This is a genomic window from Paractinoplanes atraurantiacus (assembly GCF_900215205.1).
Classification (GTDB): Bacteria; Actinomycetota; Actinomycetes; order Mycobacteriales; family Micromonosporaceae; genus Actinoplanes; species Actinoplanes atraurantiacus.
The window spans coordinates 132,943-189,503 of record NZ_OBDY01000016.1 but is presented as its reverse complement, the minus strand read 5'-3'; the positions used below and the strand labels follow the sequence as shown (position 1 = coordinate 189,503).

Genomic DNA, 56,561 nt, shown 5'->3' with positions numbered 1-56,561 from the left:
GCCGACCCGCAGGTGATGCTCGACCGGGACCGCACGATCACGATGGACGCCCGCACGGCCAAGCCGGTAACCATCAGCGTGCCGGACAAGAAGGCGGCGCCCGCCTACAACGAGACGGGCTGGACCCTGCGCGAGAAGGCGCCGGAGATCTGGGGCAGCAACGACCCGTACGGCGTGCTGATGAACCTGAACTTCGAGCGTCTGCGCACGGGACCGGCGGTCGGCGGCGGCAAGGCGCCCGGCTACGTGTCGTACCTGTCGGGCAAGTGGTCCGCGCCGGACGCCGTCTACCACGCCTACTTCTACGAGCGCGGCCGCATGATGGCCGGCAAGACCAAGGCGCTGCGCGCGGGCGACCTGGCCACGGTCCGCTCGACGATCGGCGCCGACGTCGACGGCGTGCCGGTGACCCGCCTCGCCATCGCCCGGGCGCCCGGCAACTCGGCCGTCTACCGCAGCGCGGACGGGCGGCAGAGCCCGCTCGCCTTCGCCTACGACGCCCCGGCCACGATCACCGAGTACTACAACCGCGACCAGCAGGCCGAGTGGCAGGTGTCGAGCAGCCAGCTCGGCTACACCCACTACGAGTCGGCGTGGACGTCGTGGCAGCCCGGCCGCGCGTACCAGGAGAAATGGGCCAACGGCGTCGAGGGACCGGTCTTCCCGGAGCCCGAGTTCGCCCAGCAGTTCGCGGCCCGCTACTTCGGCGACACCATGGGCGGCCCGGGCCCGCTGCACGGCGACGGCAGCGGCCACGAGGGCTTCCGCTTCCCCCGCGCGGGCAGCGCCGACGTGACCATCCACCGCGACGGGACCCTGGTCGGGCAGTCGCAGTGGACGCCGCAGGCCACCGAGGTGCCGGCCGCGGCCGGTGACTACCGGGTGCACGCGGTCTTCCGCAGCGACCCGGCGTTCACACTGTCCACGCTGGTCGACGCCGAGTGGACCTTCCGCTCGTCCCACGTCCCCGACGGCAAGCTGGTCCACCTGCCGATGACGGCAATCCGCTACACGCCGTCGCTGGACGCGTCCAACACGGTGGCCGCCGGCCGCCCGACGATCCTGCCCGTCTCCCTCGACCGCCAGATCGGCGCGGCTCCCGCCGCGGTCCGCACCCTGACGGTGGAGGCCTCCTTCGACGACGGCAAGACCTGGCGCCACGTCCCGGCCCTCCGAATCGGCACCAAGGCCACCGCCGTCATCCAGAACCCGCGCGGCACGGGCTTCGTGTCGCTGCGCTCCACCACAACCGACACCGCCGGCAACGGCACAAAGCAGACGATCATCCGCGCCTACCGCTACCGGTAGCCGGCAACTCGCCCGGGCTCCCTGCGGAGCCCGGGCGATAGCCGGAATCGGCCGTCAAATGGTCAGACTGTTCGCCTCCGAACGGCCGGTGCCGCCGTCCACAACGGACGCTTACGGTGTGCCTCCGACGCGTGAAGGAGCCGCCGATGTCCGAGGACGACACCCCGACGAAGAAGGTCTTCTCCTGGCTGGGCGTGGTGGCCAATCTCGGCGGCGCGGCCACCCTGATCGTCGGCGCGACGAGGGACAAGTTCGTGGCCGCCGGCCTGCTGGGACTGGCCGGCGGCCTGATCAGCCTGCTGATCGCCCGGGCACAACGGCATGCGGTGCTGGCGGCGTTCGGCGCGCTTCTCATGATCGCCGGAGTGGGCGTCGGCGGCCTGGGATTCGTTCTGGACCGGCGCGACGACGGCAACGCCCAGGCGACCCAGCCGGCGCCGTCTGTCACGACGCCGCCCACGCCCTCGATCACGGCCGCCTCGCCTTCACCGTCACCCTCCGAGACGAGCACTTCCTCGGAGTCGAGCACTACGCCCGATCCCACGACCGACCCGACCACGGGCCCGCCGCCGGGCACCGAGCTCGGCGTGCCGCTGGCCGGCACCGAGCGGCCCGATGGCCTGATCGCGACCCGCACCGAGAACGCCAGCTACACCATGGACATCGACGCCGACGACATCAGCGTCAACGGCACCGATGCGATCAACGGGTGGTACAGCGGCTGCAAGCTGTTCTGCCGCGCCAACGTGACGTCGTATGTCGATCTCGACCTGGGCCGCGACTATGACCGCCTCGAGGGAACCTTCGGCGTCGAGAACGGCAGCAACCCCGGCTCGGTGAAGGTGCAGGTGCTGTCGCTGGACGGTGGCCGCACCACCCAGCTGTTCAGCAAGACCTACAAGCTGGGCGAGGGCAGGAAGGAAACAGTGAAGGTCACCGGCGTCCTCCGTCTGCGGGTGGCGTTCACCGGCCCGCTCGGCAAGACCCACGGCGCTATTGCCGACCCGACCCTCTTCCCGGCGGCTTAGATGAGCGGCGCCGGCGGGGGTGACCGGCCCGTTCGAGCTGTGGGAGGTGCCGTGGTGGGTGCATGGCTGGCGGTAGGTTGGCGGCATGATCCTTCGCCACATCACTGTTGACAGCTCGCAGCCGTACGAGCTCGCCCGCTTCTGGAGTGAAGTGACCGGCTGGGCGCTGTCGGACGAGGACCTGCCGGATGACGACGAAGTGCTGCTGGCCGCGCCTGAGCCGGTGCCGAGCCTGCTGTTCATTCGGGTGCCCGAGGCCAAGTCGGTGAAGAACCGTCTGCACATCGACTGGATGCCGGACGAGCGCACCCGCGACGAAGAGGTCGAGCGGCTGGTCGGTATCGGGGCCAAGCTCTACGAGGACCACCGCGCGGAGGGCGGTCTGGGCTGGGTCACCATGCAGGATCCGGAGGGCAATGAGTTCTGCGTGGAGCGCAGCACGAAGGAACGCGATCTCTGAAGCACCACGGCCTGGGCCTTGCCGGCTCAGGCCGTCGGTGTGTATAGCCGGGCCTTCACCAATGTGGCCCACAACAAGTGGGAGGAGCGCAGCATGTGTCTGTGGACCTTCGACACCCGCGCCGACGACCACAGTCCCTATCTCGAGAGCTGCGCGAAGTCGCCGAACAGCCTCGCCAAGTGGTGGCTGCATCAGAAGTACGACAACTGGGGCAACACCGGCAACCCGCTGTGGGTGCTCCAGAGCCAGGGCACGTCGTCGACCTCCTGCCTCGAGGCCCATCCGAATGCCTCCCTGTCCTTCAACCTGTCCCTGGGCACCTGCAACTGGGCCGACGGGGGTAATGACATGAACAAGCAGTGGGAGGCCCTCAAGCAGACGAACGGATCCTGGGTGATCAGGAGCGTCGGCGCCAAGGTGTACAACAAGCAGCTGTGCATCGGCGCGTTCGGCGAGAACCAGATCGCGGTCCTCCTGCAGGCCTGCAACTTCGGCGCCACCCAGCAGTGGAACGCGGGTAACGCGACACCGGTGTCGTAGCGCTACAGGAACGACGGGCCCAGGTTGCGGATCGACGCGTCCAGGACCTGGGCCGTGTGGGCCAGGGCTATCGTGCCGCCCTGGCGGCGGATCGCCGAGGCGACCTGCATGAGGCAGCCGGGGTTGGCCGTGACCAGCAGGTCGGCCCCGGTGGCCAGCACGTTGGTGGCCTTGCGGTCGCCGAGCTCGGCCGCGGGCACGGGGTTGAGGATGTTCCAGATGCCGGCCGAGCCGCAGCAGATCTCCGGGTCCGCGATCTCGCGGAGCTTCAGCTCGGGGATGCCGTTGAGCAGGGAGCGGGGCTGCCGGCGTACGCCCTGGGCGTGCCCCAGATGGCAGGCGTCGTGATAGCCGATCGTCAGGGGCAGCGGGTGGCGTTCGGCCACCGGGCCGAGGTCGTGCAGCAGTTCGGCCAGGTCGCGGACCTTCGCGGTGAACGCGGCGGCCCGGGCCGCGTACGCCGGGTCGTCGGCCAGCAGGACGTCGTACTCCTTGAGCGAGGAGCCGCAGCCGGCGGCGTTGACCACGAAGTAGTCCATGCCGGTGCGCTCGAACGTGTCGATGAGCTTGCGGGCGAAGCGCCGCGCCTCCTGCTTCCGGCCGTTGTGCACGCTCAGCGCGCCGCAGCAGCCCTGCGAGGGCGGGATCAGCACGTCGCAGCCTTCGGCGGCCAGGACGCGTACGGTCGCGGAGTTGACCTCGGGGAAGAACGCACCCTGAACACAACCGGTCAGCATGCCCACGACGGCCCGCCGCGGACCTCGCGCGGCGACGCGGCGTGGGGGAGGCGGGACCCGGCGCAGGCGCGGCGCGAGCGACTCGAGCGTCGCCAGCGTGGGGGAGAGCCGCTCCAGAAGCGGGGTGATCACATTCCCCAAGCCGGACATTTGGTACGCCTTCAGTGGGCCCCGGAGAAGGCGCAGTCGTCGCCGGTACGGGAACACCGCGAAGATCGCCGAGCGCAGCGCCCGGTCGCGCGGCGAGCGGGTGTGGCGGCGCTCGACCTGGGCCCGGGTGTCCTCGATGAGGCGGTCGTACTTCACCCCGGACGGGCACGCGGTCACGCACGACATGCAGCCCAGGCACCGATCGAAATGCGCCACCATCGAGTCGCTGAGCGGTTCGCCGTTCAGCCCCTCGTTCATCAGGTAGATGCGGCCGCGGGGCGAGTCGGCCTCGGCGCCCCACAGCGCGTACGTCGGGCAGGCCGGCAGGCAGAACCCGCAGTGCACGCAGTCGGCGACCAGGTCGGCCCGCGGCGGATGATCGTCGTCGAAGGCGGCGGGACCGGCGACCGGGCCCAGCACGTCGCGGGGAGGCTCTCCGGTGCCCCATGTGGCGTCGACCATTCAGATGCCTCCCACGAACCGGCCGGGCGCGAACCGGCGTCCCGGGTCGAACTGCTCCTTGATCCGGCGCATCAGGACGAGGCCGGGCACGGGGCCCCACATGTCCAGGATGTCGCGGATCGGGGGCGGCGCGGTCAGTACGACCGCGTGCCCGCCGGCGGTCACGCACAGCGCTCGCAGCCGCTCGACCTCGGTGATGTCGCGCGGCGCCGCGTAAAGCACGCCCGTCCCGGCCGATCCCCGGACCGGGAAGCCGGACTCGGTCAGTGCCGGCACCCGCGATTTCGGCACGGACAGCTTCATCCCGATCCCGTCCGCGGACCACGGCGCCACGCCCCACCAGGCCGGCGCCTCCTCGCTGATCTCGCCCCCGATCAGCTTTTCCACGACCGAGGCCCTTTCGCGTACGCCGGTGGCGGTGCCCTCGAGCAGGACGGCCAGCTCCCCGGAGGCCGAGTCGATCTCGAGCGCGCTCGGCACGACCTGCGCTCCCAGCACGGCTGCCACTGCGGAAGCGGGTGCGGTCGTACGGACGTACAACCTCGAAACCGCAAGCGGATGCAACCGGAAGGCGCACTCGGTGATCAGCCCCAGGGTTCCGTAGGAACCCGTGAAGAGCTTGCCCAGGTCGTAGCCGGCGACGTTCTTGACCACCTTGCCGCCGGAGCGGGCGACTTTGCCGTCCGGCCGCACGACCGTGATGCCGATGAGCAGGTCGCGGACCGTCCCGTAATGCAGTCGCAGCGGCCCGCTGGTGTTCGTCGCGACCGTCCCGCCCACGGTCGCGCCGGTCGGGCCCTCGAGCACCAGCTGCTGATCGCCCAGCGACAGATCGGCCAGCGGCGTCCCGGCCCGGATCACCGTGATCAGATCGCCCGCCGCGTGCTCGACGACGCCGTTCAGCCGCGTCGTGTCGATGATCAGGTCGAGCCGGTCCGGCGGCGGGCCCCAATGGATCTTGGTGCCGGCGCCGCGGACGACGACGGTGACATCGCCCGCGTCCGCGATCAGCGCCGCCGCCTCCGCGGTCGAGGCGGGCGACGCGACCAGGCGGGCCGGCACGCCGCCCACGTGATCGTCGTCGGTGGCCGGCCGGGTCAGCTCGTCGAGGGCGCCCATCTCAGAACACCTCGGCGTCCGGGAACGCGTCGGCCGCCCGATGCCGGCCCGGCCGCTCGCCGCACAGCCTCGGCGTGGGGAAGATCTTGCCGGGGTTGGCCAGGCCGTCCGGGTCGAACGCGCACCGCAGCAGCTGCATCGTGTCCAGGTCGTCGTCGCCGAACATGCGCGGCATGTATTTCGCCTTGTCGGCGCCGACCCCGTGCTCGCCGGTGATCGACCCGCCGTACTCGATGCAGAGGTCGATGATCGCCCCCGAGGTGGCCTCGGCCCGCTCGGCCTCGCCCGGGACGCCGTCGTCGAAGAGCACCAGCGGATGCAGGTTGCCGTCGCCGGCGTGGAAGACGTTGGCCACCCGCACGCCGTTCTCCGCCGCCAGGTCGTCGATCTTGCGAAGGACCTGCGGCAGCGCGGTCCGCGGGATCACACCGTCCTGCACGATGTAGTCGGGGCTGATCCGGCCCACCGCGGCGAACGCCGACTTGCGGCCCTTCCAGAACAGCGCCCGCTCGGCGTCGTCGGCCGCGATCCTGATCTCGAACGCCCCGCTCTGCTCGCACAGCGCCGTGACCTGGTCGAACTGCGCCGCCACCTCGGCCGCCGGCCCGTCCAGCTCGACGATCAGCACCGCGCCCGCGCCCGCCGGATAACCGCAGGCCACCGCCGCCTCGGCCGCCTCGATGGCCAGCGCATCCATCATCTCGATCGCCGCCGGCACCACCCCGGCCGCGATGATCGCGCTGGTCGCGGCGCCGGCCTGATCGACGCCGGGAAACGCGGCGAGCAGCGTGCGCACCGACTCGGGCAGCCGGGTCAGGCGCACGGTCACCTCGGTCGCGATGCCCAGCGTGCCCTCCGAGCCGACGAACGCGCCGAGCAGGTCGTAGCCGGGCGGGTCCTCGGCCCGGCCGCCGATCCGCACCAGGTTGCCGTCGGGGGCGACGAACTGCAGGCCGGTCACGTGGTTGGTGGTGAAGCCGTACTTGAGGCAGTGTGCGCCACCCGAGTTCTCGGCCACGTTGCCGCCGATCGAGCAGATCTGCTGGCTGGACGGGTCGGGCGCGTAGTAGTAGCCGTGCGGCGTCGCGGCCCGGGTCACCTGGAGGTTGATCACGCCCGGCTCGACCACCGCGCGCTCGTCCTCGGGCGCGACGCCGAGGATGCGGCGCATCTGCGCGGTCACGATCAGCACCCCGTCGGCGTGCGGGAGCGCCCCGCCGGACAGTCCGGTGCCCGAGCCGCGGGCCACGAACGGCACCCGAGCCTCGACGCAGGCCTTGACCACGGCCGCGGTCTGGGCCGCGGTGTGCGGCAGCGCCACGATCGCCGGGACGACCCGGTAGTGGGCGAGGCCGTCACATTCGTACGTCCGCAGCTCCTGCCGGTCGGTGATGACCTGGTCGGGGCCCAGCTCCGCCCGCAGCCGCCGGGCCAGCGCATCGAGGTCGGTCACCCCGACAACCTAACCCGGAGCGCCCGGATCCGTCACGGTATGTGTTCTGCGAAGATGGCCCGATGCTCGCTCGTATCGCCGCCCCCGCGCTCTGCGTCGTGCTCCTGGCCGCCGGTTGTTCCTCCGGCGACGACGACCCGGCGCCGGAGCCGACCGGCCTCATCGCCGCCACCACCATGCGGGGGGCGCTGCTGCAGGCGACCGACATCGGGCCGACGTGGGCCCCGCCCGCCACCGCGCCCGACCCCAAGCAGCTGGTGAGCATCTGCGGCGGCACCTCGACGGCGCCCCCGGTCCCGCCGGGCGGCGAGGTCGTGGCCGCGTCCTTCGTGGACGAGGGGGAGAAGGGCGCGCAGACCCTCGACCAGACGGCGCTGGTCTACGGCGACGCGAGCGCGGCCAAGGCCGGCCAGGCGGCGCTGCGCGCGGTCGCCGACGGCTGCAAGGCCGACGTGTCGGTGCCGGCCACCGTCACCAACGACAAGTCCGAGCCCGCGTACACCGAGACCGTCGAGATCAAGACGCTGAACGAGAGCGGCTGGGACGGCTTCGCGGTGATCCGGCACAAGAAGTACGAGCCGAAACACCCCGGCACGGCCGACACCGCCGTCGCCGTGCTGACCAAGAGCAACGTGGTGCTCGTCGATGCCTACGCGATCTATCAGCTCAACAACGCCAGCACGTCGCCCAACTTCGGCGGCGACTGGCAGAAGCTGGTCGGATCGGTTGTGCAGCGCGTCGGCTGAACCTCGGAGCAACCTGTGAATGCGGCGCCCGGGATGGACAGCCCGCCGGAGAAGGTCTAATGTTCCGAGTGCGCCGTTGTGAGTTCTTCCCCCGTGGAATTCACAGCGGCGCCCTTATTTGCCCTACTTCGTCGTGACGGGCAGACGGGTGTATCCCCGCAGCGTGAGGCTGTCGCGGCGCTCGGCCCCTTCAGCGCGTGCCAGTTTCGGCAGTCTGCGCATCAATGCCGGGAAGGCCACCTGAGCCTCCAGCCTCGCCAGCGGCGCGCCCAGGCAGTAGTGGATCCCACCGCCGAACGAGAGCGGCGCGTTGTCCTTGCGCCGCAGATCGAGCCGGTCAGGCTCGGCGAACCGCTCCGGATCACGGTTGCCGCCACCCAGATAGGCGACCAGGCGATCACCGGGCTCGATCGGGACACCCGCGATCGTCGTGGCATCCCACGCGACCCGGCCCAGCAGCTGCACCGGCGAGTCGAACCGCAGCAGCTCCTCGGCCGCGGCCTCCGGATCCTCCTGCAGCGCCGGGAGCTGATCGGGGTGGTCCAGCAGCGCGACCAGGCCGTTCGCGAGCAGGTTGGTGGTCGTCTCGAAACCCGCCGCGAACAGCAGCGCGGCCATCGTCAGCAACTCGTCCTCGGTGAGACGGTCACCCTCCTCCTCGGCGCTGACCAGCGCGCTCAGCAGATCGTCCTGCGGGTGCTTCCGGCGCTCGGCGGCCAGCCCGGTCAGGTAATCCCGCATGATCTTGGCGGCGGGATCGGCTTTCTCGAGGACCTCGGGCGTGATGATGTCGAGCACCTGCGACCAGTCGCGCACCAGCGTCTGGAACTGGGCGCGATCCTGCTTAGGGACGCCGAGCAGCTCGCCGATCACATTAGCCGGCAGCGGGAAGGCGAACGCCGACACGAAATCGGCCTCGCCGGCGCCGTCGAGGTCGTCGAGAAGCTCGGTCACCATCCGCTCGACGGCCGGCCGCAGCTCCTGCACGCGGCGCGCGGTGAAACGTGAGCTGACGAGCCGGCGCAGCCGGGTGTGGTCGGGCGGGTTCTGCGCGATCATGCTGGTGAAGAACTGCTGGAGAGCCGGATGATCGGCCCAGTCGGGGAAGCCGACGAACGCCAGCATGTGCGCCGGCATGTGGCCCAGCTTCGGATCGCGGGCGACCGCCGCGCAGTCGGCATGCCGGGTCACGACCAGCGCATTGTCGCCGGCCCGGACCATCGGGGAGATCTCCCGCAGCCGGGCGTACCGCGGATAGGGATCCTCCCGCCCGACCATCGTGGTGAGCTCCGTGAGCAGGGTGAAGACTTCCGGACTCTCGACAACTGTCGTCACGGCGGACTCCTCTCAACGAGCAGCTTCGATATGAGGCGAAGCCTAGCGAGGGGGTGCGACAGAAAGGGGGTTTCGCGGGGTGGCGGGGCTGGCTTACGCTGGCCCGGGCTCATCAACCACAGTTTATGGCGTCCTGCATCGGGGGATGTGCATTGGCCGGCTCGCCGGTCCCTGCTCATGGACGCCGTTCGCTGTATGGTGAGCACCTCATCGTGATCCGATGATCGGGGGAGGAGGGCGTGGTGGGCGCCTTCTCCATCGCCGAGAAACTCGATCGCCTGTTCCGCTCGGTCCGGCCGGCGGGGCAGGGCGAGCCGAGTTACATGGCGGTGGCCGAGGCGATCCGGTCCGAGCAGAGCGTGCCGATCTCGCACACGTACATCTGGCAGCTGCGCACCGGGCGGCGCGGCAACCCGACGATCCAGCATCTGACCGCCCTGGCCACCTATTTCGGGGTGCCGGTGGCGTACTTTTTGGACGACGAGCAGGCGGCGCGGGTCGACGGTCAGCTCGAGCTGCTGCGGACCATCCGCGACGCCGGGGTCACCGAGATCGCGCTGCGGGCGGCCGACGTGTCGCCGCGAGGGCGCGACACGATCAGCGAGCTGATCCGGAAGGTGTGGGAGTCCGAGCGCCGGCCCGGCGATACTCCCGGCTGACGGCGCTGAGCCACGCGACCTCGTCGGCCAGCGTCGAGCCGACCGGCGCCCACTCGGCCGAGCTTCCCGTGGCGGGTTCGCCTGCTTTTCGGCGCTCCAGAGCTCGTACGATGGAATCGGCCTCTGACTTTGTGCTTTTGTCCCCTGTGGTTTCGAGGTAGGGGCGCAGGGCGAGCATGCCGTCCCTGATCTCGATGACCCGGCGGTAAAGGCGCAGGTGGATGTCGTCGACGCCGGCCAGCTCGACGATCGCGCGGCGCGGGGTGAAGAGGATGATCTCGGGGAAGGCGTCCCGCATGGCCTTCCACAAAGGCCTCAGAAGCAGGAGATTTCTGTACGCGGTGAGCGCGCTCCGTGCCCTCGGGCTGGCGGCGAGCATGCCGCCGGTGACCGTGAGCAGCACCGCGACGGTCTGGAACTGCTCGGCGACCGGCTCGACGTCGCGCAGACCCTCGAAGATCAGCGCGCTGATCCGGAAGAAGGCGAAGACGGTGATCAGCGCCGTGCCGACCGCCATCAGCCGCAGGGCGAAGCGGGGCAGGCCCTGGTGCACCTGACGGCTCGTCGACCAGAAGAGCGCCGACGCATTGATCAACACGAAGGCCAGATACGCCTCCAGGACCACCCAATAGGCGAAATTCCGGGTGGGTACGCGGGGCTCCGGCGGTGTCTCGCCCGCGATCAGGATGATCAGTGCGGCGAGGACGAGCACGACCAGGAGGGTCTGCCGCCGGTTGTCGCCGCGGCCGGTGACCAGGGCGACGAAGCGCAGAAGGAAGAAGGCGGCCAGCACACCGAACAGATGAGGCGCCGCGGGCATGTGGGTCTCGGCCAGGATCGGCGGGAAGGCGAAGGTCTTGCCCAGCGTGACGGCGGCGAGCGAGCCCCACAGTGCCCGCTGGCGTTTGTCGCGAAATACGGTGGGAAATCGCACGATCGCCATGCCCCAGAGCAGGGTCAGCAGGATCGCTGAGAGGATCACTCCAGGCCCAGGGCCTTGGCCACCCGGCCCAGCGTCGTGCGCGGCGGCTTGGGCGAGCGGCCGCGGATGAGTGACGCCATCATCTCGGCCTCGCGCTCCTGCTCGTCGGAGTACGCGGCGCGGCCCAGCGCGCGGCTGACGGTGGCCGGGTCGAGGTCGGGGAACAGGCGTGTCCGCGCGCTTCCGGCGCCGGCGCTTTCATTGCCGGTGCCCGAATGTCCGCTGAGGATGTGGGCCAGCTCGTGCAGGACGATGTGCTCGGCGTGCAGCGGGGACGTGCCGGGATCGTAGAAGACGTGGTCGGCCTCGGGAGTGCCGATCCACAGGCCGCAGGGCGCGTCCGCGCTGAGGCCGGGCACCGGCCGGCGGATCAGCGGACGTCCGCGCCGCTCGGCCACCTCGGCGCAGAACGTGTCCAGATCGAACGGGTCGGGCACGCGGACCCCGCGCAGGCGCGACTCGCATCGTCGCCGCAGGTTTTCCACCGTGGCCAGGCTACTCGCCGTGGTCGCTGCGCGGAACTGCGCGGAGAAAGCGCTTACCGAACAGGAGGTGATGGTGGTCTGTGGAAAACCCCACGGGACAGTTAACTATTAGGCGGATCTCTGCATAGCCTTAAGAATCTCGGGGCAGAAACCAGTTCGGCCGCGGAATCGAAACCGGAGGTGACTGGCCATGGAGAAGTTCGTCTACGACTTCGCCGAGGGCAACAAGGATCTCAAGGATCTGCTCGGTGGCAAGGGCGCCAATCTCGCGGAGATGACGAACCTCGGCCTGCCCGTCCCGGCCGGCTTCACCATCACCACTTCCGCCTGCCAGCGGTACCTCGCCGAGGGCTCGCACGTCGAGGGCCTCTCCGCGGAGATCGACGATCATCTGGCCGCGCTGGAGACGTCGATGGGCCGTAAGCTCGGCGACCCGGCCGATCCGCTGCTCGTCTCCGTGCGCTCGGGGGCCAAGTTCTCGATGCCAGGCATGATGGAGACGGTCCTCAACGTGGGGCTGAACGACGAGTCCGTGCAAGGGCTGTCGCGGCAGGCCGGCGGCAACGACCGGTTCGCGTGGGACTCGTACCGGCGCCTCATCCAGATGTTCGGCAAGACGGTGTGCGACGTTCCGGGCCACGAGTTCGAGGAGGCACTGCACGACGCGAAGGTCCGCAAGGGCGTGAAGGACGACGTGCAGCTCGACGCGGACGACCTCAAGGAGCTCGTCGCCGCGTACAAGAAAATCTTCGCCAAACACACCGGCCACGAATTCCCGCAGAGCCCCCGCGAGCAGATGGATCTGGCCATCGCGGCCGTGTTCCGGTCGTGGAACGCGGACCGGGCCGTGCTCTACCGCCGGCAGGAGCGGATTCCGGCCGACCTGGGCACGGCCGTCAATGTCGTGGCGATGGTCTTCGGTAATCTCGGCGCCGATTCCGGCACCGGCGTCGCATTCACGCGTGACCCGGCCACCGGCGAGAGCGGCATTTACGGCGACTACCTTCAGAACGCGCAGGGCGAGGACGTGGTCGCCGGCATTCGCAACACCGTGCCGTTGCAAGACCTCGAAAAGATCGACAAGAAGTCGTACGACGAGTTGCTCGCCATCATGGCGCAGCTCGAGGGGCATTACCACGATCTGTGCGACATCGAGTTCACGATCGAGCGCGGCAAGCTGTGGATGTTGCAGACCCGCGTCGGCAAGCGCACGGCGGCGGCCGCCTTCACGATCGCGGCCCAGTTGGTCGACGAGGGCATGATCTCCCTGGACGAGGCGCTCACCCGCGTCAGTGGGGCTCAGCTGGCCCAGTTGATGTTCCCTCGTTTCGACCTTTCCTCCCATCCCTCTCCGATCACGCGAGGCGTGGGCGCCTCCCCGGGCGCGGCGGCCGGCGAGGTCGTGTTCTCTTCCGCCCACGCGGTTGCGGCCGCCGCAGAGGGCAAATCGGTCATTCTCGTACGCCGTGAGACGAACCCCGACGACCTTCCCGGCATGATCGCGGCGCAGGGCATCCTCACCTCCCGCGGCGGCAAGACCTCGCACGCGGCGGTGGTGGCCCGCGGCATGGGCAAGACGTGCGTGTGCGGCGCCGACGAGATGGAGGTGGGCCGCGACCAGTTCACGGTCAACGGCCAGGTCGTCCGCGAGGGCGACACGGTGTCGATCGACGGGACGACCGGGCGGGTCTACCTGGGCGAGGTGCCGGTGCGACCGTCGGAGGTCGTGCAGTACTTCGAGGGCGACCTCGACCCGGCGCTGGCCAACGAGCCGCTGGTGTCGGCGGTGCACCTGCTGATGACGCACGCCGACTCGGCGGCCCGGCTGGCGGTGCGGACGAACGCCGACACGGGCGCCGACGCGGCCCGGGCGCGCCGTTTCGGGGCGCGCGGGATCGGCCTGTGCCGGACGGAGCACATGTTCCTCGGCGATCGGCGCCCGCTGGTCGAGCGGCTGATCCTGGCCCGCACGGACACCGAGCGCAACGAGGCGCTGGCGGCGCTGCAGCCGTTGCAGCGGGCCGACTTCCTGCAGATCTTCCGCGAGATGAACGGCCTGCCGGTGACGGTGCGGCTGATCGACCCGCCGCTGCACGAGTTCCTGCCGTCCCTTGAGGACCTGGCGGTGCAGGTGGCGGTGGCCAAGGAGCGCGGCGAGGAGGCCGAGCACGACGAGCGGATGCTGGCCGCGGTCCGGCGCATGCACGAGTCGAACCCGATGCTGGGCTTGCGCGGCGTCCGGCTCGGCCTGGTGATTCCCGGCCTGTTCGCGATGCAGGTGCGGGCGATCGCGGAGGCGGCGGTCGAGCTGGCGGCCGAGGGCGGCCATCCCCGCCCGGAGATCATGGTGCCGCTGGTCGGCGCGGTGCAGGAGCTGGAGACGGTCCGCGCCGAAGCCGAGAAGATCATCGCAGAGGTGGTCGGCACTTCCGGCATTTCGGGCGCTTCATCCGGCGTGGAGATCCTCATCGGCACGATGATCGAGGTGCCGCGGGCGGCGCTGACGGCGGGTCAGATCGCGGAGGCGGCCGAGTTCTTCTCGTTCGGCACGAACGACCTGACCCAGATGGGCTGGGGTTTCAGCCGGGACGATGTGGAGGGCGCGTTCTTCTGGCGCTACCTGGAGCTGGGCATCTTCGGCATCTCCCCGTTCGAGTCGATCGACCGCGACGGCGTGGGCCGTCTGGTCCGCATCGCCACCGACGAGGGCCGGGCGACCCGACCGGGCTTGAAGCTGGGCGTCTGCGGCGAGCACGGCGGCGACCCGGAGTCGGTGCACTTCTTCCACGAGGTGGGCCTGGACTACGTGTCCTGCTCCCCGTTCCGCGTACCGATCGCCCGCCTGGAGGCCGGCCGCGCGGCGGTCACCTCGGCGGGGTCGGATCACCGCTGACCCTCGCACGACCGGGTAGACCTCACCCTTACGACTGAATTTTGTCGGGGGTGGGGTCTAGCGTCAGCCGGGACAGGCCTTCACAGCCAAAGGAGTCCGCGATGGCATCCCGGCTCAACCCCTACCTCAGCTTCGACGGCACGGCCCGAGAGGCACTCGACTACTACAGGTCGGTCTTCGGCGGCGACCTGACCATGAACACCTACGGCGAGTTCGGCGCCCCCGACCCGGCGACGGCCGACCGCATCATGCACGGCCGCTTGGAGACCCCGCAGGGCTACACCATCATGGGCGCCGACGCCCCGCCCGGCAGCACCACCACACCGGGCAACAACATCGTGTGCAGCCTGTCCGGCGACACCGGCGAGGGCCTGGAGGCCATCTGGTCCAAACTGGCCGACGGCGCCGACATCGAGGTCCCCTTCGAGAAGCAGATGTGGGGCGACACGTTCGGCCAGCTCAAAGACAGATACGGCATCCACTGGATGGTCAACGTCACCGCCCAGTAGCCCGCCACCGGCCTGGCCCGGCCTGGCCCGGCCGGCCCGGCCTGGCCCGGCCCCGCCCCGCCCACCGCCTGGCCCGGCCCCGCCCCGCCCACCGCCTGGCAGCGCCGCGTAGCGTCACCCCACCTCGCCGGATTGCAGTTCGTCAGTTGTCGTCCGGCGGCGGCGGGTCGAAGTCGTAGTCGAAGTCGTCCGGCGGCTCCTCACTGAAGTCGAACGGGTAGGCCTCGTCCGCGTGGGCCGGCGGGGCGCCGCCGAATCGCGACCCGGCGCCGGCAGGAGCGGGGCGGGCCGAACTGCTGCCGACCGCCGGCGCTACGGTGCGCTGGGTGGCGGCGGCCCGTGACGCGGCGGTGGGGTGGGTGGTGGCGGTGCGTGACGCGGCGGTGGCGGCTGGCGCTGCCGCGGGCGACGGCGACGGCGACGGCGGGGGATCGTCGCCGAAGCGGGAGGCGATGCGGGCGGCGGGAGACGGCGGCGGGGCGGCATCCGCCGCGGCGCCGTCGCCGTGGAGGGTGTCCAGGACCTGCTGGCCGAACTTGGCCAGCTTGCTCTGGCCGACGCCGCTGACCGTGCCCAGCTCGGACAAGGTCGTGGGGTTGAGCGCGGCGATCGCGCGCAGCGTGGCGTCGTGGAAGATGACGTACGCCGGCATGCCCTGTTCCTTGGCCGTCGCCCCTCGCCACGCCCGCAGGCGCTCGAAGACCGAGGTGGCCGCGGGGGAGAGGTCGGCCGTGGGAGCCGCCGCGGCGGCCGAACGCTGTTTCGGGGCGCGGGTCTTGACCGGGGCCACCTCGCGGCGCATCGCGACCTTGGCCTGACCGCGGAGCACTTCCGCGCTGCTCTCGGTGAGCACCAACGTGCCGTACTCACCCTCGACCGCCAGATGCCCCGCGGCCAGAAGCTTACGCACGACGCCGCGCCACTCGGTTTCGCGCAGCTCGGTGCCGATGCCGAAGACCGACAGCTGGTCGTGCCGGAACTGCTTGATCTTGTCGGTCTGCTTGCCGACCAGGATGTCGATGGACTGGCCGGCGCCGAATTTCTGTCCCCGCTCGCGCTGGAGCCGCAGCACCGTGGACAGCAGTTTCTGCGCGGCCACCGTGGCGTCCCAAGACTCCGGCGGGGCCAGGCACGTGTCGCAGTTGCCGCAGTTGTCGCCCGACTGGTCCTGACCGAAATAGGCCAGCAGCTCGGACCGCCGGCACGACACCGTCTCGCAGAGCGCGAGCATGGCGTCGAGGTGTTTCGAGGCGTTGCGGCGGAAATTGACGTCGCCGTCCGAACTCTCGATCATCTTGCGCTGCTGGACCACGTCCTGGAGCCCGTACGCCAGCCAGGCGGTCGACGGCTGGCCGTCGCGGCCCGCCCGGCCCGTCTCCTGGTAGTAGCCCTCCACGGATTTCGGCAGATCGAGGTGGGCGACGAAGCGTACATCCGGCTTGTCGATGCCCATGCCGAAAGCGATCGTCGCCACCATGACCAGCCCGTCCTCGCGCAGGAAGCGGGACTGGTTGGCCGCGCGGACGCGGTTGTCGAGGCCCGCGTGATAGGGCAGCGCGGTGATGCCGTTCTGGTTGAGGAACTCGGCGACCTTTTCCACCGAGGCGCGCGAGAGGCAGTAGATGATGCCGGAATCGCCCGGATGCTCCGTGCGCAGCAGGTCGAGCAGCTGCTTGCGCGGCTCGTTCTTGGGCACGATCCGGTATTGGATGTTGGGCCGGTCGAAGCTCGCCGTGAAGTGGCGGGCGTCGTCGAGGCGCAGACGGGTGGCGATTTCCTCGCGGGTGGCGCTGGTCGCCGTCGCGGTCAGCGCGATGCGCGGCACGTCCGGCCAGCGCTCGTGCAGCATCGACAGGCCGAGGTAGTCGGGGCGGAAGTCGTGGCCCCACTGCGAGACGCAGTGCGCCTCGTCGATCGCGAACAGGGAGATCTTGCCCCGGTCGAGCAGCCGCTGGGTCGCCGCGACGCCCAGGCCCTCGGGCGCGACATAGAGAAGGTCGAGCTCGCCATTGACGAACTCGGCCTCGACCAGGCGGCGCTCGTCGTAGTCCTGCGCGGAGTTGAGGAAGCCGGCCCGCACGCCCAGGGTGCGCAGCGCGTCGACCTGGTCCTGCATGAGGGCGATGAGCGGTGAGATCACCACGCCCGTGCCCGGGCGGACCAGCGCCGGAATCTGGTAGCACAGCGACTTGCCGCCGCCGGTGGGCATGAGCACCAGCGCGTCGCCGCCGTCGACGACATGCTCGATGATCTCGCGTTGCTGCCCACGGAAGTCGAGGTAGCCGAAGACGCGGTTGAGGACGTCGTAGGCGGGAGTCGGTGGCGAAGTCACGAAGCGATATTAGAGAGGTGGACCGACAATCTGCTCGGACCCTGTGGATAACTCGGCTCTGTGGATAACTCAGGGATGCAGCGCGACGAGTGCCAGAATCGTCTGCGCCGGCGATCCCGGCGACGCGACGAGACTCAGCGGCGCTCCCTGAGCCGTGTGCTGAGCCGCGACGTGGTGCAGCGCGGAGACCCCGGCGCTGGACAAATGCGTCACCGTTGACAACTCCACAGTGAGAGGCACAGTTCCACCCCGGCTCCGCCGCAACAGCTCGCGCCGGGCGAGCGACGCCGTCTGCGCGTCCAGCGGTCCTTCCACCCGTACGTGTGCCTCGTCATCACCCTCCTGCTCGACGATGCGGAACTCGACAGCGGCCGGCGCCGACGGCGGCGCCGGAGGATCGCGCATGTCCAGCAGCCGGGCCGGCCGTGTCAACGGCTGCCGGATCCGCGCGACCGTGCCGTCCGTGTCGTGCGTCACTGTCAGGCTCTCGACCAGCTGGGAGGTCAGAGCCAGTCCCCGCCCGCGATTCTCCTGGCGCGATGGTTCGCGCCATTTCCCCCGATCGGTCACGACCGCCTCGACCGCGCCCGAGGCCGTCAGCGAGACGGTCACCGTCACCGTCGAACCCTCGGCGGCGGCCGCGTGCTCCACCGCGTTGGTCATCAACTCCCCGAGAGCGTGCTGCAGCACGAAGACATCCTGATCGGTGGCCCCGGCCTTCGTCAGCCACGCACCCAGCTCATGGCGCGCACCACGCAGAACGGCCGGCTCGGCCGGCAGATCAAGGACCAGATTTTGTACGGGGGTCACGCGCTGCACAGCGAGCAGCGTGATGTCATCGCCGTGGCCCGTCGCGCGCACCAACAGCTCGACGGTCTGCGTGCACACCCGTTCGGCCGGGGTGGCCTCCGGATCGCGCAGCGCCCGCCCGGCGGCGCTGTCCGCGGCGAAATGCGCCAACTCGGCGGCGCTCGACGTGTGGTCGCGGCCCGGCCGCTCGAGGATGCCGTCGCTGTAGAGAAGCAGCAGGTCCCCGTCCTGCAACCGGGCCTGCCCGACGGAGAAGGATCCGCCCGTGCCCAAGGGGGCGCCCCCGGTGAGGGGCAGATAACGCGTGCCTCCCGCGCCGTCGACGACCAACGGCGCCGGATGGCCCGCCGTGCAGTACTCGGCCGCACCCGAGACGGTGTCGAGCACGACCAGGGCGACCGTCGCCGCGTGGGCCGCGGGCACGCGGGCGGCGAAACGATCCACGGCGCCGACGGCCTCGGTCACCGAGGCGCCGGAGTAGAGACGGTCCTGCAGGACCGCGCGGAGCTGGCCCATCACACCGGAGGCGGCCACGCCGTGACCGACGACGTCGCCGACGATCAGGGCCAGGCGGCCGTCGGGCTGCACGATCGCGTCGAACCAGTCGCCTCCGGCCGCCGTGTCGGTCTCGGCCAGCAGATAACTCGCGGCGACCTGGGCGCCGGGCAGCACGGGAAGCCCGGCCGGAAGCAGTTCCCGCTGGAGCGCCGTGATGACCTCGCGGCTCTCCTCGTAGCGACGGCGCAGGCGCTCGGTGTCGGCCGCCGCGGCCTGCCGCTTGTACACGGCCTCGGTGACGTCGGTGCCGATGCCGATCACGCCGCGGCGTTCGCCGTCCACGGTCCAGGGTGTGATCGTGAAGTCGGCGAACATCTCGTGTACCGATCCGTCCGGCATGTCCAGGTGGACCCGCCACTCGCTGCCGTCGAACGGCTTGCCGGTGCGGTAGACCTCGTAGTACGCGTCGACGATCTGCTGACCGACCAGATCGCTGATCACCTCGCGGATCGGCCGGCCGAGGTAGTCGCGGCCGGGCAGGACGGCACGCGTGGCCCCGCTCAACAGGAGCACCCGAAGCTCGGGGCCTTCGCAAACGGCCAGGATGAACGGCACCTGGTCGACCGCGGTCAGGGTGAGCTCGGGGTCGTCCGCCATCCCCATATGGTGCCGGATGACCCCGGGCATCAGTTACTCGGCCAGGGGTAGCTCGATCGTGTGAGCCGTGTGCGAGGCCTTGGTGGCCAGATAGCGCACGTTTGTCGGAGACATGTGGACCCCGGTCGGGATCCGCTGCGTCACGTCGATCCCGCTCTTCTCGAGTTGCAGGGCTTTGTCGGGATTGTTGCTCAGCAGCCGGATCCGGTCGGCGCCGAGCGCCAGCAGCATCTGCGCGGCCGGCGCGTAGTCGCGCTCGTCCTCACCCCGGCCCAGAGCGACGTTCGCCTCGTACGTGTCCAGGCCGGCGTCCTGCAGCGCGTAGGCGTCCAGCTTGGCGTACAGGCCGATGCCGCGGCCCTCCTGGCGCAGGTAGAGCAGGAGGCCGCCCTGCTCGGCGATCCGCTCCACGGCCTCGCGCAACTGCGGGCCGCAGTCGCAGCGCTGGCTGCCGAAGACGTCACCGGTCAGGCACTCGCTGTGCGGGCGCACCAGCGGGGCGCGCCCGCCGGCGGCGGACTTCTTCAGGGCCCGCTGCCAGTCACCGAGCCCGAGGGCCAGGTGCTCCTTGCCGTCGACGAGGCCGTCGAAGGTCATCACCCGGGCCGGCGTCGCGTACCCGTCTCCGAATCGCAGCGGAACGGTCACCTGCTGCCGCACGGTGGCTTCTATCATCGGTCCTCCTCGTTGGTTCCCCGTTGATCGCTATACCCGCCGCCGGAGTCACCGCACCGCAACAGATTGCGAACGTGCCAGTAATCGTGTCCCGGATTATCTTGGACGCAACTGTTCGGCCAGGGTGACGATGGTCGCTCGACGGGAGGCGTCATCGGTGGTTGAGCGTCCTTACACGTTGCTGAGCTGCGGCATGTCCATCGACGGCTACCTCGATGACGCGGCGCAGGAGCGGCTCCTGCTGTCCAACGAGGCCGATTTCGACCGGGTCGATGAGGTTCGTGCCGGTTGTGACGCGATCCTCGTCGGGGCCGCGACGATCCGGCAGGACGATCCGCGCCTGCTGGTCCGCTCGGCCGAGCGCCGGGCGGCCCGGGTCGCCCGGGGCGAGACACCGAACCCGATCAAGGTCACGGTGACGGGCAGCTGCGCCATCGATCCCGGCGCCCAGTTCTTCACCGCGGGCGAAGTGGACAAAATCGTCTATTGTGCTTCGCCTTCGGTCGAATCGGCCCAGGCCAAGCTCGGCGACGTCGCCACCGTCGTCGACGGCGGCGAGCCGGTCGACCTGCACCTGGTGACGGCCGACCTGACCGTCCGCGGGGTGCGGCGGCTGATGGTTGAGGGCGGCGGGCGGATGCACACCCAGTTCCTCACCGCGGGCCTGGCCGACGAGCTCCAGCTGGTGGTCGCCCCGTTCTTCGTGGGCGACTCGAGGGCGCCCCGGTTCGTCACCGACGGCGACTTCCCCTGGGGCCCGGGGCGCCGCGCCACGCTGGCGGAGGTCCGCCAGATCGGTGACGTAGTGCTGCTGCGCTACGCCTTGTCCGACCGCTTCCAGCCGGCCTGACCAGGTCGCGGGGGAAGGCCCGCGGCCCTGGTGGGGCCACGGGCCGCGGCGTAAGAGCCAAGCCAACGAGGGCCGCCTCAGGCGCCGGTGCGCGCCAGCTCGCGCCCGAGCAGCATCTCCGGCGCGATCGGGGCGGCGAGACGGGCCACGGAGACCGGCACGGTCGCGGATGCCGGTACCAGCACCGGCACGACGGGCGCCGGCGAGACCGGAATGGCTGAGACGGGTACCGGCAGCGCGGGCGCCGGGGAGACGGGAACGGCGCGGCGCAGGGCGAGCGAGGTGCGCAGGCCGGCGGTGGCGCGCACCAGGAGCACGGCGGCGCCGGGCAGGGCGGCCACGAAGGCGAAGACGCCGTAGACGACGGCCGTGGTCAGGCCCTGGGTGGCGCTGAGACCGGCGGCGCCGAAGGCCCAGGCGGTCACGGCCTCGCGAGGGCCCCAGCCGCCGATGTTCAGGGGCAGCGACATGGCCAGCAGGGCCAGCAGCATCAAGGGAGCCAGGCGCAGCAGGGAGGCGGTTGAGCCGGCGGCTCGGGCCGCCACCACGAAGGTGGCCAGGTGGCCGACGAGCACGACGGTCGAGGCCAGCGTGACGCCGGGCCAGTTGCGGCGCGACAGCAGGCCGGTGCGGATCTCGGCCGCGCCGGTGCGCACGGCGGAGGCGACCCGCGAACCGCCCTGGCGCAGCTTGCGGACGGCGAGCAGCAGGATCACGGCGGCGGCGGCCAGCGCGGCCACGACGACCGCGACGGTGGCGCCGTGCCGGGACAGTGCCGTCAGAACAGGCGACGGCACCGTGAGCAGCACCGTGACGCCCACGCCGATCAGGACCAGCTGGCCGGCCGTGCGCTCCAGGACCACGGCCCGCACGCTCTTGGCGACGTCACCCTCGTCGCGGCCGTGGGTGACCGCCCGGTCGACGTCGCCGAGGACGCCGCCGGGCAGGGCCGCGTTCAGGAAGAGGGCCTTGTAGTAATCGGCGATCGCGCCGCCCAGCGAGAGCCGCAGGCCCAGGCCGCGCGCCACCAGGCACCAGCGCCAGGCGCTGAAGACCGTCGTCACCACGCCGATGCCGAACGCCAGCGCGAGCAGCGGGCCGTCGATCACCCGCAGGCCGTCGAGGAAGGCGCCGGTGCCGAGCCGCCACAGGAGGAAGCCGAGGATCCCGGCCCCTCCCAGGATCCGCAGCCACACCCAGATCGATCGCGTCACTTCGCCGTCCCCTTCGATAGCCCGTCTTTCCCCTAGTACGCCGGGGCGGGCACAAAGGGTTCAGCCGAAGATCGCTAAAAGATCGACATGTCCGACCGACACGCTCGGAAGGTCACCCAGACGGGCGGCCAGATAGTCGTCCAGGGCCAGCTCCGGGTCCTGCTCACGGGCGGCGCCGACCCAGCCGCGCAGCCATTCCGCGGTCAGTTCCGGGCGCTCGGAACCGAGCTGCCACGGGCTCGGCCGGGTCACGACCGTCGCGCCCGCTTTCTCAAAGGCCTGGGTGGCGTACGCCGGCGCGTCCGGCCCGAGAAGACGGCGGTCGCCCTCGACCCGGCGCTGGTGCGCGTTGAACGCGGCCTCGACCTGCCGGTCCTCCGGCCGTGCGGGGTCCAGGGTGACCTCGCCGGCCACCGAGAGCGTGAACAGCGCGGCCGTGCCGGCGGCGGCGAGGGCGGCCACCAGCGAGTCGATCTCGTCCTCGGTGAGCAGGTCGAGCAGGGCCGAACAGGTCACCAGGTCGGTGCCGTCCAGGTCCTCGGCGGTCAGCGCGGTGACGTCGCCGAGGGCGCCCTCGACCGTGACACCGGGCAGCCGCAGGTGCGAGGTCGCGTAGTGCAGCAGCTTGGGGTCGCGGTCGGCCAGGATCCAATGCTGCGGGGTGGGCAGCTTCGGGGCGAGCCAGCGGCCCAGCGAGCCGGTGCCGCAGCCGAGGTCGCGGATGACGTGGATCGGCTGGGGGAGCCGTTCGACCAGGTCGGCGGCGCGGGCGTCGGCGTCGGCCGGCTCCCGCAACCCCAGCCACGACTCGCTGAACTCACCGGTCATGCGGACTCTCCTTCGATCGACGTCGCCGCCCGGGTGACGGGCGGCGCGGGGATGGTCGGTGACGGCGGGGCTGGTGGCATGCCGTCGAGGATCTCGGTGATGCGGTCGGCCGTCGCGGTCCAGGTCGGGAGGGTTTCCCGGCGCTGGAGGGCGGCGGCGCGCAAGTTGGCGCGGAGCGAGGGGTCGGTGAGCCAGGCGCGCAGCGCCGCGGCCAGGGCGGGGCGGTCGTCGGCGGGCACGAGCATGCCGGGCCGGCCCAGGGGGGTGGTGCCCAAGGCCTCAGGGACGCCGCCGACGGCGGTGGCCAGGACGGGGATGCCGCGGGCCAGGGCCTCGGTGACGACCATGCCGTACGTCTCGTTGCGCGACGGCAGGACGAACAGGTCGGTGCCGGCGTAGGCGGCGTCGAGGTCGGCGCCGGCCAGAGGTCCGGTGAATTGGATGCGGCCGCTCAGATACGGGACCGGATTGATGAGTGCGCCGGCAAAGGTGCACTTCCAGCGCAGGCCGGGCAGGTCGTTCTCGAGGGCGCCGACCAGCAGGTCCTGGCCCTTGCGGGGGGAGACCGAGGCGACGCAGAGCAGCCGGTGGCCGTCGGGGTGCGGCTCCGCGACCGGGAACGAGCCGACGCCGGGCGCGGCGACCTCCACGCGGGGCAGGTCGTGCATGGCGGCCACGTGGGCCGCGGCGGCCTCGCTGGTGGCGATCACGGTGGTGGCCAGGTGCAGGGTGGCGCGCTCCTTCGAGCGCAGGTCGGCGGCCCGCTCCGGGGAGAGGCCGGTCTCGTCGCTCAGCGGCAGGTGCACGAGCACGGCCAGGCGCAGGCGGTGGGCGTGCGGCGCCAGGAGCTCGGGCACGCCGCAGCCGACCAGGCCGTCGACCAGCACCAGGGCGCCGTCGGGGATGTCGGCCAGCGCCCACTGCAGGGCGCGCCGGGAGGCGGGGCTCGGCGACGGCCACGTGCCGCCGATCGCGAGCTCGTGGACGTCGCGGTGCAGGCGGCACAGGACGGCGCGGTCGTAGCGGTTGCCGCCGCTCGGTGCCGCCGGGTCGTCGATCCCGCCCGGCAGCACCGCCCAGAGAGGTGGCGAGCTCACAGATCGCGCTCGTACGAGGCCCATGCGATGTGCGACTCGTGCAGGGTGACCGAGATGCCGGTCAGCCCGGCCGCGCCGGGGCCCAGGTCACCGGCGGCGACCTTGTCGGCCAGGCGGTCGGCGATCACCTTGGCCAGGAACTCGGTCGACGTGTTGACGCCCTTGAAGGCGGGGTCGTCGTCGAGGTTCTTGTAGCTGAGCCCGCCGCAGATCGCGTGCAGCTCCTCGCTCGCCCGGCCGATGTCGACGACGATGTTGTCGTCGTCCAGCTCGGGCCGGCGGAACGTGGCGTCCACCACGAAGGTCGCGCCGTGCAGCTTCTGGGCCGGTCCGAAGACCTCACCCGAGAAGCTGTGGGCGATCATGATGTGGTCGCGGACGGTGACGCTGAACAAGATCAGCTCCTCCTCAGTTGTAGTCGATCACGTGGCAGAGTGCCGGAAGGCTACCGTCGGCCAGGCGCGGCATGATCGCGGGCAGGTCCCCGAACGGGGACCGTCCACTGATCAGCGCCTCGAACCGGTCGTCGCGGAGCAGATCGAGAGACAGGGCCAGGCGTTCGGCGTACGAGCGGCGGTGATCCGGCCGGATGCCGCCCACCTGGCTGCCGCGCACGGTCAGGCGCTTCGAGTGGAAGAACTCGCCCAGCGGGATGTCGACCTGCTTGTCGCCGTACCAGCTGAGCTCGACGACGGTGCCCTCGTAGGCCAGCAGCTCCAGAGAACGTTTCAACCCGGCCGCCGACGCGCTGGCGTGGATCACCAGGTCACAGTCGCCCAGCGCCTCGTCCGGGCGCGCGAAGGGCACGCCCAGCCGCGAGGCGAGGGCGGCACGGGCCGGGTCGACGTCCACGAGCTGGATCCGTACCCCCGGAAAGCGCGAGAGAATCGCGGCCGCCGAACCACCGACCATGCCGGCGCCGACGACGGCGACGCGGTCGCCGATCAGCGGGGCCGCGTCCCAGAGGGCGTTGACGGCGGTCTCGACGGTGCCGGCCAGGACGGCGCGATCGGCGGGGACGTCATCGGGGACGACGGTGACCGACGACACGGGCACCACGAAACGCGTCTGGTGCGGGAAGAGGCTGAACACCGTACGGCCGAGAAGGTCTTGTGGTCCTTGCTCGACGACGCCGACGTTGAGATATCCGTATTTGACGGGGGCCGGGAAATCGCCCTCCTGGAACGGCGCGCACATCGCCGGCCACTGGCTCTCGGGCACCCGGCCGGTGAAGACCAGAGTCTCGGTTCCCCTGCTCACGCCGCTGTGGAGGGTGCGCACCAGCACCTCGCCGGGTCCGGGCTCGCGCACCTTCTCCGGGCGGATCTCGCCCCGGCCGGCCTCGGCGAGCCAGAACGCTTCCGCGGCACCCGACATGCGTTGATCCCTTCAGCGGCTGAACCGTTCGCCGGTTCCGCTCGTGTAAAGCGCTGACGACGGCAACCATACGCGGCGGCCGATCTTGTGAACGGGAGGAGCCACGGTGACCCTCAGTACCGCGGAAGCAGCGGCAGGCCCCTCGCGCGGGCCGGTTCTCGGCCTCGCCGCCCAGCTCGCCCTGCTGGCCCTGCTGGGCAGCACCCTCGGGCTCACGGCCGGCGCTCTGGTCGCCGGCGCGGCGTACGGCCTGGTGCTGTGTGCCCTGCTCGGCGCCGGGCTCGGCCGGGCCGGAATGACACAGCTGGGCGCGGCCAACTCGGTCACCCTCAGCCGCGCGATCCTGGTCGGCGGCGTGACCGCGATGGTGGTGACGTCGTTCACCCACCCGGTCAGCACCCCGATGCTGGTGGTGATCGCGGGGGTCGCGCTGGCCCTCGACGGCGTGGACGGGCAGGTGGCCCGGCGCACCAACACGACGACGGCGCTCGGCGCCCGGTTCGACATGGAGATCGACGCGTTCCTGATCCTGGTGCTCAGCGTCTACGCCGGCGACCGCTACGGCTGGTGGTGGGTGGCGATCGGCGCCTTCCGGTACGCGTTCGTGGCGGCGGCCTGGGCGTGGCCGTGGCTGAACGCGGCGCTGCCGCCCCGCTTCTCCCGCAAGGTGGTCGCGGCCGTGCAAGGCGTCGCCCTCGCGCTGGTCACGGCCGGTTTCCTGCCCGCCTTCGGCGCGGTCGTGGTGCTGGCCCTGGCGCTGGGCTCCCTGACCTGGTCGTTCGGCCTCGACGTGCACTGGCTGTACCGGGCCATGCGGGTTCGCGAGGCCGCCCGTACGCGCTGGTCGGCCGTTCCGTCCCGCCGGCCGGCCCTGGCACACTGAGCGGGCAGGAGGCCGAGGCCCTCAAGAAAGACGTCGAGCGGATCTCGGGCCAGGGCCCTCGGGGAACGCCTCCGGGTGCAGGATCGCGGCGATCGTCTCCACCCCGTCGACCAGGCGGGGACCGGGGCGGACGATCAGGCTGTCGCCGTCCAGGGCCCAGACCTGGGCGCCGGGGAAGTGCGGCACCACGCCGGCGGCCTGGAGCGCGGCTCCGTCCAGGTGGAAACCGCACGGGGTCACCAGGACGATCTGCGGGCCGGGAGCGGCCAGATCGGCGTACGTCGTCTGGACCGAACGCTGACCACCGCGAGCCGCGACCGGAACGCCGCCCGCCGCCGTGACCAGGTCAGGCACCCAGTGGCCGGCCGTGAAGGGCGGGTCGACCCACTCGACCACCGCCACCTTCGGGCGCGGGCGGCCCTCGACAGCGGTGGCGACGGTGGCCAGGCGAGCTCGGAGACCTGAGATCAGGGCTTGAGCGCGGTCGGGCACACCCGCGGCCGCGCCCACCTCGAGGAACGTCTGAAGCACCTCGTCGAGGGTGTACGGGTCGAGGGACAGCACGTCGGCGCGGCAGCCCAAGTGGTCGAGCGCGTCGGTGACGTGACCCGACGGGAGCGCGCAGACGCGGCAGAGGTCCTGGGTCAGGATGAGCTCGGGGTCGAGGGCGGCCAGGGCCCCGGCGTGCAGGGTGTAGAGGTCCTCGCCGTTCTTCATGCGGGTCTGCACGTAGTCGTCGATCTCGGCGGGAGTCATGCCGCGGGTGTCGCGGCCGCCGACCACGACTGTCTTCTCCGTGCGGGCGTACGGCGGCTCGTCGCACTCGAAGGTCACGCCGACCAGGTCGTCGCCGAGACCCAGGGCGTAGACGATCTCGGTAGCGGAGGGAAGAAGAGAGACGAGGCGCATCTCTCCATCATCTCGTCAAAAGGCGCCCCCGGCCGGACGGTGGCCGGGGGCGCCGGAGCGGATTGCTCAGGAGCGGACGAACACCGGCATCGTGGCCAGGGTCGACGTCACCTGCTGAATGGTGCCGCCCTTGTAGACCTTGCCGGTGAAGTAGTCCTTCCAGTTGTGGCCCGGCGGGAACCAGACAGTGGTGGTCGCGGTCTCCCCCGGGGTGGTGACCGGCGCGACCAGGAAGTCGTCGCCGTAGAGGTACTGCGAGCCGGCCGTCGCGTACGCCTCCTGCTGGCCCGGGTAGGCCAGGTACATGGGGCGGACGATTGGGGTGCCCGTGCGGGTGGCCTGCTGGGCCGTCGCGTACGTGTAGGACTGAAGCTTCTTGCGCAGTTGCAGGAACTTCGTGGCCGAGGCCTCGGCGGCCGGGCCGTACTGCCAGGGCAGGCGGTCGCTGTGGTTGGAGTGCAGGCGGTCGATCGGCTGGAACGTGCCGAGCTGCACCCAGCGGGCGTAGAGGTCGTCCGGCAGCTTGGTGCTGTCCGGCTCGGCGCCCTTCTCGGTGGACAGGCCGCCGGTGTGGCCGCCGATGTCGTGGCTCACCGCGGCCAGGCCGGTCGCGGCCGACTCGCCCGGGGTGTAGCCGACCTGCGCCTGCAGCGTCTCCCAGGTGGAGACCGTGTCACCGGTGAAGTGCAGCGTGGTGCGCTTGTCGGCCCACGGGCCGGTCGGCACCGCGGTCGGGTTGCCGTAGCCGCCGGCCTGCAACGACCCGTACGCCCGGGAGAACGCGAAGCCGTCGCGGGCGGCGTACTGCTGGTTGATCCAGGCGTCGCCGGTCACGCCGGCCAGCGTCGAGGTGGAGGCGTCGCAGCACCAGTCAAGCCACCAGAAATCCGGGTCGGCCAGCGACGAGTGCAGGTCGAAGTAGGCCTTGAGCTGGTCGGGGTCGCCGAAGTCGAACGTGTAGCAGTCGGCGCCGCCGTTGCAGCCGGTCCTCTTCAGCTTGCCCTTGGCGGTGGCCTGGGCCTGGGCGAACTTCGGGTCCGAGCCGAGGATGCTCGGGTGGATGTTCAGGCTGGTCGTGATGCCCTGCTTCTTCAGCCAGGACTGGAACGCCTTGTAGTCGGGGAAGCGGGTGGTGTCGAAGTTCCAGCCGTTCCACTTGTCCGGCGCCTTGAAGTCGGTGTCGACGATCAGCACGTCCAGCGGCACGTTCTCCGACTTGAAACGCTTGACGATGTCCTGGAACTCGGCGGCGGTGCGGTCGTAGTACTCGGAGTACCAGACGCCGTACGCCCACTTCGGCAGCAGCTTGGTGGGGCCGGTCAGCTTCGACAGCTCGTTCAGGCCGCGGGTGTAGTCCTGGCCGTACGCGAAGACGTACCCGTCCTGCGCCGTACCCGTACGCTGCGTGACCTTGCCGGTCCGGGTGTTGTAGAGCGCCGACGCGGAGTCGTCGAGCAGCGACCAGCCGTCCTGGTAGAGCAGGCCGGGCTCGGTCAGCGCGGCACCGTTGACGCCGTCGAGGCCGCGGCGGTAACCGCCGAGCGCGGCGTGCGGGGCGAGCAGCGGGGTGCCGGCCCGCACCAGGGCGACCGTGTCCACGTTGACGTTGCAGCTGGCGGCGGTCGGGCAGGCCAAGGTCACCGTGTTGGTGCCCTTGTCCAAGGCGACAGGCGCTTCGACCGTACGCCAGTAATCCCAGCTCGACGTGGCCGGCAGCGTCACCGTGGCGCCGTTGACGGTCATCGTGCGGGTCTGCACCGGCTGGGCGCCGGCCTTGCCGTTGGCGTAGCGGACCTGCACCCGGTAGGTGCCCTTGGCCGGCACGCCGGTCACGGTCAGCGCGGCCGAGGAGCTGGTGTTCTCGAGCCCGGCCAGGAAGCCGTCACCGGCGTATCCGTTGTGGTCGGACGCGGTGCGGGCGCCGCCGGCGAGAGTGCCATGATCGGCCTCGCAGACGGTGCCGAACGCGCAGGGCTGCGGCGCGGGCGGGGTCGGCGCCGGGTAGGCGTCACCGGGGTTGATCAGCGCGAGGCTGTCGATGTTGACGTTGCCGGTGTCGCCGGCGCCCTTGAGAACGCTGATCTGATGCGTGCCGGTGCCGAGCGTGAGCGTCACGGTGGCCACGCCCCAGGTGTCCCAGTTGGCGGTGGGCGGCAGGCTGAGCGTCTGGTTCACGCCGTCGACGGCGACGGTCAGCGTGCGGGTGACGTTCTGGCCGTCGCCGCCGGTGCTGTTGGCGTAGCGGACGGCCAGCTGCAGGCTGCCGGTGGCGGCCGTGGTGAAGACGATGGCGTCGCCGGTGCCGGTGTAGCCCGCGGTGAAGCCCTTGCCGGTGTAGTCACGGTGGTCGGTGGCCACGCCAGGGCCGCGGACGTCGAGCGCCTCGGCCTCGCAGAGGACGCCGGCCTCGCAGCTGGGCGGATAGTGGCCGGCCCACGGAGTCGCCTGCACGGTCTGCTTGCCGGCGCGCAGCTTGATGTCGAGGTTGTCGGCGGTGAAAGAGCCCGACCCGACCTTGTAGCGCAGCGTCAGGGCGCCGGTGTCGATGGTCAACCAGCCTTTGTCCGTACGCTTCGTGAAGCGCACCGGAGCGAAGGAGTCACGCCCGATCACGTTGAACGTGGAGGCGTCGGTGAACGTCCCGTACTCCGTGCGGATCAGGGTGGGGGAGAGGACCTCGAAGCGCGCCTTTCCGGAGACCACGGTGGAGCTCTGCCCGTGGGCGCTGGCGGGTGACGAGGCGGCCAGCGCGAGGCCGGCCGCCAGGATGGCGACGGTGGCGGCCGCTTGGCCGCGTCGCGGGGTGGATCGATGGAACACGCGCACTCCTAGCCGCGGTTTACAACGATGAATAAGCCGATGACAACGCTGTCATCGGCACGAAACAAAGTCAACCGGGGAAGCGGGTCCGTTTGCTATCGCGACTGCGGGGTCGATGCTCGGCGTCCACCTCCGCAGCGGACAGCCTCGGCATCGGCCGTTTCGGCCGGCTGGGGATCGACTGCCGCGGCCGTCACCAGCTCGAACGAGGCGGGCCGTGCGACTAATTGATGACAAGGCCCTCAATCCTCTGATGGATGGCAGGCATGGCAGTCCCGGAAACGATGTGGGGAGGCCGAACCCTGCATTGGAGGCGGGCGCCATGAACGCGAGGAAGCAGACGGACGGGCGATGGGCACCCTGGTGGGTCTACGTTGTGATCATCGTCGGCTCGAACTACGTCAAGCAGTATTTCCTCCAGGACCAGCCGGTGATCGCCAACGTGGCTGTCACACTTGTCCTGGCCGGCGGGCTGTTTCTCGGTATCACGGCCGTATATCGGAAAATGCGCGGCGTGAACCAGCCGCGGCGCTGACGCGCCAGCCACGGCGAACCCGGAAATCGGTTGGCGAATCGCCACCCCAGACGCCATGGTGGATCGTGATCACCATCCAGCGGACACGCGTGCGCTGGAGCGCGGCCGCCCGCGGCGCACCGCACGCGAACGCCCGGCGCGGAGTGCGCCGCCCGGTGCTGCTACCAGAATCACCGGACGGAGCAGACGTGGTCATCCACGACGTACTCGCCGACGAAACCACCGGATACACAACCCGCCATCAGGTGAGCAGCGGTGGCGTCGAGCGGGCTCGCGACCTCGGCCTGTGGTTGTCCAAGGAAACCTCGGCCGTACTTGTCGACCGGCTGCCCGGCAGCGCCGCCTACCCCCGCCAGAGTGGACCGGTCCGCCTCTTCAAACTCCTGCCGGGGGAGATCGGCCGCTACCGTGCGAACTTCCGGTTTGCCGTTACAACCTGCCAGTGCAATCCGAGCTGGTTCTACGAGGACTGGCTGCTGCTCATGGCCAATGGCGAAATCGAGACCGATGGGTTCCTTGCTCGCACACCCGATCACGACGTCGACCACCGCGTCCATCTCTACGGCGGAGCGATCCGGCCACGCCGACGGTAACCGCCCGAACGCACCTTTTCTGCGGGGTGCCGGGAGTTTTCTACGACTCGGGACGGGGCTCGTCACCGGGTGGGTGTAAGTATGTGCGCGTCACGATCAGGCCCGTGAGCGTCCTCGGTCCGGCCCTCCGTTGCAAGACCTCGATGGCTTCCTGCTCATTGGCATCCGGCAGTGCCAGCAGGTCTTCCATGAACTTCCACGACGTTGCGTGCGTCGGGATCTTCGCCGGCATACAGGACTTCGATGGCGGCGAGGAAATCTGTGACGCCGCGGGTGTTCCCTGCCGCCACCGCGTCGACGAATCAGCGGCAATGAGTAGATGCGGCAGAACTTCGTCGTTGTCGTTCACATGCTCCTCGAGGATCGGTCCCGTTCCGGCAACGATCGCCACCAACCGCCGCATTGCCGCCACAGCGATCCGACCCTACGGAGGGTACGAGTTCAGAGAGCCGTTGCCTCAGGTGGCGGGCGCGCGCGGACAGCGGCATGAGAATTCAGGCCTATTTGATGGTCCGCGCGAATGTGGCACGTTTTCTCTCTTACCGCTCCGGCTGGGCTTGCGGGAGAATAACTCATGCGCCAGATACGGGGTCAGATTCAGTTGTTCAGCCAGACGCAGATATCTCAATGGCGTGATCCCACCCGGCGCCGTAACTACTCCGCCGGCGAGGAAGAATTCCGCCGCGATCATCACGAGCGCCGGCAATACGGATTGATACAACGACACACCCGAAAATGGCGCAGCCTGCACGGCGATGCTCCGATGCCACCCCTGGCGCCACCTCGCCCCTACAGGCCGCGTCAGCGCCGCTCGCCCGCCCCGCACTGCCCGGTCGCCGTCAGTCCGGTCGCCGTCAGCCCGGTCGCCGTCAGCCCGATCGACTCCGCCACCCCAAGCCCGGTCGGCCCTGATCCGGCCCTCACAGGTCCGGCCCTCACAGGTCCGGCCCTCACAGGTCCGGCCCTCACAGGTCCGGCCAGCACAAGCCCGGTCGGCCGTGATTCGACCAGCACAGGCCCGGCCAGCACGGGCTCGGAACCCGCGGGTCCGGGCGGCCCAGCGGGTCCGGGCGGCCCAGCGGGTCCGGGCGGCCCAGCGGGTCCGGGCGGCCCAGCGGGTCCGGGCGGCCCAGCGGGGCCGGACATGCCCGCCGAAGCCCGTCAAGACCCCGGCGCAGCAGCCAACGCCACCCCCACCGAAACGCCGGCGCCGCCGGCCACCGGCCCCACCGCCAGCACACTCACCGAGCCGGCATCCGGATCGTGCAAGCGGACCTCAATCACACACCCGCCGGCACCCCACGCCATGCCATACACCCATCCCCGCCGGGACATGACAACCCGATCCAGCCCCCCAACCGCAACCACCGGGAAAATACAAACAGGTTTCCGGCCTCCTGTCGCGACCATTCCCGCGGCGCAACGGAAAGTATTCCGCGACGGCGTCAAACCACCCGCAGAAAACAGCCAAAAGAAACGGACTGACACGAATGCTGAATCCATGGGTCCATCTGACCGCGTGGCGCCGGTCCGCACTGATAACAGCAATGACCTCGGCATGATCGGACGCACTCGTCTCGGCTACTTATCTACTGGTGGCGTGACCGCTGCCCGGCCAGGCATGGTCGAGGTGACCGGCAGAGTCGCTTTCATTTCGGCTGCCTACCCGCAGGCTATGTGTGGCTCTCATTTGGCATCGGCTCTCCCGAGCCGGCAATCGGCGCATTAACCGCGCCCTGCACATCATGGCGGTGGTCCAATTACGCCGGGACACCGAAGGCCGCCGCTACTACCGGCGCAAACTCGCCGACGGCAAGACTCCGATGGAGGCGATGCGGGCGTTGAAGCGCCGCCTGTCCGACATCGTCTACGAGCGGATGGTCGCCGACGCGAAACGGATCAAGACGGGGCCGGGAGGACACGTGGGGGCGACTCTGCAATCCAGCGCGGCCGACCCGAAACCCAAGGTCGACTCTTCGGAGAACTCACTTCCCGGACCCGCCGAAGACCACCTTAGAACGCCGCTTCCCACCGCCTCTTGACACAGAGCAGTGCCAAATCCGGGTGCCGCTGAGTGGACGCGGCAGCTTTGGTGTGGCAGGTGGTGTGTGCTCCGTGCCGTTGCCGGTCAATCCTTGCGGCCGGTGATGGCTACCGAGACGCCCAGGCCGATCATTGTCAGGCCGCCCAAGCCGCCTACCAGAGAGAGGCGGCGGGGGGAGCGGGCGAACCAACTGCGAGTGGTGGAGGCGGCCAAGCCCCAAGCGCAGTCCGAAGTTATCGCCACCAGGTTGAAGATGAGGCCCAGTAGGAGCATCTGGGCTATGACGTGGCCCTGGGTGGCGTCCACGAACTGGGGGAGCACTGCTGAGAAGAAGACGATGCCCTTCGGGTTGGAGACACCTACCGTGAAGCCCTCGCCGAACGTGCGCAACGAGCCGCGTGTGGGGGTGGTGCCGGTGAAGGACGCCTGCAAGGAACCGCGCTCGCGCCACGCGCGGACGCCCAGGTAGATGAGGTAGGCGGCGCCGGCCAGTTTCAGGGTGGTGAAGACCAAGGCGGAGCGCTGCACGATCGGGCCGATGCCCAGGGACACCGCGACGACCAGGACGTAGCCGCCGGCTGTGTTGCCCAGGACTGAGGCCATGGCGGCTCGGCGGCCCTGTGACAAGGCGCGGCCGACTATGAACAGGACGCTCGGGCCGGGAATGACCACCAGCAGGAACGACATCGCGGCGAAGGCCGGCAGGCGGTCTGAGGGCACCATGCGGTCATTGGACCACGGGCATGTCCATGATCTGTAAAGGTTTTCATGCGCTAAGAAAGAGATCATGGTCGATGCATTGACATCCGAATAAAACGGATTGCAGTCTGGCCCGCATGGCAGTGACCATCAAGGATGTGGCTCGTGCGGCCGGTGTCTCGGCCGCCACCGTCACCCGGGCGCTGTCCAATCCTGAGGTTGTCCGGCCGTCCACGCGGGATCGGGTCAAGGAGATCGCGGCCAGCCTCGGGTACCACCCGAACCGGGCGGCCCGCGGGCTGATCACCGGGCGGACGGGGAACCTGGGGCTGCTCGTGCCGGACCTCGGGAATCCGTTCTTCCCCAGCATCGTCAAAGGGGTGCAGGCCCGCGCCCACGAGGCCGACCACGCCGTCTTCCTGGCCGACACCGACGAGGATCCGGCGGCTGAGGCGGGGCTGGTTCGCAAGCTGGCCAAGCAGGTCGACGGGGTGCTGCTCTGCTCGCCGCGGATGGCCGAGGCCGAACTGCGCGATCTGGCCGCCGAAGTGCCGGTCGTGCTGCTCTACCGGCGCATCCCGGGCGTTCCGTCGGTCACGGCCGAGTTCCTCGACGGGATGCGCCAGGCCGTGAGCCATCTCGTTGCGCTCGGGCACCGCCGGGTCGCGTACGTCGCCGGGCCCAGATCCTCATGGGCCAACCGGGAACGGCTTCGCTCGTTGCGGACGGTCGCCAAAGGCAAAGTCCAACTTGTCGAAACCGGCAACGTGGCTCCGCAGTTCGAGGGCGGCGTCTCCGTGGCCGATCGGGTGCTGGCCGAGCAGGTGACCGCGGTGATCGCCTACAACGACCTGGTCGCGCTCGGGCTGCTGCACCGCTTCGCGGCCCGTGGTGTCGACGTGCCGGGCGACATCAGCGTGCTCGGCTTCGACGACATCCCGCTCTCGGCGATGGTTCATCCGGCCCTGACGACCGTCGCGCTTCCCAAAGAGCTGGCCGGTCAGGCCGGCGTTGATCTGCTGCTACGACGACAGCACAAGGAACGCCGCGAACTACCCACCCAACTGATGGTACGAGGCTCCACCGGCCCCGCCTGAGGAGAGACCATGTCCCGAAAGTTGTTCACCGCCGCCGTAGCCGCCGTTCTCCTGGCCGCAGCATGCGGCGCCCCCGACAGCCCGGACGGCGACGCCGGCGGGCCCGTCACCGTCAACATCCTCGACGTGGCCGGCAACCTTCAGCTGACCCAGGGAATGATCGACGAGTTCGTCGCGAAGAACAAGGATCAGATCGGCAAGGTCACCTACTCCAAGGCCACCGCCCCCGAGCTGGTCGGCAAGATCAAGGCGCAGCAGAACGCGAACCGCGTCGACATCGACCTCGTGCTGACCGGCGTCGACGGCCTGGCCGCCGGCATCGAGCAGGGACTGTGGACGTCGCTGGCCGACGCCAAGAGCCGGCTCACCGGCATGGCCAACTACTCCGAGGGCGCCGCCGCCATGCAGAAGCTGGCCGGCGACTACGGCGTCACGGTCACCTACTACCCGTCCGGTCCGCTGATCGAATATCTGCCGGCCAAGGTCCCCGACCCGCCGAAAACCGCTGAGGACCTTCTGGCGTACGCCAAAGCGAACCCCGGCGCCGTGCAGTACGCCCGCCCTTCGAACTCGGGCCCGGGCCGCACCCTGCTCATGGGCCTGCCCTACCTGCTCGGCGACAGCGACCCCAAGGACCCGGAGAACGGCTGGGCCAAGACGTGGCAGTACCTGGCCGAGCTCAACAAGTACGTCACGCTCTACCCGTCCAGCACGAGCGAGACGATGAAGAACCTGGCCAACGGCTCCGCGAAGATCATCGCAACCACGACCGGCTGGGACATCAACCCGCGCGTGCTCGGCACCGTGCCCAAGGAGGCCAAGGTCCAGGCCCTGGACGGCTTCCACTGGGTGACCGACGCGCACTACGCGGTGATCCCCAAGGGCGTGCCGGCCGGCAAGCAGACCGCGATCGTCAACCTGCTCCAGGACATGCTGACCCCGCAGCAGCAGGCCAAGGCGTACGACAAAGGCTATTTCTATCCCGGCCCGGCGGTGAAGGACGTGACCCTCGACATGGCGCCGGCCGAGAGCAAACAGGCGATTGAGGAGTACGGGCGGCCCGAGTACGACAAGCTCATCGCCGACAACCCGATCGAGGTGCCGCTGGACGCGAAAGCCCTGGTGGCGGCGTTCGACAAATGGGACCGCGAGATCGGCGGCGCGAAGGTGAAGAAGTGACCACCTTTCAGGAGCTGCGCCTGGACGGGGTGCGCCGGCGCTTCGGCGGCAAGGACGCGCTGACCGGGCTGAGCCTGACGATCCGGCGGGGCGAGTTCATCGCCCTGCTGGGCCCGTCCGGCTGCGGCAAGTCGACCGCGCTGAACTGCCTGGCCGGCCTGCTGCCCCTGACCGACGGCAGCATCTGGCAGGACGGCTCCCGGCTCGACACGCTTCCGCCGGAGCGTCGCGGGTTCGGCATGGTCTTTCAGAGCTACGCGCTCTTCCCCCATTTGTCCGTACGCAAGAACATCTCCTTCGGCCTGCAGATGCGCCGCCTTCCCCGCGACGAGGTGCGCCGCCGCACCGACGAGGCGATCAAGCTGGTCCGCCTGGAGGAGCACGCCCGCAAGCTGCCGGGCCAGCTCTCCGGCGGCCAGCAGCAGCGGGTGGCGATCGCCCGGGCCGTGGTGCTGGAGCCGTCGCTCGTGCTCATGGACGAGCCGCTGTCCAATCTCGACGCCAAGCTGCGCCTGGAGATGCGCACGGAGATCCGGCGGCTCCACCAGTCGCTCGGCCTCACCACGGTCTACGTGACACACGACCAGGAGGAGGCCCTGTCGCTGGCCGACCGCCTGGTCGTGCTGCGCGACGGCCGGGTCGAGCAGATCGGCACCCCCGAGGAGCTGCACAACCGGCCGGCCAACGCGCACGTGGCCGACTTCATGGGCTATCGCAACCTGCTGCCGATGAAGGTGAAGGCGGTGCACGGCGACACGGTGGCCCTCGACGGCTCCGGCCTGACCCTGGAGGGCACGCCGGTCGGCCCGGTCGCGCCGGGCGACGACGTGGTGGCCGGCATCCGCCCCGAGGATCTGCGCGCCGGCCCGCACGGGGTGCCGGTGACGGTCGAGGTCGTGGAGTACCAGGGACGCGAGTTGGCCATCGAAGCCCGTACAGCGGAAGGGGTTGCTCTTTTCCTCCGCGCGACCGAGCGGCCGTCGCCCGGCGACCGGATCACGGTGACGGCGGACCCGTCCCGCGTGCTGGTGTTCCCATGACGGCGACCCTGCCCGACCGGGACACCAGCAGCACCCGGGTGGCGCGGCGGCATCGTCTGGCCGAACGTGGCATCGACCGGCAACTGCTCCTTCTGGCGCCGGCGCTGATCTGCGTGCTCGCGCTTTTCGTCTACCCGTTCGCGTACGGCATAGGCCTGTCCTTCCAACCGGCCGAAGGCGGCGTGTTCGGCGCCTATCGCGCGTTCTTCACCGACGCCTATCAACGCGACACCATCGCCACCACGCTCGGGCTCGCGCTACCGGCGGCGATCCTCAACGTGGCGGCGTCGGTCCCCATCGCGTACCGGATGAGAGGCCGTTTCCGCGGAAAGCGTGTGCTGACAACGATTCTGGTCGTGCCGATCACGCTCGGCACGGTGCTGACGGCCGAGGGCCTGCTCAACTATCTGGGGCCGACCGGCTGGTTCAACCGCACGCTGATGACGATCGGCCTGACCGACGAGCCGGTGCGGCTCACGAACAATTACTGGGGCGTGTTCTTCTCGCTGGTCATCACCGGGTTCCCGTTCGCGTTCCTGCTGATCCTGTCGTATCTCTCGGGCATCGACCCGACCCTGGACCGGGCGGCGGCGACCCTGGGCGCCGGCTGGTGGCAGCGCTTCCACCGGATCACCCTGCCGCTGCTCGCGCCCGGCCTGGCCACCACGTTCTGCCTGACCTTCGTGCTGGCGTTCAGCGTCTTCCCGTCGGCCGTCCTGGTCGGCGATCCGGCCGGCACGACACGGGTCATCTCGATCGCCGCCTACCACGCCGCGTACGAGGTCTACGACTATCCGCTCGGCAGCGCCATCGCCGTGATCATGGGCCTGGTCGAGTTGGCCGTCGTCGCGGTGGTGCTCGGCCTGCGGTCGCTGCTCTACACCGGATCGACGGGAGGCAAGGGATGAAGTCCCGCATGACTGTCGGCGCCTGGCTGGTCTGGGGCGCGGTGGTGTTCTTCTTCGTCCACCTGGCCGGTGTCATCTTCTCGGTGGTGGTCAACTCGTTCGGCGAACGCTGGTTCGACACGTGGCTGCCGCAGGGCTGGACGACGAAGTGGTACGCCTCGGCCTGGAACGAGTTCGGCCTGTTCCAGATCCTGATCGTCACGCTCGAGGTGGCCCTGCTGGTGGTGGCGATCTCGCTGCTGGTCGGCGTCCCCGCCTCGTACATCCTGGCCCGTCGCTCCTTCCCGGGCCGCCGCCTGATCTATCTGCTCTTCCTGCTGCCGATCCTCATGCCACCCATCACGTACGGGATTCCGCTGGCCACCGTGCTCTACAAATACGGCCTGGCCGGTCACCTGGCCGGCGTGGTGCTGGCCAACCTGGTCCCGTCGATCCCGTTCGTCATCCTGACGATGACCCCGTTCATCGAGCAGATCGACCCGTCCGTGGAACGAGCCGCCCGCATGTGCGGCGCCCGCACCGGCCAGGTCTTCGTCCGCATCCTGTCCCCGCTGCTGGTCCCCGGCATCCTGGCCGCCTCGATCCTGGTCCTGGTCCGCACGGTCGGCATGTTCGAGCTGACGTTCCTGACCGCCGGCCCCGACTCGCAGACCCTGGTCGTGGCCCTCTACTACTCGATGTCCGCCGCCGGCATCCGCGCCCAGCAGTCCGTCGACGCCATGGCCGTCATCTACATGGCCTCCATGCTGGTCCTGCTGGTCATCGCGCTGCGCTTCGTCAACCCCACCCAACTGGTGGCCCGCGTCAAGGAGGATCCCGAATAGCCGAACCTGATCGGGCGTCACTCGCGGGCTGTCGCGTTGTTGTGCCGCCACCGTCACCTACGGTCAGGACGTCGCCAGTCATCAGGGCACCGTGAACTGGCAGGCGCAGTGGAACGCCGGATCCAGGTTCGCCTACGTGAAAGCGACCGAGGGCGGCTCGTACGTGAACCCCTACTTCGCGCAGCAGTACAACGGCTCGTACAACGTCGGCATGATCCGCGGGGCGTACCACTTCGCCCTGCCGAACCGGTCGAGCGGCTCGGCGCAGGCCGACTTCTTCGCCTCGCGCGGCGGCGGCTGGTCGGCCGACGGCCGGACGCTGCCCGGCGCGCTCGACATCGAGTACAACCCGTACGCCGGCACGGACACCTGCTACGGGCTGAACGCCACCGGCATGCGCAACTGGATCGCCGCGTTCCTCGACCGCTACCACGCCCGTACCGGCCGGTGGGCGGTCATTTACACCACCACGGATTGGTGGCAGAGGTGCACCGGCAACTACTCGGGCTTCTGGGCGAATTCGCCGCTCTGGCCCGCCCGGTACGCGAGCACTCCCGGCACCCTGCCGGCCGGGGCGCCCACCTGGTCCTTCTGGCAGTACTCGAGCAGCGGCCCGTTCGCCGGTGACTCGAACCAGTGGCACGGCACCCTCGACCGGCTGCGCGTCCTCGCGTGCAACGGAGGCTGCTGAGCTATGGCATGGTCATCGCCGTGGAGCGATTCATCGATGTGAGCGACGGAGTCCTGTGGGCCGAGGACACCGGGGAGGATCTGCCGCCGGTCGTGCTGGTTCACCCCGGAGTCGGCGACGCGCGCATCTGGGATCCCGTCTGGGAGCGGCTCGGCGGGCGTCACCGGCTGATTCGTTATGACGTACGGGGTTTCGGCCGCTCCGCGCCGCCGGCCGGGCCGTTCTCGCGACTGGACGATCTCCGCCGGCTGCTCGACCGGCTCGGCGTCGGGCCGGCGTTGTTCGCCGGTTGCAGCATGGGCGGCGGCACCGCGCTCGACCTCGCCCTCGCCGAGCCGGACCGGGTCCGCGGGCTGGTGCTGGCCTGCCCCGGCATCTCCGGCGCGCCGCCCGCGCACGACCCGGGCGACGAGCCCGACAGCGACGATCCGGACGTCTTCGTCGAGCAGGGTGTCGCCCGGTGGGCGAGAGCCGGGCGCGACCCGTTGGTCGTTGATCTGCTGCGCTCGGCGGTCCGCTTCTGGCTCAACTGGGGCGGCGACTTCCTGGCCGACGACGGCGACGCGTGGTCCCGGCTCGAGGAGGTCGCCACCCCCAGCGTGCTGCTGCTCGGCGACCTCGAACGCCCGTCGTTCGTCCCGGCGTGCGTCGAGGCGGCGCGCCGGATCCCCGGCTGCCGCCTGGTGCGCCTGCCCGGCGCCGACCACTTCCTGCCGCTCCGCGCACCCGACGCGGTGACGGAAGCACTGGTCACACTGTCACGATGAGCAGAGCACTCGAGGAGATCTATCTCGACTACATCGCCGCGCTGAACGGGCGGCGCTTCGAGGAACTCGACCGGTTCGTCCATGACCGGCTCACCTACAACGGCGACGACTGGACGCGGGCCGACTATGCGGCGCGACTTGCTGACGATCTGCGGAGAATCCCTGATCTGCAGTACGAGGTCCAGCTCCTCGTGGCCGGCCCGGGCCACGTGGCCTGCCGGCTGTGGTTCGACTGCACACCGCAGCAGGTCTTCCTCGGCATCGACGCGGGCGGCCGCAAGGTCGCGTTCGCCGAGCACGTGTTCTACCGCTTCCGCGAGGGCCGCATCGCCGAGGTGTGGTCATTGATCGACACCGACGGGATACGGCGCCAGTTGTCCCAGTGATCTTGGATCGTGGTGTGCTGGACTGGGGGCATGCAGATGCGTCCCGCGGAACTGGCGGCGATCCGGGCCGGCGACATCGACCTGGCGTTCCGCCGGTGGGAGCGGCCGCGGGTCAAGCCCGGCACCCGGATGCGGACCGCGGTCGGCCTGGTCGAGATCACGTCGGTCGACCGCGTGCCGGTCAGGACGCTGACCGCCGCCGACGCCCGCCGCGCCGGGGCGGCCTCCCTGACGGCGCTCCGGCAAGGACTGGACCGCCTGCACGCCGACCGGCCGGTGTACCGGATCGGGCTCAAGTACGCCGGCGCCGACCCGCGGCAGGCGTTGCGGGAGGCGGTGCCGGACGCCGCCGAGACCGAGACGATCGCCGCCTGGCTCGACCGGCTCGACCGCGCCTCACCGACCGGACCGTGGACCCGGGCCACGCTGCTGCTGATCGACGAACTGCCGGCCACCCGGGCACCCGAGCTGGCAGAGCGGATGGGCCGCGACACCCCGTCGTTCAAACAGAACGTGCGCAAGCTCAAGGAGCGCGGCCTGACCGAGTCGCTGGACATCGGCTACCGGCTCTCACCACGCGGCGCCGCCGTCCTGGACCACGAGGGACACCCCAGGGCGGGCCGCGACCGCCCGGAACCGGAACCGGGAATCCCCCTGCCCCACCTCGGCGCGGCCGCGACCCGCGCACTCACCGCCCGCGGCGTGACCCGCCTCGAGCAGGTGGCCGAACTCAGCGCCGCCGAGGTCCAGGCGCTCCACGGAGTCGGCCCCTACGCCCTCCGCCACCTGCGAGCGGCGCTGGACGAGGCCGGGCTCGCCTTCCGCGCCGATCCCGCCACATCGCCTTCCGCCACGCCGTCGACCACCTGACGGCGGCCTTCTGTCAGGGACGGTCGTGAAGGAACCACGGGGTGGATGTCCGGGACCACGAGGTCGGTGCGGCGTCTCGGTACGGTGGGGGGATGTCAGTGATCGGCGTTCCCTATCACCTCGACGAGTACCTGCCGGACCTGGACTTCGCGCTGCGGCCCGGCGCGATCGTGACCGCGGAGCCGGTCGGCGATGACATGTGGGCGCGGCTCGTCCCGCTGTATTCGGCGGTCGCGGCGGGGGTGGCCGAAGCCGCCCCTGCTCCGTCGGTGGTCGTGACGGGCGACTGTCTCACGGCGCTGGGGATCGTGGCGGGGCTTCAGCGTTCGGGCGCGGATCCGGGCATCGTGTGGTTCGACGCCCACGGCGACGTGCAGACGCCGGACACCACGACCTCCGGCTATCCGGCCGGCATGTCGTTGCGGCTCCTGACTCGCCACCGGCCGGAGTTGATCGCCGATCGGCTCGGCCTGCGCGCCGTTCCGGAGCGGCGGATGGTGCTGGCCGGTTCGCGCGATCTGGACCCGCCCGAGGTCGCCTACCTGGGCGATGCGGAGATTCGCCAGTGCGCGGTCGCGGACCTCGACGCGGCCGAGCTGCCGGACGGGCCGCTCTACGTCCACCTCGACATGGACGTCATCCGGCCGGCCGATGTGCCCGGCCTGCGCTTTCCGGCGCCGGGCGGGCCGTCGGCCGCGGAGGTGGCCGGCGCGCTCCGGCTGCTGATGGGCACCGGGCGGGTCGCGGCCGTGTGCCTCGCCTGCACCTGGGCGCCCGGGCACGGCGCGGCGGAGGCGATCGGCCCGCTTCTGGCGGACGCGCTGGGAGTCGAGCAGTAGCCACGGCCGGCCGTCAGGTGCGGTCCGGTGCGGAGGACTCGGCGCCGACCTCGGCGACATCCCAGACGACGCAGCGGACACCCTGGGGTTCCACGGCGCCCTGGGCCAGCATGGCGCCGTGGTAGCGGCGGGCGTTCTCCTCGTCGGCGTACACCTGGATCATGTGCCCGTCCAAGGTCCACGTGCCGTGGACGAAGCCGGGCGTGCCGACTTTGCTCGAGGCCATCAAGGGCACTTGAGCCCGCAAATCGTCGATGACCGACGGGTCGATCTCCCACACACCGATCACGGCCCACACGGCGGCCCTCCCCAAGCGCGCGGTGCTACTCCGCCCGTAGAGGCTTCGCCACCGTCTGCACCGGCGCGAACTCGGCCCGGAGCGGTTTGGCGTTCAGCGCGGCCGCGGCCGCGCCGAGGCCTCCGAGGCTCACGACCAGCGCCCCGGTCACCGCCAGCGCGCTGAGGGCACGGCTGAAGTTTCGTTTCATGTGTCGCCCCCGTTCTGGTTCGATTGCGCGGACCCTATACCCGGCGGCCCTTGATCGGACGGGACTGTCCTCGATCTGCCGTCAGATGGTGGTGCGGTCGGTGCTGCGGGGGTCGGTGATCCGGGCGGCGGTGTAGATGTCGCCGGCCCGGGCGGTCTCGCGCCAGGGGCGGGCCTTGGTGAGGGCCACGTCGAGGGCGGGGTCGGTGCGGTCGAGGTCGACGCAGATGACATCCGGGGCGTCCGTACGGGCGTGGCCCAGCACGTAGCCATGAGGACCGACCACTGCGGACGCGGCGGCGGGGGCGCACTGGGCGGGGACCGCGATGCTGACCCAGAAGTTGTTCGTGGCGGCGTGACCCCGGGCGATGACCTCGAAGATCGGGTCCTCGGAGTAGGTGGAGAACAGCACGCAGTCGACGCCGAGGGCGTGCTGCTCCAGCCACAGCTCGGGGAAGTTCACCTCGATGCAGAGCAGGCAGCCGAAGCGGAAGCCGTCCACCTCGAAGGTGCAGACGTGGTCGCCCGGGGTGTAGTAGCCGGTGATCTCGGAGTGGGACAGCAGGCGCTTGTCGTACCGGTCGGCCAGAGTGCCCTGATCGTTGATCACCCAGAGGGAGTTGTGCGGGCGGTGGCGGCCGGACAGGCGATGGTTGCCGCCGGCGACCACCCAGATGCCCAGCTCGGCGGCCAGTGCCATGGTGCGGCGCAGCTCGTCGGCGACCGGCTCCCAGTTGACGCGCCAGCCGGAGTAGTACGTCTTGGCCATGCCGGCGTAGCCCGACACCGCGCCCTCGGGGAAGTGGACCAGCCGTGCGTCGTGGGCGGCGGCCTCGCGCATCGCGGCGCGGACGGCGTGGCCGTTGGCGACCGGGTCGGTGGTGACCTCCGTCTGGGCGACGGCGACGCGAATCGCGTCTGATCGACGCGGTGAATCGGCGATTCGGCCGTCGCGTGCCCTCTCGGGGGAGGGCGAGCCTGAGGGCGGGGAGGAGGACCCGAGATGACTACCGATCTGTCCGTCCACGATCGCACCTGGTCCCGTCTGGAGCGCGCCACCGGCGCTGTCGGTCTGACATCGATTGTGCTCATCTTCGTCGCGGTCATTCCGATCGGCGACGGGGAGCCGCGCAACCAGGCCACCGTCGAGGAGGCCGCCCGCTACTACCGGGAGGCCGGTGAGGCCTGGCGGGAGCTGGCGTTCGGCCTCTTCCCGGTCAGCCTGATGGTGTTCCTGTGGTTCGCGGCCGGGCTCAGCCTGGTCCTGCGCCGGGTCGAGCCGGGGCCGCCGTGGCGGTCGACGGTGGCGCTGATGTCGGGGGTGCTCCTCGTGGCCTTCGGCATGGTCGACACCAGTTCCGTGGCGGCCGCCCACCGCGGTGACCTGATCGATCCGGTCCTGGCTGCCTACGCGTGGGACGTCGGCATCTTCGGCTTCGCCAACGCGTGGCTCGCCCTGGGCAGCTTCGCCCTGGCGTCGGGGCTGGCCGCGCGGGCGGGCGGCTTCCTGCCGCGCTGGCTGGCCTGGCTCGGCATCGTCAGCGGGGCGCTGCTCGTGCCGGCCCGGTTCATGTGGAGCTGGGAGGCGGTGTGGATCGTGCCGTACCTCGCCATGTGGGTCTGGATGATCATCACGTGCGTCTTGCTGATGCGGCGGCGCGGCGCATCGGCCGAAAGGTAGAGGGGGCGCGGGGGATTCCGTCCTCGGGTGGATGTTGGCATGGGCCGGGGGCGGCGAAGCTGTTTGCTATCGCGCCGGACCCAGCAACGGGGGAAGACAAATGACGACGGCACCGCTCGCACACACCGACGTTGTTGTGCTGGACTATCTGGCCGCGCTCTGGGCGCAGAGCGAAGACCTGGCGCCCGAGCTGCGTGACGAGCTCATGACGACGGTGGCGGACTACATCGCTGTGCGGCGGACGTCGCCCAGCGCGCCGCTCGAAGACCCGGCGGAGATCGTCCGCCGGTTAGGGCCGCCGGAAGCCCTGGTGGCGGCGGTGCGCCGTGGCAGCGTGCCGGCCCACATCCGGCTGCCGGCCCTGGTACCGACTCCTCCGCCGGCCGCCACCGGCGGGGGAGCGGCTCCCCGGGGCGGGGCGGCCGAGTTCACGGCGGTGGGGCTGATGACGGTCGGCGCGGTGCTGGTGCCGGTCGTGGGGCCGGTGGCGGGCATGCTGCTGGCCAGCGGGTCGCCGCATTGGCAGCCGGCGCAGAAGGCCACCGGCTGGGTGCTGACCATCGGCGCGGGGGCCGCGGCGTTCGGGCTCGCGATGTTCATGGCCGTGGCGGGCATCGGGGGCGCGGCGGCGCTGATGCTCTGCTACATGGTCATCACCGGCGGCTCGGTGATCGCCGGCTGGCGCATGTACGACGCTCTGCGCCGGCCCTAGCGGGTGGCGCTCACCGCGCGGGCCACGCGGCGGGACTCGATGGCCAGCTCGCGGAGCATGCCGCCGAGGGTCACGTGGTAGCCGATGAAGTACAGGCCGGGGCGGGCCGGCGGGCCGCCGTGGACCAGTGGGACGCCGGTGTCGTCGAACAAGGCCGGGTCGTCGAACAGGGTGGGCAGGCCGGTGCCGTAGCCCGTGGCCGCGACCACCACGTCCGGTGACAGGGCCGACCCGTCGGCCAGCCGGACCTCGGTCTCGGTGAAGGACTCGACCGCGGCGACCGGGCGGACCCGGCCGGCGATCACGTCGCGGACGATGCCCACGTCCTGCAACGGCACGTACCGCTGCGTGCGCAGGCGGGTCTTCAGGCCTTCGGTGGGGCGCTCCATCCCGTACCGGCGAAGGTCCGGCACCTCCATGCGGGCCATGGTCGCCGCCATCGAGTTGAAGACCGGCTCGGGCAGGCCGCTCAGCAGGAGCCCGTTCATCTGGGCGGGCCAGCCGGCCGTGGTGCGGCGGACGATGTGCGGTGGCGTGCGCACGGCCAGGCTGACCGAGGCGGCGCCGCCCTCGGCCAGGTCGGTGGCGATCTCGGCGCCGCTGTTGCCGGGGCCGACGACCAGCACCTTCTTGCCCTTGAAGGGCTCGGCGTTGCGGTAGGCGGACGAGTGGATCAGCGTGCCGGTCCACGACGGCAGGCCCGGCCACTGCGGCACCACCGGCGTGTGCAGATATCCGGTGGCCACGATCAGCGTGCGCGTCGTCTGCTCCGAGCCGTCGGCCAGCCGCAAGGACCAGCGCTCACCACCCGGCTTGACGGTCTCGACCGTGGTGCCGGTGCGGACGTCAAGGGCGAAGCGTTCGGCGTACGCCTCCAGGTAGCGCACCAGGTCGTCGCGGCGCACCCACCGGCCGTACTCGTGGGGGATCGGAAAGCCCGGAAGCCCGGACAGGCGGCGCACCGTGTGCAGGCGCAACCGGTCGTAGCGGCCCCGCCAGCTGGTCGCCACCTCCGGACCGCGCTCGAGGACGACGCTCTCCACGCCGTTCGCCTTGAGCTGGGCCGCCACGGCCAGACCGGCAGCGCCGGCGCCGAGCACAGTCACGTTCGCCATGGGCAGCAGTGTGATCGATGGCTCGACTGCCCGGTGCGCGGGGGTCGTCGCGGCGGCGACTACCATGGCGGCGACGCCCACAAGGCCGAGGACACCGCCGCTACGCGCCCCACTGGAACCGGACATGACAAGCGACACCGACCTGACCGACAGCCTGCGCCGGGCCGGTGTGGCCGACGTGCTCACCGACGCGGCGCACCGGTCGGCCTACTCGAGCGACGCCTCGCTGTACCGGGTGGTGCCGCGGGCGATCGTGCGGCCCCGGCACGACGACGACGTGGCGGCGACCCTGCGGGTGTGCCGTGAGCTGGGGATTCCGGTCACGGCCCGTGGTGCGGGCACGTCGGTGGCGGGCAACGCGATCGGGCCGGGCGTGGTGCTCGACTTCAGCCGGCACATGAACAAGGTGCTCGAGGTCGACCCCGAGACGCGCACGGCGCGGGTGCAGGCGGGCACCGTCCAGGCGACTCTTCAGGCGGCGGCCAAGCCGTACGGGCTGCGGTTCGGCCCCGACCCGTCGACCCACACGCGGTGCACGATCGGCGGGATGATCGGCAACAACTCGTGCGGCGCCCGGACGCTGGGCTACGGGCGTACGTCGGACAATGTCGTCGGTTTGAAGGCTTTGACCATCGACGGCGAGCGCTTGGTCACCGGGACCGAGACGTCCGGGGCCGACAAGGTCGTCGAGGAGCTGCGCAATGTCATCGGGGCCGACCTGGCGACCGGGCGCACGGAGTTCGGGCGGTTCGGCCGTCAGGTGTCGGGTTACGCGGTCGAGCACCTGCTGCCGGAGAACGGCTTCAACCTGACCGAGTTCCTGGTCGGCAGTGAGGGAACGCTGGCGGTCATCACCGAGGCGACCGTACGGCTGGTGGCCGACCCCACGTACCGCACGCTGGTTGTCCTGGGTTATCCCGATTTCGGTACGGCCGGTGACGTGATCCCGCAGATCCTCGGGTTCAAGCCGACGGCGTGCGAGGGCATCGACTCGCGGATCTGCGACGTGGTGCGCAGCCGTCGCGGACCGGGTGCCGTGCCGCCGCTGCCCGGTGGCACCGCCTGGCTCATGGTGGAGATCGCCGGCGAGGACCAGGACGAGGTTCGCGAGCGTACGTCGAGGCTGGTCGCGGCCTCGGGGGCGGTGGACTCGCGGGTGGTCGAGGACACGGCCGAGGCGGCGCCGCTGTGGAAGATCCGTGAGGACGGCGCCGGTCTGGCCGGCCGGGCGCCGAGCGGGCTGCCGGCCCACGCGGGCTGGGAGGACGCCGCGGTGCCGCCGGAGCGCATCGGTGCCTATCTGCGCGACTTCGACGTGCTGGTGGAGCGGCACGGGCTGAGCGCCATGCCGTACGGGCATCTGGGCGACGGCTGCGTGCACGTGCGGCTGGACTTCCCGCTGGACAAGCCGGGTGGGCCGGGCAAGTTCCGGGCGTTCCTGGAGGACGCGGCCGACTTGGTCGTCAGCTACGGCGGGTCGCTGTCGGGGGAGCACGGCGACGGGCGGGCCCGCAGCGAGCTGCTGACCCGGATGTACTCGCCGGCGGCGATCGACCTGTTCCGGCGGATCAAGCACACGTTCGACCCGGACAACCTGCTGAACCCGGGCAACCTGGTCGACCCCGACCCGGTCGACGCGAACATCCGGGTGTCGCAGGCGCGGCCGGTGACGGTTCCGCTGGCGCTGGCGTATCACGCGGACGGCGGGGACTTCAATCAAGCGGTGCACCGGTGCACGGGCGTGGGCAAGTGCCGGGCCGACACCACGGTGCTGGGCGGGGTGATGTGCCCGTCGTACCTGGCCACCAAGAACGAGAAGGACTCGACGCGCGGGCGGGCGCGCGTGTTGCAGGAGATGCTGGACGGCGATCTTGCGCCTGATTGGCGGGCGGAGGCCGTACACGATGCGCTGGATCTTTGTTTGTCCTGCAAGGGGTGTGCCTCGGACTGTCCGACCGGTATCGACATGGCGGCCTACAAGTCCGAGGTTCTGCATCAGAGTTACAAGGGGCGGGCGCGGCCTCGTTCCCATTACTCGCTGGGGTGGTTGCCTCGGTGGTCCCGGCTCGCTTCTAGAATGCCCGCTTTCGCCAACTTGATGACATCGTTGCCCGGTATCCGCAGGTTGGCGCTCTATTTTGCCGGCGTGGACAAGCGGCGGTCGATTCCGACATTTGCCCCTCGCACCTTCCGCTCGTCGTTTGTCGCGAAAAATACGGGCAAACCGGTGGTGTTGTTTGTGGACAGCTTCACCGATCACTTCTCGCCGGAGATCGCGCAGGCGGCGGTGGACGTATTGGTCGACGCGGGATATGCGCCGCAGGTGACCAGCCGTAAAGCTTGCTGCGGTCTGACGTGGATCTCGACGGGGCAGCTCGACGCGGCCCGGCGGATCCTCGGGGCCACCGTGGACGAGCTGCACAAATCGGTCAAGCAGGGGATTCCGGTCGTGGGGCTCGAGCCGTCGTGCACGGGTGTGCTGCGGCAGGACGCGGTCGAGCTGGTCGACAACGACAAGGCCCGTGACGTGGCCGCCGCGACCAAGACGGTGGCCGAGCTTCTTTCGGAGACTGACGGATATGAGCCGCCGTCGCTGGAAGGGGTGCGCGTCATCGCTCAGCCGCACTGCCACCACCACGCGGTGATGGGCTGGGACGCCGACGCCAAGCTGCTGAAGAAGGCCGGCGCCACCGTCAAACGGCTCGGCGGCTGCTGCGGCCTGGCCGGCAACTTCGGCGTCGAGCGCGGCCACTACGAGGTGTCGGTGCAGGTGGCCGAGCAGCAGCTGCTGCCCGCCCTGGACAAGGCCGAGGAGGGCGACATCTTCCTGGCCGACGGCTTCTCCTGCCGCACCCAGGCGGCCGACCTGGCCGACACGCCCGGCAAGCACCTCGTGCAGCTGTTGCGGGAGCACAAGCGCTGAGTGCCGCCGAGATCCTCGCCCTGCTCGGGGGCGGGCTGCTCGCCGGCACGGTCAACGCCGTGGCCGGCGGCGGCTCGCTGATCACCTTCCCGCTGCTCGTCGCGCTCGGCCTGCCCGGCGTGGCGGCCAACGTCAGCAACGCGCTGTCGGTGGCGCCCGGCTACGCCGCGAGCGCGTTCGCCGGACGGCCCGACCTCGTGGGCCAGGGCCGCCGCATCGTGACGATCATCCCGACGATCGTCGTCGGCACGCTCGGCGGCAGCTCCCTGCTGCTGTTCACGCCGCGCTCGGTCTTCGACTTCGTCGTGCCGTTCCTGCTGCTGGCGGCCGCGGCCATGATGGCGTTCCAGAAGCAGCTGCGCTCGCTGGCCGGCAAACCCAAGGACAACCCCGCGGTCTTCGTGCAGGTCGCGGTCTTCCTCTGCGGACTGTACGGCGGTTATTTCAACGCGGCGATGGGACTGCTCCTCATCGCCGCGCTGTCGCTCGTCCTCGACGAGACCCTGCGCCGGATCAGCGCCCTCAAGAACGTCTTCTCGGCCGTGGTCGGCGCGACCACCGTGCTGACCTACAGCATCTTCGGCCCGGTCAACTGGGCGGTCGTCGCCGTCCTGGCCCCGGCCACGATCGCCGGCGGGATCGTCGGGGCCCGCATCGCCCAGCGGCTACCGGCCGAGGCCCTGCGCTGGACCATCGTGGTCTTCGCGACGGTGGTGGCCGTGATCCTGCTGCTCACCTGAGCCCTTCCCCCGGCGGTTGCATGGCCAGGGCCAGCTGGCCGGTCGCCGCGCGCAGGGCCGCGGTCAGCCGCTCCTCGAGCAGGCTGGGCCGGTAGCGCTCGACGGCCTCACCCGCGTCACCCAGCACGAGGCTGCGCACGGCCGGCGCCGGCAACAACCCCTCGAAGATCACGCCCTCCCCGTCGGCCGAGGCGAACCGGGGCGCGATCGGGCCGGTGAGGCCGTGCCGGCCACGCTCGTCGGCGATCTCGGCCCACGCCTGCACGACATGCCGCCGGGAGTCGGCCGCCGCGTCCTCCACCGCGGCGTGGAAGTCCTGCCAGGCCGTGGTGTGCTCGCTCAGCTCGGCCCGAGCCTGACTCTCCAGCCGGGTCAGATCGGCGCCGCTCTTGGCCAGCCCCACCCGCGACTCGGTGTCCCGGTCCTTGAACGGGTTGTGCGCGCTCGCCTTGAAGGCCACGGCCGACACGGTCAGCAGCACCAGCAGAGCGGCCAGCGGACCGCGGAGCCGGTCGTCGAGCAGGGCGTCGCCGCGCAGCCAGGCCCACGAGCCCAGCACGCCGACCAGGGCCAGCAGGAAGGCGACGGGCAGCGGCCAACTGGGCCACGGCAGATCGCCGGGCCGCCGGGTCTCCACCGACGGCCGCCACCGCAGGAAGGTCCGGGACAGCACGACCCGCCAGTCGAGCCGGCCCCGGGTGGGCCGCCGCTCGGCCCGGTTGCGGTGACGCAGCAACGGAACCGCGAGCCAGCTGCCGGCCAGGATCAGCGCCATCGCGATGCCGAAGCCCGGGATGTACGAGATGCCGGTGTGCCACCACGGCGCGTCCTCTGGCACGTCGAGGGCGGTCTGGAACGTGCCCGCGAAGAAGGCGGTGTCGTAGGTCGCGCTGATCAGGATCAACGGCCAGACCAGCCACCAGCTCAGCCAGCGCGGCCGGGCCCGCCGGTCCTCCGCCCCGTCGCAGGCGTGCCGGTCGAGCACCCGGCGCCGGGAGCGGCCGGCCTCGCCGTGCCGGTGCTCGGCTGCGTACTCCTCGACCCGCCGCACCGCGGTCTCGCCCCGGTGCCAGGCGGTGATCAGGCGCCGGTGGGCCTCGCGGATGCCGTCGCGGGCGGCCACGATGGCGGCCTCGGCGGCCATGGTGGCCCGGGTGAGGCGGGCCGACTCGGCGTACGAGAGCTCGTTCCGGTCGTACGGCTCCTGCCTGTTTCCGGCCGGCATGAGAGGAAGGACGGGTGGGAAGCCGGCACCGCAGGGTTTGCTCGGATAGCGGCGGCCGTTGGAGGTCTCGCCGGGTCGCGTCATCTCGGTCATCAGGCCGGCCCGTCCTTCACCTTCATCGTGATCTCGACCCGCCGGTCCCGTTGCAGGCAGGGCTCGTTCCACTGACCGTTCGGCAGGGTGGCGGTGGTGCACAGTGGATCGGCCTCGCCGGCGCCGGCGCTGGTCACGTGGGGCAGGCCGGCCGCGGTCAGCACGGCGCGTACGCCGGCGGCCCGCCGCTGCGACAGGCCCAGGTTGTGCGCGGCGCTGCCGCGACTGTCGGTGTGCCCGGCGACGTGGATCGCGATCGGGTCGCGCCGGCGCAGGTCGTCGGCGAGCGCCCGGAGCCGGGCCTCGGCACCGGGGCGCAGGTCGGCCGAGTCCAGGTCGAACAGCTCCTCGGAGGAGAGGTTGAAGACCGGACCGGGGGAGATCGGGGGCGGCTCGTCGTCGGCCACAAAGGTCACCGGCGGGTCGGTGCGGGCGGTCTCGGCGGCGCCGTCGCCGCGGGCGACCGGGGCGGTGGAGATCTCGCACGACCGGGCCCGGGCGGCCAGACAGGTGCGCTGCCAGAGGCGCTGGAGGAACTCGACACTGCCGGTGGTGGGCGGCGGTACGCCGTCGGCGGGCTGGCCGACGCCGAGCATGACGAGGTTCTTGCCGGCCAGGGCGGACGGCCAGCCGTCGCGGCCCGGGCACTGATCGACGAGGTCGTCGATCCAGCGCGACTTGCCGGCCGACGGCGAGGCCAGGCTCAGACAGCCGGTGTTCCCGATCCCGTCGGTAGCGACGACCACGGTCCCGGGGCCGTCGGCCGCGGCGGCGTTGATCGCCCCACCGATATCTGATTTATCCGTCTGGGCGGGGCGGGAGACGGCCCGTACGGCCGCTTGCTTCAGGCATTCCTTGTAGTTCGCCCGCTGCTTCTCGCGGTTCTCCTCGCGGTTGGCGTCCGCCTTGGTCAGGTGGTCCTGCAGCGCCCACCTGACCGTGGAGGCCGACCCGTCGAACGAACCGATCGATACGACGTCCTCACGGCCGATCGCTTGGTCGAGGTAGGTCTCGAGTGCGGCGGCATAGGCGGGCGCGGTCCGGCCCACGCGAGCCGATCCGCTGACGTCGACCAGCACCGTCGTCGCTCCGGCCTGCCCGGCGCCGCGTCCGGCCATGCCCCGGCATACGTCCGGCGCGTCGGATCCGCAGGCGGCGGCCAGTCCGCCGAGAAGAGGAAGGAGGGCGACAGCGAATGCGCCGGCCCGGGTCATCGCGCCAACTCCGGCGGTTCGGTGTTCATCACCTTACTGATGAACTCGCGATCCTCCTTCTCCATCTGGCTCTGGTAGTCCGCCACCAACGAGGCGTAGAACTCCGCGATCTCGTACATGCCGAGTTGCCCGTGGTCCTTGGCGGCATTGGCCAGCAGCTCCGCCAGTTCCTGGCCGAGGAGCCGGCGCTGGCCGGCCAGCCGGTCCACTTCGGCCGAGAAGCGTGGATCGGCCAGCGCGGCGGCACTCAGCTTCACCGGGCTCACGCCGAGTTCGGTGAGAAGTCCCGACCACTTGAGGGTCAGCTCCCGGGCCAGCCGTACTCGCTGCCGGGCGAGCTCCGCCTCGCTGTCGGCGTCCACCTCCCGAAGGACGTACTGGTTGAGATGCTCGCGGACACGCGGGTCGGGTGTGACCCGGAAGTACGACGTGCAGCGGACCTGCCCGGCGCCGGCGGGGTAGCAGGTGGTGCCCAGATCACGCTGGATCACCCGCTCGGTCTCGGCCGCTTCGTGAGGCCCGTAGTTCCGGGCGATCTGCCATACCCGGCGGCGGTGCTCGTCCTCGACGCTGGGATGGTATTTCTCCGCCATCCGGACGACCTCGTCGAACAGCACGTTGTCGCCGGTCCACTCGTGCTCCACGCTCACGGTGAACTCGTGAACGTCGCCACGGCACATCGCGGCGATCGAGGCCGGCTGGCCCGGTGGCCGGTAGCTGATCTGTTCAGGGACGGCCGGCGGCTCTCCCCGGAACCAGTCTCTGATGCGCTGGAAAACTGACTTACGGGGCGGGCGTTCGCTGTTCATGGTCGGTCTCCGGGAAGCATGTCGTAGATCTGGGCGGCTGTGGCGCAGTTCTGTCGCCACTGCCGGAGGTAAAAGCGGCCCCGGTCATCGAGATAGGGCCAGTCCGCGACGATCAAGCGGCCGAGTTCCACGACGCGGGCCGCGATCTCGGCGTCCACGTCCGCGCAGCGCATCCAGATCCCCAACTCGTTCCAAGCGCGACGCATGGTCGTCGGGCCGGCGAGCGCGCCCCGCCACAGGTCCGCCAGATCTTGCGGTTCCAAGTCGGCGAGGAGAATCGGCCACTGCTGCCGGGGCGCCGGGGCGGCGAACTGGGCCAGGATGATCAGCGAACGGGCGGCGTGCACCCGTACTCGGTAGAAGCGGTCGGTGTTCCAGCTGAGCAGTGCGGCGCCGGTCGGCTCCGGGGCGCAGGAATAGAGGAACTTCATCGCGTAAGCCACCGACGCGCTTCCGTTGAGATCATTGCGGCTGGCCAGCACGTGCAGGTCGGCAAGCGCGTCCTCGGGCAGCGCGGCACCGAGCGAGGTGCCGTAGGCGCGCGCCGCCGAGTCATGGAGCTGGGGACTGCGGCTGCGCGTCCAGTCGCGGACCAGGGCCCGAACCCGCCACAGCAAACGACCCTCGTCGGCCAGCGCATCTATCGCCCAAGCCGCCGCCTGTCGTTGGACACCGCTTCCGGAGCGTGCCCACGGCCTGATCAGCAGACGCAGAACCTCGTCGAAATCCCGGGTGGCCAGTGCGCCTGCTGTATAGGCGGCACGCCGCTTGAGCGCTGGACGCTCGTCCTCCACCAACCGGTGCAGCCAGAACAGAAGCGGCAAGCGGACGCTGTCGAAGTCGTTCCAGACCACGTCGAGCACCTCGGCCGCGAACCCAGGGTCCACAAAATAGACACGGCGCGGATTGTCCGTGGACTTCAGCCGGGTCAGCACGGTGCCGTCGGGCAGCCGCAGCATGTGGTCGACGTCGGCGTCGAAGAGAGCCCGGCTCCGGTCGGCGCCGCCGCTCGCTTGATGGTCCAGAATCGCGAACAGGAGCTGTCCGGCTTCGAACACGTCAGTCAAGGGATGTCCGTCGAATGCGGCGTGCGCGATCTGCACCGCCTGCCGCCGCGGTGTCGGTGGTGACTCGACGGTCTTGCCGTCGCCCTTCACCAGGCGCGCGGCCAGTTCCCGGACCCGGGCCCGAATCCGGTTCAGGGCAGGCTTCAGGGCGGCGTCGGTGCCGTCCCAGGCGGCCAGCGCCCGAGCCAGGTCGGCGACCGCACCCGGCAGCGGATCGGCGGTAAGCCGCTTCTTGACCTCCTCATGTTCGCGGCACCGGCGGACGAGTTCCGTCGGATCAGCGGCGGAGGAGTCGCCGCGCTCGGCCCGCTTCCGCAGTTCGTAGAGCAGATGCCTGCGAAAGACCTCCTGCGCTGAGGCCGGTTCTATCGCCGCGTCGTACGGGTAGAGCGGCTGATCCAGATCGGCGCCCGGCTCGCCGAGAACGACCATGAACGCTTCCGCCTGCGTGGCGATGCCGGCCAGCGCGGCCAAGGTGGCCGGCTCCACCGGGCCGGGCGAGGCCAGTTCCAGGACGACGCCGAAAGCTTTGTAGTCGGCGAGCAGGTCGGTCTCCCCGGCCAGGGCGGTCAGGCGCAGGTCCGTCTGGCTGACCTGGAGACCGCAGACCCGGTCGGGACCGGCGGCGCGCCTCAGCAGCATCTCTGCGAACAGCCGCCGGCCGCTTCCCGGCGGGCCGCACAGGTAGAGCAGTCGGTGTTCGGTGAGGGTGTCGTAGCAATGCTGGTAGTTGCCGGGCCGGACGAAGACCTCGTCGGCGCGGGTGAACCAGTCCGGGCTGCGCTGGTAGCGCACGATCGCGACTTCGCGGCCGTTGCGGAGGTTGTAGACGTAGGTGCGTGCGTTGTCGCCGATGGTGGTGTACCCGCCGTCGGTCTTCACCCGGTAGCTTCGGTCCGGGCCGAGGTCGGCCCCGTCTTTTCCGTGTTCCCAGCTCGTGTCCGGCCGAGCCGGCCCGGTCTCGGGCGCCGTGTCCCGGTGGACGAAGTCGTCGAGGTTCCTCTTGATTTCGTCGCTCTCCGGCGCGCGAGGCTCCGCCTCCGCCGGCTGCGGTGGCACCTGGGCTTCCGGTTGTGGCTGTGGCTCCGGCGCGGCGGGTTGGGCCGATGGCGGCTGGGGCGGTGTCTCATCAGTCACGGCGGCCCACCCACATCTGGCCGTTGTCGCCGATCTGGACGCCCGAGGAGTCGTTCACCTGGACGCCGTATTTCGAGGCGGCGGGCGGCGCGGGCTTCGGAGCCGGTGGCGCCGAGGGGCGGGCCGAGGTGGCGGCCACGTGCGGCGGGTACGAATGGGGGACGTACAGCCAGGCCGTGCCGGCCCTGCCGTTGACGTCGACGGCGACCGCACGAAAGTTGGTGGGCTGGAGGCCGTTGGCGCCGTACGGGACCACGCGCTGGTAAATGTCGTCGGAGATGACAGCTACCACGGGCGCGTCCGGGAGCGCTTCTGTCGCCTCGCGGGCGGCCGCCGAGCTCTGCAGGCGGGCGGCGAGAACGAACGGGTCGCCGGCCCGGTCCACGCCGTCTTCGATCAACACGTCCCCGCCGGCCATACCGATCCGCAGCCGCAGCCGGTGATCCACCTCGGCGTCGTGCTTCTTGTTGCGGTTGTAGGCGGCCGCGGAGGAGTGGATGGTGTTCAAGAAGTCCCACAGCAGCCACGCCGCCGGAACGTCGGGCGGAGCGACGGTCACCTCACCGTCGCCGCGGTAGCTGCGGATCCAGCGCGAGGAGGACGACGACCTCTCGACGGCCTCGGCGATCACCGTTTCCACGGCGCGCCCGAGTTCGGCTTGCCGGGGAGGATCTCCCGCGCTCGAACCGACGACATCCGAGTTGATCACGATACCGGGGAGAGGCAGGTTGTCATTCATCGATATCCACCTTGATCACTATGAGGGTGTTCTCCACTGTGAGTTACCGGTACGGGGGTCGCCAACTGATCTACATCAGGCGATGCATAGTTGTGCGGGTGCCGGCAGCCGACGCCAGGCTGTCCAGGTCGAGGACGACGATTTCGCGATATTCCGTGCGGACACAGTCGCGACCAGCGAGTTTGCGGAGGGCTCGGTGGACCGAGACGGTTGAGGCACCGATCATCTGACCCAGCTCGCGCTGGGTGCGGCGTACGACGTGAGCACCGTTCTGGTCGTTACCCTGCGTGGCTAGGTGGTAGAGGGCGGCGGCCAGCCGCGACTCCACGTC

The 56,561-nt window shown here is 70.4% G+C and carries 54 protein-coding genes and 1 pseudogene (2 of these 55 only partly in view); 27 read left to right on the top strand and 28 right to left on the bottom strand.

The genetic code is table 11. From position 1 onward, the window contains the following. The 4 genes from CRP55_RS30760 to CRP55_RS30745 all read left to right on the top strand — a co-directional run. A protein-coding gene (locus CRP55_RS30760; RefSeq protein WP_097324279.1) for a S8 family peptidase crosses the window boundary here: on the top strand, positions 1-1,308 show its 3' portion. Its footprint begins 1,974 nt before the window's first position; only the last 1,308 of its 3,282 coding nucleotides appear in the window; its start codon lies beyond the left edge, outside the window; the stop codon is at positions 1,306-1,308. 146 nt (positions 1,309-1,454) lie between these two features. After that, positions 1,455-2,336, top strand: a complete 882-nt coding sequence (locus tag CRP55_RS52345) for a hypothetical protein (RefSeq protein WP_143235013.1) — start codon at positions 1,455-1,457, stop codon at positions 2,334-2,336. Between the two features lie 85 nt (positions 2,337-2,421). Beyond that, positions 2,422-2,796, top strand: coding sequence for a VOC family protein (locus CRP55_RS30750; RefSeq protein ID WP_097324276.1), 375 nt, complete (start codon positions 2,422-2,424; stop codon positions 2,794-2,796). A gap of 93 nt (positions 2,797-2,889) precedes the next feature. Then, positions 2,890-3,336: a hypothetical protein gene (locus CRP55_RS30745; protein ID WP_143235011.1), complete on the top strand. Its 447-nt coding sequence runs from the start codon at positions 2,890-2,892 to the stop codon at positions 3,334-3,336. 2 nt (positions 3,337-3,338) lie between these two features. Here the strand turns inward: CRP55_RS30745 and CRP55_RS30740 are convergent, their stop codons facing one another. The 3 genes from CRP55_RS30740 to CRP55_RS30730 are packed head-to-tail and all read right to left on the bottom strand — an operon-like array spanning position 3,339 to position 7,257. Continuing rightward, positions 3,339-4,685, bottom strand: a complete 1,347-nt coding sequence (locus CRP55_RS30740) for a (Fe-S)-binding protein (RefSeq protein WP_097324272.1) — start codon at positions 4,683-4,685, stop codon at positions 3,339-3,341. Further along, complete coding sequence (locus CRP55_RS30735) at positions 4,686-5,804, bottom strand: FAD-binding oxidoreductase (RefSeq protein WP_097324269.1); 1,119 nt, start codon at positions 5,802-5,804, stop codon at positions 4,686-4,688. A gap of 1 nt (position 5,805) precedes the next feature. Further along, the gene (locus CRP55_RS30730) at positions 5,806-7,257 is read right to left on the bottom strand and encodes an FAD-linked oxidase C-terminal domain-containing protein (RefSeq protein ID WP_097324266.1); all 1,452 of its coding nucleotides are present in this window, start codon (positions 7,255-7,257) and stop codon (positions 5,806-5,808) included. A 62-nt stretch (positions 7,258-7,319) separates the two neighbouring features. On the opposite strand from CRP55_RS30730, the gene CRP55_RS53340 reads away from it, so the two are divergent. Continuing rightward, entirely contained in the window at positions 7,320-8,003 is a 684-nt protein-coding gene (locus CRP55_RS53340) for a hypothetical protein (RefSeq protein WP_097324263.1), read from the top strand. 123 nt (positions 8,004-8,126) lie between these two features. On the opposite strand, the gene CRP55_RS30720 is transcribed toward CRP55_RS53340, so the two are convergent. Further along, the gene (locus tag CRP55_RS30720; RefSeq protein WP_097324369.1) at positions 8,127-9,281 is read right to left on the bottom strand and encodes a cytochrome P450; all 1,155 of its coding nucleotides are present in this window, start codon (positions 9,279-9,281) and stop codon (positions 8,127-8,129) included. A gap of 299 nt (positions 9,282-9,580) precedes the next feature. On the opposite strand from CRP55_RS30720, the gene CRP55_RS30715 reads away from it, so the two are divergent. Further along, on the top strand, positions 9,581-9,997 hold the full coding sequence (locus CRP55_RS30715) for a helix-turn-helix domain-containing protein (protein WP_097324259.1): 417 nt from the start codon (positions 9,581-9,583) through the stop codon (positions 9,995-9,997). Here CRP55_RS30715 and CRP55_RS30710 read toward each other — a convergent pair. After that, positions 9,936-10,979, bottom strand: a complete 1,044-nt coding sequence (locus CRP55_RS30710) for an MAB_1171c family putative transporter (protein WP_097324256.1) — start codon at positions 10,977-10,979, stop codon at positions 9,936-9,938. The genes CRP55_RS30715 and CRP55_RS30710 overlap by 62 nt on opposite strands. After that, positions 10,976-11,464: a hypothetical protein gene (locus CRP55_RS30705; protein ID WP_245923492.1), complete on the bottom strand. Its 489-nt coding sequence runs from the start codon at positions 11,462-11,464 to the stop codon at positions 10,976-10,978. Before CRP55_RS30705 ends, CRP55_RS30710 begins: the two co-directional genes overlap by 4 nt. 190 nt (positions 11,465-11,654) lie before the next feature. On the opposite strand from CRP55_RS30705, the gene ppdK reads away from it, so the two are divergent. Together ppdK and CRP55_RS30695 are read left to right on the top strand one after the other, a co-directional pair. Next, complete coding sequence (gene ppdK, locus CRP55_RS30700; RefSeq protein ID WP_097324253.1) at positions 11,655-14,357, top strand: pyruvate, phosphate dikinase; 2,703 nt, start codon at positions 11,655-11,657, stop codon at positions 14,355-14,357. A gap of 101 nt (positions 14,358-14,458) precedes the next feature. Then, positions 14,459-14,866, top strand: coding sequence for a VOC family protein (locus tag CRP55_RS30695; RefSeq protein WP_097324250.1), 408 nt, complete (start codon positions 14,459-14,461; stop codon positions 14,864-14,866). A gap of 508 nt (positions 14,867-15,374) precedes the next feature. Here CRP55_RS30695 and recQ read toward each other — a convergent pair. The 3 genes and pseudogenes from recQ to CRP55_RS30680 form a co-directional block, all read right to left on the bottom strand. Next, positions 15,375-17,198, bottom strand: a pseudogene (recQ, locus tag CRP55_RS30690) (DNA helicase RecQ); the annotation flags it as partial. A gap of 69 nt (positions 17,199-17,267) precedes the next feature. Beyond that, on the bottom strand, positions 17,268-19,163 hold the full coding sequence (locus tag CRP55_RS30685) for a SpoIIE family protein phosphatase (RefSeq protein ID WP_097324243.1): 1,896 nt from the start codon (positions 19,161-19,163) through the stop codon (positions 17,268-17,270). 33 nt (positions 19,164-19,196) lie between these two features. Further along, positions 19,197-19,838 carry a GTP cyclohydrolase II gene (locus tag CRP55_RS30680; RefSeq protein WP_097324240.1) on the bottom strand — a complete coding sequence of 214 codons (642 nt, stop codon included), beginning with the start codon at positions 19,836-19,838 and terminating at the stop codon, positions 19,197-19,199. A gap of 157 nt (positions 19,839-19,995) precedes the next feature. On the opposite strand from CRP55_RS30680, the gene CRP55_RS30675 reads away from it, so the two are divergent. Beyond that, positions 19,996-20,688, top strand: a complete 693-nt coding sequence (locus CRP55_RS30675; RefSeq protein ID WP_097324237.1) for a RibD family protein — start codon at positions 19,996-19,998, stop codon at positions 20,686-20,688. Between the two features lie 77 nt (positions 20,689-20,765). Here the strand turns inward: CRP55_RS30675 and CRP55_RS30670 are convergent, their stop codons facing one another. Genes CRP55_RS30670 through CRP55_RS30650 form a run of 5 tightly spaced genes read right to left on the bottom strand, consistent with a single transcriptional unit; the run spans position 20,766 to position 25,204 of the window. Then, complete coding sequence (locus tag CRP55_RS30670; protein ID WP_179855395.1) at positions 20,766-21,902, bottom strand: lysylphosphatidylglycerol synthase transmembrane domain-containing protein; 1,137 nt, start codon at positions 21,900-21,902, stop codon at positions 20,766-20,768. A gap of 60 nt (positions 21,903-21,962) precedes the next feature. Next, positions 21,963-22,730, bottom strand: coding sequence for a class I SAM-dependent methyltransferase (locus CRP55_RS30665; protein ID WP_097324234.1), 768 nt, complete (start codon positions 22,728-22,730; stop codon positions 21,963-21,965). After that, complete coding sequence (locus CRP55_RS30660) at positions 22,727-23,827, bottom strand: glycosyltransferase family 4 protein (protein WP_245923491.1); 1,101 nt, start codon at positions 23,825-23,827, stop codon at positions 22,727-22,729. Before CRP55_RS30660 ends, CRP55_RS30665 begins: the two co-directional genes overlap by 4 nt. Then, positions 23,824-24,222: a 6-pyruvoyl trahydropterin synthase family protein gene (locus tag CRP55_RS30655; RefSeq protein WP_097324229.1), complete on the bottom strand. Its 399-nt coding sequence runs from the start codon at positions 24,220-24,222 to the stop codon at positions 23,824-23,826. Before CRP55_RS30655 ends, CRP55_RS30660 begins: the two co-directional genes overlap by 4 nt. A 13-nt stretch (positions 24,223-24,235) precedes the next feature. Then, on the bottom strand, positions 24,236-25,204 hold the full coding sequence (locus CRP55_RS30650) for a zinc-dependent alcohol dehydrogenase (RefSeq protein WP_097324226.1): 969 nt from the start codon (positions 25,202-25,204) through the stop codon (positions 24,236-24,238). 106 nt (positions 25,205-25,310) lie between these two features. Between CRP55_RS30650 and CRP55_RS30645 the strand changes: the two genes are divergently transcribed. After that, a complete protein-coding gene (locus CRP55_RS30645) occupies positions 25,311-26,087 on the top strand; it encodes a CDP-alcohol phosphatidyltransferase family protein (RefSeq protein ID WP_097324223.1) in 777 nt (258 codons plus the stop codon). Between the two features lie 21 nt (positions 26,088-26,108). On the opposite strand, the gene CRP55_RS30640 is transcribed toward CRP55_RS30645, so the two are convergent. Further along, on the bottom strand, positions 26,109-26,996 hold the full coding sequence (locus CRP55_RS30640; RefSeq protein ID WP_097324220.1) for an ABC transporter substrate-binding protein: 888 nt from the start codon (positions 26,994-26,996) through the stop codon (positions 26,109-26,111). Positions 26,997-27,062: 66 nt separating this feature from the next. Then, positions 27,063-29,816, bottom strand: coding sequence for a TIM-barrel domain-containing protein (locus CRP55_RS30635; protein WP_097324361.1), 2,754 nt, complete (start codon positions 29,814-29,816; stop codon positions 27,063-27,065). Positions 29,817-30,033: 217 nt separating this feature from the next. On the opposite strand from CRP55_RS30635, the gene CRP55_RS30630 reads away from it, so the two are divergent. Both CRP55_RS30630 and CRP55_RS30625 read left to right on the top strand, forming a co-directional pair. Further along, positions 30,034-30,351: a hypothetical protein gene (locus CRP55_RS30630; protein ID WP_245923490.1), complete on the top strand. Its 318-nt coding sequence runs from the start codon at positions 30,034-30,036 to the stop codon at positions 30,349-30,351. 65 nt (positions 30,352-30,416) lie between these two features. Continuing rightward, positions 30,417-30,944, top strand: coding sequence for a hypothetical protein (locus CRP55_RS30625; RefSeq protein WP_245923489.1), 528 nt, complete (start codon positions 30,417-30,419; stop codon positions 30,942-30,944). Positions 30,945-30,984: 40 nt separating this feature from the next. Here CRP55_RS30625 and CRP55_RS52340 read toward each other — a convergent pair whose 3' ends face one another. Further along, a complete protein-coding gene (locus tag CRP55_RS52340; protein WP_143235010.1) occupies positions 30,985-31,335 on the bottom strand; it encodes a hypothetical protein in 351 nt (116 codons plus the stop codon). Between the two features lie 1,354 nt (positions 31,336-32,689). On the opposite strand from CRP55_RS52340, the gene CRP55_RS30610 reads away from it, so the two are divergent. After that, positions 32,690-32,986, top strand: coding sequence for a hypothetical protein (locus CRP55_RS30610; RefSeq protein WP_218854740.1), 297 nt, complete (start codon positions 32,690-32,692; stop codon positions 32,984-32,986). Positions 32,987-33,072: 86 nt separating this feature from the next. On the opposite strand, the gene CRP55_RS30605 is transcribed toward CRP55_RS30610, so the two are convergent. Next, positions 33,073-33,711 carry a LysE family translocator gene (locus tag CRP55_RS30605; protein ID WP_097324211.1) on the bottom strand — a complete coding sequence of 213 codons (639 nt, stop codon included), beginning with the start codon at positions 33,709-33,711 and terminating at the stop codon, positions 33,073-33,075. A 113-nt stretch (positions 33,712-33,824) separates the two neighbouring features. Between CRP55_RS30605 and CRP55_RS30600 the strand changes: the two genes are divergently transcribed. From CRP55_RS30600 to CRP55_RS30555, 10 genes are all read left to right on the top strand, one after another. Further along, positions 33,825-34,784, top strand: a complete 960-nt coding sequence (locus CRP55_RS30600) for a LacI family DNA-binding transcriptional regulator (RefSeq protein ID WP_097324208.1) — start codon at positions 33,825-33,827, stop codon at positions 34,782-34,784. A 9-nt stretch (positions 34,785-34,793) separates the two neighbouring features. Further along, complete coding sequence (locus CRP55_RS30595; protein ID WP_097324205.1) at positions 34,794-35,963, top strand: extracellular solute-binding protein; 1,170 nt, start codon at positions 34,794-34,796, stop codon at positions 35,961-35,963. Then, positions 35,960-37,003 carry an ABC transporter ATP-binding protein gene (locus CRP55_RS30590; protein WP_097324202.1) on the top strand — a complete coding sequence of 348 codons (1,044 nt, stop codon included), beginning with the start codon at positions 35,960-35,962 and terminating at the stop codon, positions 37,001-37,003. The genes CRP55_RS30595 and CRP55_RS30590 overlap by 4 nt, the downstream gene beginning before the upstream one ends. Then, a complete protein-coding gene (locus CRP55_RS30585) occupies positions 37,000-37,911 on the top strand; it encodes an ABC transporter permease (protein ID WP_097324199.1) in 912 nt (303 codons plus the stop codon). The genes CRP55_RS30590 and CRP55_RS30585 overlap by 4 nt, the downstream gene beginning before the upstream one ends. 8 nt (positions 37,912-37,919) lie before the next feature. After that, positions 37,920-38,735: an ABC transporter permease gene (locus CRP55_RS30580; RefSeq protein WP_245923488.1), complete on the top strand. Its 816-nt coding sequence runs from the start codon at positions 37,920-37,922 to the stop codon at positions 38,733-38,735. Between the two features lie 28 nt (positions 38,736-38,763). Further along, entirely contained in the window at positions 38,764-39,426 is a 663-nt protein-coding gene (locus CRP55_RS30575) for a lysozyme (protein ID WP_097324193.1), read from the top strand. A gap of 20 nt (positions 39,427-39,446) precedes the next feature. Beyond that, positions 39,447-40,193, top strand: coding sequence for an alpha/beta fold hydrolase (locus CRP55_RS30570; protein WP_218854739.1), 747 nt, complete (start codon positions 39,447-39,449; stop codon positions 40,191-40,193). Continuing rightward, on the top strand, positions 40,190-40,579 hold the full coding sequence (locus CRP55_RS30565; RefSeq protein WP_097324188.1) for an ester cyclase: 390 nt from the start codon (positions 40,190-40,192) through the stop codon (positions 40,577-40,579). The genes CRP55_RS30570 and CRP55_RS30565 overlap by 4 nt, the downstream gene beginning before the upstream one ends. A 30-nt stretch (positions 40,580-40,609) precedes the next feature. Then, positions 40,610-41,449, top strand: a complete 840-nt coding sequence (locus tag CRP55_RS30560; protein WP_097324185.1) for a hypothetical protein — start codon at positions 40,610-40,612, stop codon at positions 41,447-41,449. A gap of 92 nt (positions 41,450-41,541) precedes the next feature. Then, entirely contained in the window at positions 41,542-42,288 is a 747-nt protein-coding gene (locus tag CRP55_RS30555) for an arginase family protein (RefSeq protein ID WP_097324183.1), read from the top strand. Positions 42,289-42,301: 13 nt separating this feature from the next. Here the strand turns inward: CRP55_RS30555 and CRP55_RS30550 are convergent, their stop codons facing one another. The 3 genes from CRP55_RS30550 to CRP55_RS30545 all read right to left on the bottom strand — a co-directional run bounded on the left by CRP55_RS30550 (position 42,302) and on the right by CRP55_RS30545 (position 43,802). Next, positions 42,302-42,586 (bottom strand): hypothetical protein, encoded by a 285-nt coding sequence (locus CRP55_RS30550; RefSeq protein WP_097324180.1) that lies wholly within the window; start codon positions 42,584-42,586, stop codon positions 42,302-42,304. 25 nt (positions 42,587-42,611) lie between these two features. Next, positions 42,612-42,776, bottom strand: a complete 165-nt coding sequence (locus CRP55_RS53330) for a hypothetical protein (protein WP_179855394.1) — start codon at positions 42,774-42,776, stop codon at positions 42,612-42,614. Between the two features lie 81 nt (positions 42,777-42,857). Continuing rightward, positions 42,858-43,802 carry a carbon-nitrogen hydrolase family protein gene (locus CRP55_RS30545; RefSeq protein ID WP_218854738.1) on the bottom strand — a complete coding sequence of 315 codons (945 nt, stop codon included), beginning with the start codon at positions 43,800-43,802 and terminating at the stop codon, positions 42,858-42,860. On the opposite strand from CRP55_RS30545, the gene CRP55_RS30540 reads away from it, so the two are divergent. Both CRP55_RS30540 and CRP55_RS30535 read left to right on the top strand, forming a co-directional pair. Next, positions 43,779-44,456, top strand: a complete 678-nt coding sequence (locus CRP55_RS30540) for a hypothetical protein (RefSeq protein ID WP_143235008.1) — start codon at positions 43,779-43,781, stop codon at positions 44,454-44,456. The genes CRP55_RS30545 and CRP55_RS30540 overlap by 24 nt on opposite strands. A gap of 100 nt (positions 44,457-44,556) precedes the next feature. Beyond that, the gene (locus CRP55_RS30535) at positions 44,557-45,168 is read left to right on the top strand and encodes an HAAS signaling domain-containing protein (RefSeq protein ID WP_097324175.1); all 612 of its coding nucleotides are present in this window, start codon (positions 44,557-44,559) and stop codon (positions 45,166-45,168) included. Here the strand turns inward: CRP55_RS30535 and CRP55_RS30530 are convergent. Continuing rightward, positions 45,165-46,283 carry a flavin-containing monooxygenase gene (locus CRP55_RS30530; protein WP_097324346.1) on the bottom strand — a complete coding sequence of 373 codons (1,119 nt, stop codon included), beginning with the start codon at positions 46,281-46,283 and terminating at the stop codon, positions 45,165-45,167. The two genes, CRP55_RS30535 and CRP55_RS30530, sit on opposite strands and share 4 nt — an antisense overlap. Positions 46,284-46,407: 124 nt before the next feature. On the opposite strand from CRP55_RS30530, the gene CRP55_RS30525 reads away from it, so the two are divergent. Both CRP55_RS30525 and CRP55_RS30520 read left to right on the top strand, forming a co-directional pair. Beyond that, the gene (locus CRP55_RS30525) at positions 46,408-49,206 is read left to right on the top strand and encodes an FAD-binding and (Fe-S)-binding domain-containing protein (protein WP_097324171.1); all 2,799 of its coding nucleotides are present in this window, start codon (positions 46,408-46,410) and stop codon (positions 49,204-49,206) included. After that, on the top strand, positions 49,203-49,946 hold the full coding sequence (locus tag CRP55_RS30520) for a sulfite exporter TauE/SafE family protein (RefSeq protein WP_097324168.1): 744 nt from the start codon (positions 49,203-49,205) through the stop codon (positions 49,944-49,946). The genes CRP55_RS30525 and CRP55_RS30520 overlap by 4 nt, the downstream gene beginning before the upstream one ends. On the opposite strand, the gene CRP55_RS30515 is transcribed toward CRP55_RS30520, so the two are convergent. The 6 genes from CRP55_RS30515 to CRP55_RS30490 all read right to left on the bottom strand — a co-directional run. Next, positions 49,939-51,264, bottom strand: a complete 1,326-nt coding sequence (locus CRP55_RS30515; protein WP_097324165.1) for a hypothetical protein — start codon at positions 51,262-51,264, stop codon at positions 49,939-49,941. The two genes, CRP55_RS30520 and CRP55_RS30515, sit on opposite strands and share 8 nt — an antisense overlap. Further along, the gene (locus CRP55_RS30510) at positions 51,264-52,382 is read right to left on the bottom strand and encodes an OmpA family protein (protein ID WP_101536223.1); all 1,119 of its coding nucleotides are present in this window, start codon (positions 52,380-52,382) and stop codon (positions 51,264-51,266) included. The genes CRP55_RS30515 and CRP55_RS30510 overlap by 1 nt, the downstream gene beginning before the upstream one ends. Positions 52,383-52,474: 92 nt before the next feature. Then, positions 52,475-53,287 carry a hypothetical protein gene (locus tag CRP55_RS30505; protein ID WP_097324145.1) on the bottom strand — a complete coding sequence of 271 codons (813 nt, stop codon included), beginning with the start codon at positions 53,285-53,287 and terminating at the stop codon, positions 52,475-52,477. Beyond that, complete coding sequence (locus CRP55_RS30500) at positions 53,284-55,413, bottom strand: hypothetical protein (RefSeq protein WP_097324143.1); 2,130 nt, start codon at positions 55,411-55,413, stop codon at positions 53,284-53,286. The genes CRP55_RS30505 and CRP55_RS30500 overlap by 4 nt, the downstream gene beginning before the upstream one ends. A 70-nt stretch (positions 55,414-55,483) precedes the next feature. After that, positions 55,484-56,230 carry an RIP homotypic interaction motif-containing protein gene (locus CRP55_RS30495; RefSeq protein ID WP_097324140.1) on the bottom strand — a complete coding sequence of 249 codons (747 nt, stop codon included), beginning with the start codon at positions 56,228-56,230 and terminating at the stop codon, positions 55,484-55,486. Positions 56,231-56,300: 70 nt separating this feature from the next. Continuing rightward, positions 56,301-56,561, bottom strand: the final stretch of a protein-coding gene (locus tag CRP55_RS30490; protein ID WP_097324137.1) for a Crp/Fnr family transcriptional regulator. It continues 435 nt past the right edge of the window; 261 of the gene's 696 nt are visible here — the last part of the coding sequence; its start codon lies off the right edge, out of view — the gene reads right to left on this strand; it ends in the stop codon at positions 56,301-56,303.

Excerpts from the sequence above, each read along its gene's own strand:
- CRP55_RS52345 (WP_143235013.1), top strand. The coding sequence starts at position 1,455 with ATGTCCGAGGACGACACCCCGACGAAGAAGGTCTTCTCCTGGCTGGGC.
- CRP55_RS30750 (WP_097324276.1), top strand. The coding sequence starts at position 2,422 with ATGATCCTTCGCCACATCACTGTTGACAGCTCGCAGCCGTACGAGCTC.
- CRP55_RS30745 (WP_143235011.1), top strand. The coding sequence starts at position 2,890 with ATGTGTCTGTGGACCTTCGACACCCGCGCCGACGACCACAGTCCCTAT.
- CRP55_RS30740 (WP_097324272.1), bottom strand. The coding sequence starts at position 4,685 with ATGGTCGACGCCACATGGGGCACCGGAGAGCCTCCCCGCGACGTGCTG.
- CRP55_RS30735 (WP_097324269.1), bottom strand. The coding sequence starts at position 5,804 with ATGGGCGCCCTCGACGAGCTGACCCGGCCGGCCACCGACGACGATCAC.
- CRP55_RS53340 (WP_097324263.1), top strand. The coding sequence starts at position 7,320 with ATGCTCGCTCGTATCGCCGCCCCCGCGCTCTGCGTCGTGCTCCTGGCC.
- CRP55_RS30720 (WP_097324369.1), bottom strand. The coding sequence starts at position 9,281 with ATGGTCGGGCGGGAGGATCCCTATCCGCGGTACGCCCGGCTGCGGGAG.
- ppdK (WP_097324253.1), top strand. The coding sequence starts at position 11,655 with ATGGAGAAGTTCGTCTACGACTTCGCCGAGGGCAACAAGGATCTCAAG.
- CRP55_RS30695 (WP_097324250.1), top strand. The coding sequence starts at position 14,459 with ATGGCATCCCGGCTCAACCCCTACCTCAGCTTCGACGGCACGGCCCGA.
- CRP55_RS30685 (WP_097324243.1), bottom strand. The coding sequence starts at position 19,163 with ATGGCGGACGACCCCGAGCTCACCCTGACCGCGGTCGACCAGGTGCCG.
- CRP55_RS30680 (WP_097324240.1), bottom strand. The coding sequence starts at position 19,838 with ATGATAGAAGCCACCGTGCGGCAGCAGGTGACCGTTCCGCTGCGATTC.
- CRP55_RS30665 (WP_097324234.1), bottom strand. The coding sequence starts at position 22,730 with ATGACCGGTGAGTTCAGCGAGTCGTGGCTGGGGTTGCGGGAGCCGGCC.
- CRP55_RS30650 (WP_097324226.1), bottom strand. The coding sequence starts at position 25,204 with ATGTCGGGTGCCGCGGAAGCGTTCTGGCTCGCCGAGGCCGGCCGGGGC.
- CRP55_RS30640 (WP_097324220.1), bottom strand. The coding sequence starts at position 26,996 with ATGCGCCTCGTCTCTCTTCTTCCCTCCGCTACCGAGATCGTCTACGCC.
- CRP55_RS30610 (WP_218854740.1), top strand. The coding sequence starts at position 32,690 with ATGGCGGTGGTCCAATTACGCCGGGACACCGAAGGCCGCCGCTACTAC.
- CRP55_RS30605 (WP_097324211.1), bottom strand. The coding sequence starts at position 33,711 with ATGGTGCCCTCAGACCGCCTGCCGGCCTTCGCCGCGATGTCGTTCCTG.
- CRP55_RS30600 (WP_097324208.1), top strand. The coding sequence starts at position 33,825 with ATGGCAGTGACCATCAAGGATGTGGCTCGTGCGGCCGGTGTCTCGGCC.
- CRP55_RS30595 (WP_097324205.1), top strand. The coding sequence starts at position 34,794 with ATGTCCCGAAAGTTGTTCACCGCCGCCGTAGCCGCCGTTCTCCTGGCC.
- CRP55_RS30585 (WP_097324199.1), top strand. The coding sequence starts at position 37,000 with ATGACGGCGACCCTGCCCGACCGGGACACCAGCAGCACCCGGGTGGCG.
- CRP55_RS30580 (WP_245923488.1), top strand. The coding sequence starts at position 37,920 with ATGACTGTCGGCGCCTGGCTGGTCTGGGGCGCGGTGGTGTTCTTCTTC.
- CRP55_RS30565 (WP_097324188.1), top strand. The coding sequence starts at position 40,190 with ATGAGCAGAGCACTCGAGGAGATCTATCTCGACTACATCGCCGCGCTG.
- CRP55_RS30560 (WP_097324185.1), top strand. The coding sequence starts at position 40,610 with ATGCAGATGCGTCCCGCGGAACTGGCGGCGATCCGGGCCGGCGACATC.
- CRP55_RS30555 (WP_097324183.1), top strand. The coding sequence starts at position 41,542 with ATGTCAGTGATCGGCGTTCCCTATCACCTCGACGAGTACCTGCCGGAC.
- CRP55_RS53330 (WP_179855394.1), bottom strand. The coding sequence starts at position 42,776 with ATGAAACGAAACTTCAGCCGTGCCCTCAGCGCGCTGGCGGTGACCGGG.
- CRP55_RS30540 (WP_143235008.1), top strand. The coding sequence starts at position 43,779 with ATGACTACCGATCTGTCCGTCCACGATCGCACCTGGTCCCGTCTGGAG.
- CRP55_RS30535 (WP_097324175.1), top strand. The coding sequence starts at position 44,557 with ATGACGACGGCACCGCTCGCACACACCGACGTTGTTGTGCTGGACTAT.
- CRP55_RS30530 (WP_097324346.1), bottom strand. The coding sequence starts at position 46,283 with ATGGCGAACGTGACTGTGCTCGGCGCCGGCGCTGCCGGTCTGGCCGTG.
- CRP55_RS30525 (WP_097324171.1), top strand. The coding sequence starts at position 46,408 with ATGACAAGCGACACCGACCTGACCGACAGCCTGCGCCGGGCCGGTGTG.
- CRP55_RS30515 (WP_097324165.1), bottom strand. The coding sequence starts at position 51,264 with ATGACCGAGATGACGCGACCCGGCGAGACCTCCAACGGCCGCCGCTAT.
- CRP55_RS30510 (WP_101536223.1), bottom strand. The coding sequence starts at position 52,382 with ATGGCCGGACGCGGCGCCGGGCAGGCCGGAGCGACGACGGTGCTGGTC.
- CRP55_RS30505 (WP_097324145.1), bottom strand. The coding sequence starts at position 53,287 with ATGAACAGCGAACGCCCGCCCCGTAAGTCAGTTTTCCAGCGCATCAGA.
- CRP55_RS30495 (WP_097324140.1), bottom strand. The coding sequence starts at position 56,230 with ATGAATGACAACCTGCCTCTCCCCGGTATCGTGATCAACTCGGATGTC.